Source organism: Micromonospora sp. WMMD1155, from assembly GCF_029581275.1.
Taxonomy (GTDB): domain Bacteria; phylum Actinomycetota; class Actinomycetes; order Mycobacteriales; family Micromonosporaceae; genus Micromonospora.
In genome coordinates this window covers 115343-173013 of sequence record NZ_CP120742.1, presented here as the reverse complement: position 1 = coordinate 173013, position 57671 = coordinate 115343, and the positions used below count along the sequence as shown (strand labels likewise).

47 protein-coding genes, 1 tRNA gene and 2 pseudogenes (1 of these 50 cut by a window edge) are annotated in these 57671 nt (G+C 67.8%); 25 read left to right on the top strand and 25 right to left on the bottom strand.

From position 1 onward, the window contains the following. Positions 1-594: 594 nt before the first annotated feature. From O7617_RS00505 to O7617_RS00430, 16 genes are all read right to left on the bottom strand, one after another. On the bottom strand, positions 595-1611 hold the full coding sequence (locus O7617_RS00505; protein WP_282260747.1) for a C40 family peptidase: 1017 nt from the start codon (positions 1609-1611) through the stop codon (positions 595-597). Between the two features lie 75 nt (positions 1612-1686). Then, a complete protein-coding gene (locus O7617_RS00500; RefSeq protein WP_282260746.1) occupies positions 1687-1896 on the bottom strand; it encodes a hypothetical protein in 210 nt (69 codons plus the stop codon). Positions 1897-2090: 194 nt separating this feature from the next. Next, a complete protein-coding gene (locus tag O7617_RS00495; RefSeq protein WP_282260745.1) occupies positions 2091-2420 on the bottom strand; it encodes a hypothetical protein in 330 nt (109 codons plus the stop codon). Between the two features lie 465 nt (positions 2421-2885). Next, positions 2886-3287, bottom strand: a complete 402-nt coding sequence (locus O7617_RS00490) for a hypothetical protein (protein ID WP_282260744.1) — start codon at positions 3285-3287, stop codon at positions 2886-2888. A gap of 118 nt (positions 3288-3405) precedes the next feature. Next, on the bottom strand, positions 3406-4395 hold the full coding sequence (locus O7617_RS00485) for a DUF932 domain-containing protein (RefSeq protein WP_282260743.1): 990 nt from the start codon (positions 4393-4395) through the stop codon (positions 3406-3408). A gap of 78 nt (positions 4396-4473) precedes the next feature. Further along, a complete protein-coding gene (locus O7617_RS00480) occupies positions 4474-5766 on the bottom strand; it encodes a MarR family transcriptional regulator (protein ID WP_282260742.1) in 1293 nt (430 codons plus the stop codon). Between the two features lie 175 nt (positions 5767-5941). Beyond that, positions 5942-6160 (bottom strand): hypothetical protein, encoded by a 219-nt coding sequence (locus O7617_RS00475; RefSeq protein ID WP_282260741.1) that lies wholly within the window; start codon positions 6158-6160, stop codon positions 5942-5944. 369 nt (positions 6161-6529) lie between these two features. After that, positions 6530-7261: a hypothetical protein gene (locus O7617_RS00470; RefSeq protein ID WP_282260740.1), complete on the bottom strand. Its 732-nt coding sequence runs from the start codon at positions 7259-7261 to the stop codon at positions 6530-6532. A gap of 95 nt (positions 7262-7356) precedes the next feature. After that, entirely contained in the window at positions 7357-8046 is a 690-nt protein-coding gene (locus tag O7617_RS00465; protein WP_282260739.1) for a hypothetical protein, read from the bottom strand. A gap of 311 nt (positions 8047-8357) precedes the next feature. Then, positions 8358-9209: a replication-relaxation family protein gene (locus O7617_RS00460; RefSeq protein WP_282260738.1), complete on the bottom strand. Its 852-nt coding sequence runs from the start codon at positions 9207-9209 to the stop codon at positions 8358-8360. A 203-nt stretch (positions 9210-9412) separates the two neighbouring features. Continuing rightward, the gene (locus O7617_RS00455) at positions 9413-11878 is read right to left on the bottom strand and encodes a DUF87 domain-containing protein (protein WP_282260737.1); all 2466 of its coding nucleotides are present in this window, start codon (positions 11876-11878) and stop codon (positions 9413-9415) included. Then, a complete protein-coding gene (locus O7617_RS00450; protein ID WP_282260736.1) occupies positions 11878-13626 on the bottom strand; it encodes a DUF87 domain-containing protein in 1749 nt (582 codons plus the stop codon). Before O7617_RS00450 ends, O7617_RS00455 begins: the two co-directional genes overlap by 1 nt. After that, on the bottom strand, positions 13623-14513 hold the full coding sequence (locus O7617_RS00445) for a PrgI family protein (RefSeq protein WP_282260735.1): 891 nt from the start codon (positions 14511-14513) through the stop codon (positions 13623-13625). The genes O7617_RS00450 and O7617_RS00445 overlap by 4 nt, the downstream gene beginning before the upstream one ends. Further along, positions 14510-15415 (bottom strand): hypothetical protein, encoded by a 906-nt coding sequence (locus O7617_RS00440; protein ID WP_282260734.1) that lies wholly within the window; start codon positions 15413-15415, stop codon positions 14510-14512. Before O7617_RS00440 ends, O7617_RS00445 begins: the two co-directional genes overlap by 4 nt. 23 nt (positions 15416-15438) lie before the next feature. After that, positions 15439-15735, bottom strand: a complete 297-nt coding sequence (locus tag O7617_RS00435; RefSeq protein ID WP_282260733.1) for a pilin — start codon at positions 15733-15735, stop codon at positions 15439-15441. A gap of 441 nt (positions 15736-16176) precedes the next feature. After that, positions 16177-16983, bottom strand: coding sequence for an IS5 family transposase (locus O7617_RS00430; protein ID WP_282264938.1), 807 nt, complete (start codon positions 16981-16983; stop codon positions 16177-16179). A 154-nt stretch (positions 16984-17137) separates the two neighbouring features. Between O7617_RS00430 and O7617_RS00425 the strand changes: the two genes are divergently transcribed. Further along, on the top strand, positions 17138-18307 hold the full coding sequence (locus O7617_RS00425; RefSeq protein WP_282260732.1) for an ISAs1 family transposase: 1170 nt from the start codon (positions 17138-17140) through the stop codon (positions 18305-18307). A gap of 297 nt (positions 18308-18604) precedes the next feature. Beyond that, the gene (locus tag O7617_RS00420; RefSeq protein WP_282260731.1) at positions 18605-19363 is read left to right on the top strand and encodes a restriction endonuclease; all 759 of its coding nucleotides are present in this window, start codon (positions 18605-18607) and stop codon (positions 19361-19363) included. 152 nt (positions 19364-19515) lie between these two features. Here O7617_RS00420 and O7617_RS00415 read toward each other — a convergent pair whose 3' ends face one another. Beyond that, complete coding sequence (locus O7617_RS00415) at positions 19516-20292, bottom strand: hypothetical protein (protein WP_282260730.1); 777 nt, start codon at positions 20290-20292, stop codon at positions 19516-19518. 280 nt (positions 20293-20572) lie between these two features. Here O7617_RS00415 and O7617_RS00410 point away from each other — a divergent pair, with 280 nt between their 5' ends. The 14 genes from O7617_RS00410 (at position 20573) to O7617_RS00345 (ending at position 38071) form a co-directional block, all read left to right on the top strand. Next, positions 20573-21148 carry a hypothetical protein gene (locus tag O7617_RS00410; RefSeq protein WP_282260729.1) on the top strand — a complete coding sequence of 192 codons (576 nt, stop codon included), beginning with the start codon at positions 20573-20575 and terminating at the stop codon, positions 21146-21148. Beyond that, positions 21141-21983 (top strand): DNA methyltransferase, encoded by an 843-nt coding sequence (locus tag O7617_RS00405; RefSeq protein ID WP_282260728.1) that lies wholly within the window; start codon positions 21141-21143, stop codon positions 21981-21983. The genes O7617_RS00410 and O7617_RS00405 overlap by 8 nt, the downstream gene beginning before the upstream one ends. A 640-nt stretch (positions 21984-22623) precedes the next feature. Further along, the gene (locus tag O7617_RS00400; RefSeq protein ID WP_282260727.1) at positions 22624-23841 is read left to right on the top strand and encodes a hypothetical protein; all 1218 of its coding nucleotides are present in this window, start codon (positions 22624-22626) and stop codon (positions 23839-23841) included. A gap of 145 nt (positions 23842-23986) precedes the next feature. Beyond that, positions 23987-25015 (top strand): DUF4192 domain-containing protein, encoded by a 1029-nt coding sequence (locus O7617_RS00395; protein ID WP_282260726.1) that lies wholly within the window; start codon positions 23987-23989, stop codon positions 25013-25015. 5 nt (positions 25016-25020) lie between these two features. Next, positions 25021-25473: a hypothetical protein gene (locus O7617_RS00390; protein WP_282260725.1), complete on the top strand. Its 453-nt coding sequence runs from the start codon at positions 25021-25023 to the stop codon at positions 25471-25473. A 256-nt stretch (positions 25474-25729) separates the two neighbouring features. Beyond that, the gene (locus O7617_RS00385; protein ID WP_282260724.1) at positions 25730-26008 is read left to right on the top strand and encodes a hypothetical protein; all 279 of its coding nucleotides are present in this window, start codon (positions 25730-25732) and stop codon (positions 26006-26008) included. Between the two features lie 298 nt (positions 26009-26306). Further along, entirely contained in the window at positions 26307-26966 is a 660-nt protein-coding gene (locus O7617_RS00380; protein ID WP_282260723.1) for a GGDEF domain-containing protein, read from the top strand. Then, entirely contained in the window at positions 26963-28258 is a 1296-nt protein-coding gene (locus O7617_RS00375) for a hypothetical protein (RefSeq protein WP_282260722.1), read from the top strand. Before O7617_RS00380 ends, O7617_RS00375 begins: the two co-directional genes overlap by 4 nt. Positions 28259-28360: 102 nt before the next feature. Next, entirely contained in the window at positions 28361-28798 is a 438-nt protein-coding gene (locus O7617_RS00370) for a hypothetical protein (RefSeq protein WP_282260721.1), read from the top strand. Between the two features lie 230 nt (positions 28799-29028). Beyond that, a tRNA-Val gene (locus tag O7617_RS00365) sits at positions 29029-29106 on the top strand. 441 nt (positions 29107-29547) lie between these two features. Beyond that, positions 29548-29721 (top strand): hypothetical protein, encoded by a 174-nt coding sequence (locus O7617_RS00360; RefSeq protein ID WP_282260720.1) that lies wholly within the window; start codon positions 29548-29550, stop codon positions 29719-29721. A 284-nt stretch (positions 29722-30005) separates the two neighbouring features. After that, positions 30006-34889: a DEAD/DEAH box helicase gene (locus O7617_RS00355; RefSeq protein ID WP_282260719.1), complete on the top strand. Its 4884-nt coding sequence runs from the start codon at positions 30006-30008 to the stop codon at positions 34887-34889. A 420-nt stretch (positions 34890-35309) separates the two neighbouring features. Beyond that, positions 35310-36623, top strand: coding sequence for a DUF4365 domain-containing protein (locus tag O7617_RS00350; protein ID WP_282260718.1), 1314 nt, complete (start codon positions 35310-35312; stop codon positions 36621-36623). Beyond that, positions 36620-38071 (top strand): hypothetical protein, encoded by a 1452-nt coding sequence (locus tag O7617_RS00345; RefSeq protein ID WP_282260717.1) that lies wholly within the window; start codon positions 36620-36622, stop codon positions 38069-38071. The genes O7617_RS00350 and O7617_RS00345 overlap by 4 nt, the downstream gene beginning before the upstream one ends. Before the next feature lie 415 nt (positions 38072-38486). Here the strand turns inward: O7617_RS00345 and O7617_RS00340 are convergent. Further along, positions 38487-38821, bottom strand: a pseudogene (locus tag O7617_RS00340) (transposase); the annotation flags it as partial. A 238-nt stretch (positions 38822-39059) separates the two neighbouring features. Between O7617_RS00340 and istA the strand changes: the two are divergent. The 3 genes and pseudogenes from istA to O7617_RS00325 form a co-directional block, all read left to right on the top strand. Further along, positions 39060-40289: an IS21 family transposase gene (gene istA, locus O7617_RS00335; protein WP_282258131.1), complete on the top strand. Its 1230-nt coding sequence runs from the start codon at positions 39060-39062 to the stop codon at positions 40287-40289. Continuing rightward, complete coding sequence (gene istB, locus O7617_RS00330) at positions 40289-41077, top strand: IS21-like element helper ATPase IstB (protein WP_013730719.1); 789 nt, start codon at positions 40289-40291, stop codon at positions 41075-41077. Before istA ends, istB begins: the two co-directional genes overlap by 1 nt. A gap of 245 nt (positions 41078-41322) precedes the next feature. Continuing rightward, positions 41323-41468: pseudogene (locus tag O7617_RS00325) on the top strand (transcriptional regulator); the annotation flags it as partial. Between the two features lie 233 nt (positions 41469-41701). Here the strand turns inward: O7617_RS00325 and O7617_RS00320 are convergent. The 6 genes from O7617_RS00320 to O7617_RS00295 all read right to left on the bottom strand — a co-directional run bounded on the left by O7617_RS00320 (position 41702) and on the right by O7617_RS00295 (position 48066). Then, complete coding sequence (locus O7617_RS00320; protein ID WP_282260716.1) at positions 41702-42718, bottom strand: abortive infection family protein; 1017 nt, start codon at positions 42716-42718, stop codon at positions 41702-41704. Between the two features lie 520 nt (positions 42719-43238). After that, positions 43239-43889: a GNAT family N-acetyltransferase gene (locus O7617_RS00315; protein WP_282260715.1), complete on the bottom strand. Its 651-nt coding sequence runs from the start codon at positions 43887-43889 to the stop codon at positions 43239-43241. Positions 43890-43948: 59 nt separating this feature from the next. Then, positions 43949-44923 carry a hypothetical protein gene (locus O7617_RS00310; RefSeq protein ID WP_282260713.1) on the bottom strand — a complete coding sequence of 325 codons (975 nt, stop codon included), beginning with the start codon at positions 44921-44923 and terminating at the stop codon, positions 43949-43951. Between the two features lie 31 nt (positions 44924-44954). After that, positions 44955-45638 carry a GPP34 family phosphoprotein gene (locus O7617_RS00305; RefSeq protein WP_282260712.1) on the bottom strand — a complete coding sequence of 228 codons (684 nt, stop codon included), beginning with the start codon at positions 45636-45638 and terminating at the stop codon, positions 44955-44957. An 11-nt stretch (positions 45639-45649) separates the two neighbouring features. Next, entirely contained in the window at positions 45650-46663 is a 1014-nt protein-coding gene (locus O7617_RS00300) for an acetamidase/formamidase family protein (protein WP_282260711.1), read from the bottom strand. Then, the gene (locus tag O7617_RS00295) at positions 46660-48066 is read right to left on the bottom strand and encodes an APC family permease (protein ID WP_282260710.1); all 1407 of its coding nucleotides are present in this window, start codon (positions 48064-48066) and stop codon (positions 46660-46662) included. Before O7617_RS00295 ends, O7617_RS00300 begins: the two co-directional genes overlap by 4 nt. 282 nt (positions 48067-48348) lie before the next feature. On the opposite strand from O7617_RS00295, the gene O7617_RS00290 reads away from it, so the two are divergent. The 3 genes from O7617_RS00290 to O7617_RS00280 all read left to right on the top strand — a co-directional run bounded on the left by O7617_RS00290 (position 48349) and on the right by O7617_RS00280 (position 52379). Continuing rightward, the gene (locus O7617_RS00290) at positions 48349-49581 is read left to right on the top strand and encodes a helix-turn-helix transcriptional regulator (RefSeq protein ID WP_282260709.1); all 1233 of its coding nucleotides are present in this window, start codon (positions 48349-48351) and stop codon (positions 49579-49581) included. 3 nt (positions 49582-49584) lie between these two features. Next, complete coding sequence (locus O7617_RS00285) at positions 49585-50301, top strand: creatininase family protein (RefSeq protein ID WP_282260708.1); 717 nt, start codon at positions 49585-49587, stop codon at positions 50299-50301. Between the two features lie 890 nt (positions 50302-51191). Next, positions 51192-52379, top strand: coding sequence for a prolyl oligopeptidase family serine peptidase (locus O7617_RS00280; protein WP_348774210.1), 1188 nt, complete (start codon positions 51192-51194; stop codon positions 52377-52379). Here O7617_RS00280 and O7617_RS00275 read toward each other — a convergent pair. Then, a complete protein-coding gene (locus tag O7617_RS00275; RefSeq protein WP_282260706.1) occupies positions 52352-53737 on the bottom strand; it encodes a helix-turn-helix transcriptional regulator in 1386 nt (461 codons plus the stop codon). The two genes, O7617_RS00280 and O7617_RS00275, sit on opposite strands and share 28 nt — an antisense overlap. A gap of 527 nt (positions 53738-54264) precedes the next feature. Between O7617_RS00275 and fxlM the strand changes: the two genes are divergently transcribed. From fxlM to O7617_RS00260, 3 genes are all read left to right on the top strand, one after another. Then, positions 54265-55506: a methyltransferase, FxLD system gene (gene fxlM, locus O7617_RS00270; RefSeq protein ID WP_282260705.1), complete on the top strand. Its 1242-nt coding sequence runs from the start codon at positions 54265-54267 to the stop codon at positions 55504-55506. 12 nt (positions 55507-55518) lie between these two features. Then, complete coding sequence (locus O7617_RS00265; RefSeq protein WP_282260704.1) at positions 55519-55674, top strand: FxLD family lanthipeptide; 156 nt, start codon at positions 55519-55521, stop codon at positions 55672-55674. A 68-nt stretch (positions 55675-55742) separates the two neighbouring features. Then, positions 55743-57671, top strand: partial view of a lantibiotic dehydratase gene (locus tag O7617_RS00260; protein ID WP_282260703.1) — the 5' portion only. Its footprint extends 819 nt past the window's final position; the window shows 1929 of its 2748 coding nt (coding positions 1-1929); it begins with the start codon at positions 55743-55745; the stop codon falls past the right edge of the window.

Below are 57671 nucleotides of genomic sequence, written 5' to 3'. Positions count from 1 at the left end.
CCTAAACCCCGGGCGCAACCCAGGCCTGACGGCAGAAGGCGAATGCCTGGGTCGGCCAATAGGCTCGCGGGATGACACACCGGCAGATGCTCTTGTCTGACCTCACCAACGAGGCGCTGACGTCCTGGCGCCTACTGAAGGCCACGCGCGGCCGGGAGGCCAAGGCATGACCGATCTTCGAACAGAGCAAACAACTCGCCGGGGCGACCGTGAGGCAACAGTTGGTGCTTCGACCGAGAGGTATTAAGCGAGTCGGTGGGAGAAAGACAGACACAGTTCGTCGTACACCCAGTCGAGCCGCCGGCACATCCGGTGCAGTCGGCGCTGCACATCGACCGGGTCGACGTGGCCCGTACCGGAGTTGGAGCTCGACAACCACCTCGTGATCGATCTACGCCCGAGCGAATACCGTGTCCGGGCGACGTACTGCGCCGATGGTGATAACTGGATGATCCTCGTTCAGCTTCAACCCGTCATGGACGCAGCCGGAGGCAGGCCAGGCTTGATCAGGACATCCGGATCTGCTGCGGTTCGCTCACCAAGGCTGCAGTGATGGGGCTCCAAGCGGGATCGAGGTGACGTCCAACGATGTTGTTACGGCCCAACCCGCCTGATGGCGGCGATCTGGCCCAACCAGTTGCTGAGCCGCGAAATCTTGACCACGTCGCCGGTTCTTGGCGCTTGAAGGATTAATTCCTTCCCGATGTACATACCGACATGGCGGGGATTGGCCCCGGTGCCTTGGCTGCCGGGGATGAACACGAGGTCGCCGGGTCGCAGAAGCGTCGGGTCGGCCACCGGCTGTCCGGCATCGACTTGGTCGGTGGTGACGCGTGGGATGGTGATGCCGGCGGCCCGGTAGGCCGATTGCATGAGCGAGGAGCAGTCGCATTGTTTGTCGGGGTCGCCGGAGTGCGGGTCGGTGCAGGAGCCGCCGAAGTGGTAGGGCGCGCCCAGTTGGTTCACGGCCCAGGAGATGGCGGTTGTTACGGCGGGTGGGGTGTTGGCGGGTAACGCGAACCCGGCGGGGAGCGCGTCCAGGGCGTCGGTGGCGCAGTCGGCAAGGGTGCTGGTCAACTGCTCTACGAGGTGCAGGGCGTCGTCGGTCCACGTGGCGTAGGCGTCAGGGAAGGCGGACACCTGGACGGCTTGCGCGGCCTGGGTGAGCGGCATCGTCTTCCAGCCGGGCACGGTCTGGAGCTTGTCGAAGAACGTGCCGGCCTGGTAGGCGGGCCTGGACAGTTGTGCGATGGTGCCCCAGCCTTGGCTGGGGCGTTGCTGGAAGACGCCGATGGAGTCGTGGTCGTTGCGGTCGCCGAGGAAGGGCAGGTTACGCAGGCCGGATTCCTGCATGGCGGTAGCGACGGCGACGATCCAGCCCCAGCGGGGTACGCCTTTGGCGACCCCGACGTCGATGATCGTGGCGGCGATGTCGAGTTGCTCCGCGTCCCATCGGCCAGGGCCGGGCGGCTGCCCAGAGGGGCGGCCGGGTGGGGCGGCGATGGCACATCCGCCAGGGCCGCCGCCGGTGACGTAGGACAGCAGCAGGAGGGGTAGGCCGAAACAGGCGATGACGACGACGGTAACGACACTGATGATGATCTTTGTCATGGTGGTGGCCTCTCGGGATAGCCGGAAGGGGTCGGTCTGCGTGCGGGTGCACGGCTGGACGCCGCGTCGTGAGTTTTAGAGGCGGTAGAGAACGGGGAGCAGCGCGGCGTGGGTCTTGCGGAGGAGACCGGTGAACAGGGTGCTGGCCGGGAACAGCGGGTCCACGTCGACGGGGGTGGCGTAGCGCCAGTCCCAATGGCCGGGCTCCAAGCTGGGCAGGTACCAGAGGGCGTTGGCGTCATCGAGGAACCCGACGCCGTTGATCTGTGGGGCGAGCGGGGTCATGGGTTGGCCAGGCAGTGGCAGTCGGGGTTGTTGTAGATCGAGCGCGGTTGGTCGTGGTGGATCGGGCAGCGGCAGTCGCAGGCGCGTTCGCGGGCGTTGCGGTAGGCGCGGTGCAGAGATGTCTTCCTTAGTCGTGAAGCACGAAAAGGTCGTCGTGGGCCGCCCGCATGGACGGCCCACCTTGAGCGGTCGGGTCAGTCGGTGGACGTGCCGAGGACGTTGGCGGCCTGGCGTAGCAGTTGCTCGATGACGGAGCCGGCGTCGTAGCCGTCGGCGCCAGTGTCGACCCTTGCGGCGTTGTCCCAGTCCCAAGTGCCCTGGGTCATGGCGGGGACGTGCCAGAGGTCTCCGCCCTGGTCGAGGAAGAATGCGCGGCCCAGCTGGTGGACCAGCAGCGTGAGTGGCTGGGTGGCGCAGGTGATGGTGCAGGCGCAGCCGGGCTCGTTGTAGGTGGTGCGCGGCAGGCGGTGGTGAATGATGCAGCGGCAGTCGCAGACCCTGCGCCACGGTGGCGTGTACGTCACGGGTTCCTCGGCAAGGGGTGAATGCGCGTACGCCTCGGTCGCCGCCGGCGTTGGGGCGGCTTCCGAGGCGTACGCGGTGGGTTGGGGGTGTCAGGCCGGCATGGGTTCGACGGCGGGATGGTGGAGGTGCCACGTGGTCGGGGGAGCAGGTCGTCCTGGATCTGGCGGGGTCCCTCGACGGTGAGCACGTAGGCTGGCAGTTGCGGCATGTGTTCTGCGTCAGGCGCGGTCGAGGCGGTGGGTCCTGTCGATGGGCAGCGTGGCGGGCGGCGGTTCGTTGACGCTTGAGGCTGGTTGCCCACGGGTTGGGGTTGTCGAGATGGGCAAGGCCGTTTGCGGCGGGCCTACGCTGGCACGTCCAAGGGGGTCGGGTGTCGCGGGGCGACGCCGCGATCAGCGCCTGCGCGGCGTCGATCGAGAACACCCACGGCCTGAAGTGGAACCATTCAGGTACGTGAGGGCCGGTTACTGGTGGTCCTTCTTCGCGGTGAGGCAGGTGTAGATCGCGATGCAGCGCAGGATCAGCTCGTGTGATGGCAGGGTCAGCAGCTGTTGCCGCTTGTCGTCGCGGAGGTGGTCCCAGATGAGGACGGTGACGCTGGCTGACCACAGGTCGACGAGGATGCCGTCGATCTTGGCGTGCTGCCGGTTGGCGACGATACGCCGCAGCGTGTCGATGAGCGTGGGATCTCCGGGTGGGTGGTTGGCGTCGTCGGGTCGGGCGGCTTCGGGGAGCAGGGTGTAGCAGTCTTCGCAGGTTGACTCGACGCTCGGCGGGTCTTCGGTCTCCCATCGCTGAACGTCGGCAGCGGGCAGCCCACACACCGACTGTCGGAGGTCGTGGGGGTGACGGATGTGGCGGATCATCGGCGGTCCGTCCGGTCTGACGCGCGCCGGGTCGTGCTCGGCAGCGCCATGGATGGTCCTCTGGGTGCAGGTCGGGGCAGCGGTCTGTGGACCGCTGCCCCGACGGGTCGAGGTGCGGTCAGACCTTCAGCAGGTCGAAAGCGGCCACCTTCAGCTCGCCGACGTTGCCGGTGAGCACCCGGTTGGCGCGGGCGAACTCGTTTTTGGCGGGCTGGTAGTGGTCGAGGTACTCGGTGATGGCCTGGTAGCCGGCCCACCGGGTGCCGGTGATGGCTTTCTGGGTGTCGGCCTCGCGGATCAGGTATTTGAGGGTGCCAAGGCGCTGCTTGGCGTTGTTGTGGGTCTGCTCGGACGCGGTGTCCTTGACCGGCCAGACCTCGGCGACGACTTTCTCGAACTCGCGCATGGTCAGCTCGGTCTGGAGCATTCCCTCGGCGGCCTTTTCGAACGTCTCCATGTATGTCCACATCAGGCCCAGCGCCTCGCGGGCCTGGCTGATTTGGGAGTTGACGTTGGAGGTGTGTCGGAACGTGTAGTGCCCGGCAGAGTGGGTAAACGCGGCGCGTTGGGTGTTCGCGCACACGACCCTGATCGGGCTGGCGTCCACCCGCAGCGCCGCGGTGCCGTCGTGCGAAGTTGTGCCAATCAGGTAGAGATCCAGCCGGTCCACTCCAGCGATTTCCATAGCCGTCGGCAGCTTCATCGTGACGAACACCGACTTGCCGCGACGGAGGCTGCCGGCTGTTTCGAAGTGGGCGCCGCCCACCTGATCGACGAGGCGGTCGAGCATCTCGGCGCACTGCTCGTTCTGGACCACGGTGTAGTCGGTGCCGACGATGCCCAGGTACTCGGTCTCGCCGGTGACCGGGTTGCGGCGCACGGTCATGCGCTTGTCGTCCGCGGGGATCTGCACCTCGACTCCGTCGACGATGTCGATGCCGACGGTGCGGATGGTCCGCACGCCCCAGTCGCCGAGCCGGGCGGCGGCCATGATCTCCTCGGCCTTCATCGTGTCCTGGGTGACGGTGCCCAGCTGGTGCCAGGCCGACAGACGTGCGCTGGCGAAGGCGGTCGTTCCGTCGACGAACGTTTCCAGTTCGTGGGGCACGGGGTTCTCCTTCTCGATATGCCCGCGGGGGCCGAGCGCACCCGCTCGGCCCCCGCGATGAGTTGGGGATGGTGGGGGTCAGGACTGATCGGCGTCGTTGTCGTCCAGGTCGGGGTGGTGCGCGCTGGTACTCCCGGTGGGGCTCGGGTCCGACTGGGCCGGGTAGGTGAAGGTCAGTGGCGCATCGGAGACCAGGAGGATCCGGCCGGCGGCGGCGGCCTTGGTGCAGTTGTTGCGGACGGCCCCGGAGCTGACCGCGCGGCCGAGCTGCCCGCTGATGGCGGTGGCGATGTCCTGTGGACTCATCGGCCGGCCCGGGTTCGCGGCCAGGACGTCGAGAGTCAGCTTCTCCAACTCGCCCCGGCCGAACGGCTGGCTGCCGTCGGCGTTGGCGGTCGCGTCACCGCGGCCCACACTCGCAGTGATGCCCGGCGCGCGCGGCGGAGTGCGACGGGGCAGGGTGACGACGTGGGTTTCGCCGTCCGGCGCGACGACGTGCAGCGTGCCGTCTGGGCGGATCAAGGGCAGCACCGCCGCCGTGGCAGTCGGCGCGGTCGCCAGGCCACGGATGACCTGGTAGCACAGCGGGCAGCGGGGCGGTTCCGGGTTCGGGTCGACCTCGCTGGCCTTGGTCGGGCCGGCGATCCACCGCTGCGGCAGGCCGGGCAGCCGGCGAGCGGCGTCAGCCTGCTCCATAGCGGTCAGCAGCCGAGAGGCGGTCGGGTGACTGATACCGCTCTCGCCCACGATCAGGTCCAGCGTGGCGCCGATGTCTCCGTAGTCGGCCAGGACGCCCTTGATGGCCATGACCTTGCGGTCACCAGGGCGGGCGGCCTGCACGACCGCGACGATCGGTGCCTGCTCGTCCTCGCCAGGGTCGGCGTCGTCCACGGTTGCGCCGTCGAACTCGGTCGCGTCGTCGCTGTCGCTGTGGCTGCCTGATTGGTCCGCCGTCTCGGTGTCAGGCGTGTCGACGGCGGCATCGCTGCCGTCGTCCGGTCGATCGGTCTCGGCGTCGCTGCCGTGGACCGCATCTGTGGGCTGGTGGCCTACCTCCATGTGCGGATGGTCTGCCGTGTCGTCGGGGTCCGGGTCGCCGATCTCGGTCTCGCCGGCCGCGTCGGCGGGCAAGAATGTATCGGCGTTGCCCGGCGTGGCGAGGGTCCACCGGGCGGGGGTGCCCTCGGCCGGATCGGCGTCGGGGTCCACCGCGACGATGACACCGGCGTCGGCCAGGGTCTTGATCGCCTTGTCGGTGGTCGAGCGGGCCTTGCCGGACTTGTCGGCCAACTCGTGGACGTCGCCCTGACCGAGGTCGGTCAGGGCGTCGAGGACGGCCTGCGTGGCAGGCGTCAGCGACAGCTGTTCCATCAGGGTTTCCTTCCGTGGGAACTGGTGGGCGCCGGGCACGGTGGCGTGCCGGGCGGTGGTGTGCCGGGTCGCGGGCAACGGTCAGGGCGGCAGGCGCGTGACGTGGTGCGCCGCCGAGGGGTGCTGCCCAGGCGCGGACGGGTGCTCGTGGGGTGGGTGGTGATGCGTCGGCCCGTCAGTGGCGGGGGAGGGCCTCGTCGGCCGCGGCCTGCAGGATGAACAGGCGGTTCTCGGTCGGGTCGCGGTAGATCCCGGCGTCGGCTTGGGACAGCGACAGCGGGTTGACGCTCCCGGTCGGGCGAAGCCTGGCGTCGGACGTGCTGCCCTTGATGTGGGGGACGTGTCCGGCGAGGTTCTGCCGGCGGCAGGAGTCGGTGTGCGGCAGAACGACCATGACCGTGGCGCCGGGGTTGCCGCAGCATCGGCCAGCCCGGGTTCGCCTCGGCGTACGCGGCCCGAGCCTCGTCGCTGATGAAGGTGTCGACCCACTTGCGGGCGTACACGTACTCCCGGACCAGCTCCCCAACGGTCTCTACCAAGACCGGCGACCGTGCTGATGGAACCGCTCACGTCGTCTTCGCTGATTGGTAGGGCGCCCAGTCGGTCCGCCGCGAGCAGCAGCTCGGTGCGCGGGTGCCGCAGATTGGCGGCGGCTTCGGGCAGGCGCGCGGCGGGCGGAGACGGGGTCGGCGGCGTGTTGGTCGAGGGTGCGGCCGGTCGCGGTCGGCCGATCGTGTCGAGGGCAGCTTCAGGTGCCCCCGCTCTAACAGGTGAGGTGGGCGAGTTCAGCGGGGGTGAGCTGGGCGGGGGTGCGGTTGCGCCAGGCGTCGGAGTGGCGCAGGTGCCACCAACGCAGCAGCGACCGGCAGGCCGTGGTGAGGTCACCGCACGCAGGCAGCTGATACACCGTGGCGAGCGGGGCCTGGTGGTGCGGCCGGGGGATGTACGCGGTGGGTGTCCACCGGTGCTCGGCCCTGGTGACCTCGCCGACGACACGATCCGGGTAGGGGATATCGAACGCAGTGGCGGCTTCGACGTCGGGCACCACCAGCCACGTGTGCGGGTTCTTCCGCTGCAGGGTCGCGACGCCGCGTGACGGATCGCAGCGCCGCAGGAGCAGGTACCGCTCGTCGCCGTCGCCGATCGGCCGGTGGTTGCTCCAGGCGTGGTAGCAGGTGACGAGCGTGGCCCCGAGGACGCTGTGCCGTTCGCTGGCGACGAGCGCGTCGGTGAGAGTTTGGTGATAGCCGGCAATGTGCAGGCCGGCGCGGGCGGCCAACCCTTGCCGTGCCGTCTCGGCGAGCACACCCACCCGGGCGAGGGCCTGGTCGAGGGTGGTGGTGCTGTCGGTGAAGTCGATGGCGGTCTTTTGCAGGATCCGGGCGAGGTCGCCGAGCGGATCGGGGGTGGCGGTGTCGTGGCGCCACAGGTGCTCGGGCAGGACGTCGTTGGTGTCGGCGGCGATGCGCCGTAGGGCGGGATCGGTCAGGAACACGAGGGTTCTCCTTCGCAGACGGTTGGGTTGTGGGCGTGGCGAAGGCCGGTCGCGGCGGAGCTGCGACCGGCCTTGGGTGTTCAGGCGGTTGGTGCTTAGGCGATGGCGACGGCGCACAGTCGGGCGCTGGAGCGCAGGCCGCGCACGTAGGCGCATGCCTCGTTGAGGAAGCGGAACCGGTCGGCGACGGAGTCGCTGGTCGGGGTGAGTAGGCGGCCGTCGGTGGTGATCAGCGCGTCGCCGATCAGCGCGATGCGCCAGTGCAGGCCGACGTAGGTGGCTTCGCCGGCCTGGTAGACGGACAGCTCGTACGGGTCGAAGGACAGGGCGAGCATCGCCAGGACGCGTGGCTGTTGCTCGAAGCGGCGGCGGGCCTCAGCGGCGCTGACCTTGGCCGGGTCGGCGTGGTGCTGGGCGAGGTAGTCCTCGAAGGGACGGGCCGGACGGGTGGTCGCGGCGATGTGGGTGTTCCAGGCACGCCAGCGCAACGCGGCGTGGTGGGAGGCTTTGGCGGCGGTGCCGGTCAGGTCGAGGCGACCCTTGCGGCCTCCGGCGGCCATGGTGACCGCGCCGAAGCGGCGGGCGGCGTCGAGCAGGTAGTAGCCGAGGAAGCGGGTCAGCCAGCCGATGAGGCGGCGGTGGCGGACGTGGTAGCGGCGGGCGGGGGTGCCGTTGGCGTGCAGAAGATCGTTGACTTTCTCCGAGGCGGCGAACCAGTCGGCGTCCTCGCCGGGGGCGAAGCAGACGGTGATCACCGAAGCGGCGAGCGGGGTGCGCGTGGGCATGACGGGGTGCTCCCTTCGCGAAACAGAGGGCGTGGGGTGGGGGAAGCGCGGTGGTGCCACCGAAGCGCGCGTCTGGACCGGGAAAGCTGCCGTGAGAGGCGCGGAGCGTGGATCACGAGCCGACCGAGGGTGGGCTGTGGGTGATCCCGCTGGCGCGGGCAGATCCGAGGAGGACCAGACGGGCGGCGGTGCGAGCAGAGAAGTGAAGCTGCACCGTAGCTGTGCGACCTGACAGCCCCAGCGTTGTCAGGAACCTCGGACCTGGCCGTGAGCTGCGCTGACAGGAACCGCCGCAGGCGTGTCAGGGTCTGTCAGGGCACGAAGACGCCCTCGTCGTAGTTGGGGTTGTCCGCTACAGGCTGCCCGTGGTCGCTCGGCAGCTCGGCGAGCCGGACCCGGCCGGTGCCGCCGCCGGGCAACCACACTGCCTCGGTCGGGTCGCAGGCGTGGGTTGCGGTGGCGACGGGAACGCCGCTGATCCGGCCGCGTAGGAGCCGGTGCAGGTGCTCCTCACGAGGTTCGCTGCCGAGCCAGAACAGCACCGGGTAGCGGGGACCGCCGCGGCGGATCAGCTGGTCGTACCGGTCGAGTTTGGCCACCACCCGGCCGAGGGGTTCGGTGCCGGTGTCGGCCTCCAGGAAGAACCCCACGGTGGCGTCGGCGACGCTCCACAGGCCGTGCCCGTCGGCGGTGATGGTGCGGAACTGCTTCGTGGTCATCGTCTCGGACCACCAACGGTCCAGCCGTGCCTCGGGGTGCTGGCGGGTGCGCGCGGTGAGCCGGACGAAGAATTCGTTGGCCGCGAGCAGGTGGTTCAGACTCGGGTTGGCCGAGAGCCGGTCGACGATCTGACGGCTGGTGCGCACGGTGGGTTCGGGCCGGCGGTGCGCGGCGGCCTGGAACCGGTGCCCCTGGTGGCCGAGCGTCCAGTGCCACGGATGGCTACCACCCCCGGCGCGGGCGAACCGGAACCGGTCCAGCAGGCCCAATGCGGCCAGCTCACCGAGGCGGATCTGACAGGTCCGGCGGGCGAGGAACAGCATGCGGTGGATCTGATCGGTGGTGAGGACCTGGTGGTCGTCGAGCAGCTGCAGAAGCCGGCGGTCACGGCTGGTGATGTGGGGATAGATGGTCAGGAGGCTGACCGATCGTGATTGCGGCATGTGGATACACCCCTGGAGAGAGAGTCCCGTAGGGAGTCTGGATGAGTTGATCTCTATTCCGGCTCTGGCGTCAGGCGGGTTGGGGCAGGTCAGGAACCTGACAGGCCAGGGGCGTGGGACTCGTGTGGGGTCTCGTGTCGCGGACACCCCCAGACGAGTCCCCGGTGCCGCACCCAGCCGAGCCCTTATGCGAGCCGGAGCGTTCAGCGGTCGCGGTCGGTCATGCGCCGCTTCATCGCGGTGCGGGCGAGCTGCTGCATCGGCGGCTCATCACCGGTGCGGCTGTGGGCGGCGGCGCACTCCTGCCGGATCGCGGTCGCTTCACCCACCGGCGGCGCCGGCGGGTTGGTCACGAACGTGAACGCGGGTAGCTCCCGGTTGCCGACCAGCAGCCGGGCTGCGGCGGTGTAGACGTCGAGGTGCGCGAGGTCGTGTTCGTCCAGCTCGGGTTTGGTGTGTCGGGACAGGTCCCGCGCGTCGGCGGGGTCGACGTTGAAGAACAGCTTCGTTCGCGCGTTGGCCGACACCGCCGAGGCGATGTCGTTGGGCAGTTGCGCCAGGTCCTGGTGGGCCAGGACGAGTCCGAGCCGAAAACCGCGTGCCTCGGCCAGCATGTCCCCGACGCTGCCGGGCAGGGTGAGGAAGTTGTGGCACTCATCTACGTAGAGGTTGGCGTCTTTGCGCTGGTCTTCGGGGACGCTGGCGCGGGCGATGGCGGCCTGCCAGACCCGGGCGACGATCATCGAGCCGAGGATGCGGCTGGTCTCCTCGCCGAGGATGCCCTTGGGTAGCCGGCAGAGCAGCACCCCGCCGTCGAGTACCCGACCCATGTCGAACGACGAGTGGGCGTTACCGATCACGCTCTTGACGAAGTCGCGCAGCAGGAAGGCCCGGAGTCGGGCGAGGACGGGTGCGATGACCTGGCCCCGGAACTGTTCGTTGATGCCGTCGTACCAGAGCCAGAACCCGCCGAGGCCGTCCGGGTCGTCCAGGCCGTGGGTAAACCGGGCCCGGAAATCTCGGTCCTGCAGCAACGACGGGACCAGACTCAGGGTGGGTTTCGCGTGGCGCATCAGGGTGAGGCAGGCGACGCGCATGGTGTCGTCCATGCGGGGCCCCCACTGGCCTTGAAAGATCTTGGCGAAGATGCCGACGAGGTTGTCCACGGCGAGGTGCGGATCGCCGCCGTCGTCGAGGGGGTTGAAGCAGCCGGGGTTCTCCTGGTCTGGGTCGATGATCACGATCTTCTTGGCATAGGAGGCGGGTAAGCGGTCGAGGATGTCGGTGATCAGGTCCCCGCGTGGGTCGATGACCACGGTCCCGCGCCCGGCCTTGATGTCGCCGAGGATCATGTTCAGCAGCAGCGTGGACTTACCGACGCCGGTCTTACCGACGACGTGCACGTGCTGCCGGGCATCAGTGACAGTGAGGCCGATGCTGTGGTGGCCGATCTGTGAGCGGCCCAGCACCTTCACGCTCCGCCCGCCGGAGGGGACCTGCACGGGTGCCGGCACGGCCTTGGCCCTCGCCCGGTCGAGGCCCGGCACGGCGAGGTCTTGCGGCAGCGCGGCCAGGGCCGCGAGTTCCGGAACGGTGGCCAGGAACCCGCGCCGCAGCCGCCGTCCGGCGATCGTGGCCACCGGGTGGGGCATCTTCATCCGCCGCAGCCGGTTCGGGCCGGTGTACGCCGCGGCGGCCGAGGCGATGGTGTGCCCGAGCCCGACGAGGCGTTCGCGAACCCGTCCGGCCCGCTCCTTGTCCACCAGTGAGCGGTCGGGGTCGGCGGCGACGGCGAACCGGACCGCGATCTCGAAGTGCGGCACCCGCACGGCCTTGTCCACGACGGTGCGGGCGTCGGCGATGGCTACCGGGTCCCGGTCGGCTGCCCGCCCCGCTGTGGCGCGCGACGGGCTTCGCGGCCGGGACGGGCCAGGCATGAACACCTCCACGAGCCACAGCAGAGGCTCGATGGCCAACCGCGCCGCACCCGACACAGCCTGCGCCGCGACGTCGGGCCGCCCGTGCGGATGGTTGCTCATGGTGGCCGCCGCCCGGCGGGCCGCCCGCACACGACGGGCGGGTGCCGGGCGGGCGAGGATCTGCACGCACGCGTGTTCGCGGAATCGGACCTCGGCCCCGGCGGCAAGCAACGCCCGCAGCGGGTCGGTGTCGTGCTCACTGCGCAGCGGCAGCCTGTCGGTGTGTTGCGGCCAGTGCGCCCCGCCCACCTGCTCGCCCACCTCGGCCGGGATCGGCGCGGCGGCATCCGCGGTGGTGAGGGTCGCGGCGGGCCAGGCCGCCCGGATGGCGGCTTCGACCGCGCCGGGCGGCACCGTGCCCGGCACCCAGACCCGGATGGTCAGGGCACGGCCGGTCCAGGTGTACTCCCACCCGACGTGTGGGTACCCGTACACCCTGCGCCGCCACACCGACGGTGTCAGCACGCCCATGAGCGTCGTCCAGAACGCGGCGGCGGCCTCGGCGCTAACCTCCGGCGGTGCGGCGATGGTCAGCCACCGCGCGCCCGCCGCGAGCCGCTGGTGCCGCCAGGTGAGTAGCCGGTCGTGGCCCAACACCGCTGCGAGGATCGCGGCGGCGGCGATGAAGCCGAGCCATGGCCGGGCGATGATCCAGTGCCCGATGTCGGTAGGCCAGGTCGGGGTGGTCATCAGTCGGCCTCCCCGATCCCGGTTACCGCGATCCTGTGCTCGGCCGCCGAGCCAACCGCGCGGAACGGGATCCGGCTACGCCCGGCAACAAGCAGCCCTTCGCCGCGTGGCGCCGACAGCAGCAGCCGTGATTCCCCATCGGTCAGGCCGAACGCCTCGGCAACCGCGTCGATGGACTGCGTGCTCTGGCGCATCAGCACCTGCGTTGCGGCGTTGGACACCACAGCGAGGCCAAGGTCGGTCGACAGCACGTCGGCCGCGTCCTGGGTGATCACGCACAGGCCGGCGGACCGTTTGCGGGCTGCCTTGGCCATCCGGAACAGAAACCGGCTGCCTTCGCCGTCGCGCATCAGCAGCCAGGCCTCGTCCACCACGACCAGCTGGCGGCGCCGGCGGGCTGTGGCCGGGGTGTCGATGCCCGACCAGATCGAGTCGAGCGCCAGCAGCGTGCCCACTGTGCGCAGCTCGTCGGGCAGGTGCCGCAGCGACCACACCACCAGGTGCCCGCGCGGGACGGTCGTGGTCGGACCGTCGAACAGGCTGGCGAAGTTCCCGACCGTCCAGGGCGCGAGCCGGGCGGCGAGCTGCCCGGCGGCGGGGTCGTCGTCGGCGGTGAGCATGTCGGCGAGGTCCCGCAGCAGCGGCGCGGTTTTAGTCCAGGTGCCCGGGTCGCCGTTGATCCCGGCGCGGGCGTAGGCGGCGGTGATCGCCCGGTCCAGGGCGGCGCGTTCGCCGGGCGGCGGGGCCGCTCCGAGCATGACCGCGATCAGGGTGTGTAGGTACAGGCCGCGGCGGGTGAGGGTGTCGGCCCGGTGGTCGGCGGGCAGATCGAGCGGGTTGACCCGCACACCTGGCTGGCCGAGCTGTACGACGGTGCCGCCGACGTGCTCGGCCAGTGGCGCGTACTCGTCTTCGGGGTCGATGACGGAGACGACCGTGCCCTGGTAGAGGTTGCGGAGCACCTCCAGTTTGACGAAGTACGACTTGCCCGCGCCGGAGCGGGCCAGGACGACGGAGTTGTGGTTGTCCTGCGCCCACCTGTTCCAGATCACGACCCCGTTGCTGGTCGTGTTGACCCCGTACAGCAGCCCTTCGGGCGCAGCGGCGGCGCCGGGGGCCGGGGCGGCGAGGTCCGCCGAGGCGAGGGGAAACGCTGCCGCGAGGGCGGTGGTGTCGAGGATGCGGCGCATGCGTAGCGGGTCCACGCCGACCGGCAGGGTGGAGATCCAGCCCTGGTGGTGCCGGAACGTAGCCGGTTGCAGGTCCAGCAGCACGCTGGCGGCGGCGGACTTCACGCCCGCGGTGACGGCGCGCAGCTCATCGACGGTACGGGCGTGGATGGTGACGTAGATACCGGTCTCAAAGAGCTTCGCAGCGCCGCGGGCGACGCGTTCAGCGAGATCGGCGGCATCCGCTGCGGCCGCCTCCACCATGGGATCACCCAGACGACCCTGGTCAGCATCGAGACGGCGCGAGGATTCGAGGCGGGCGCGCTGGCGCTTGAGCATCGGCGCGGCCAGTTGCGGCACCACCGGGTCCAGGTGCACCGAGACGTCGACCCGTGCCGGGTAGGACAGCAGCGGGTCCAACCAGGCTGGGCCGACCTCGGCCGGATACCCGCACACCGCGTAGGTGGCGGCATACCCGTCGCCGACCTGCACGTGCCACGGCGTGACCGACAACGCGGCGGGGGAGGGCATCCCCTCCCCGCCCGCGTCACTCGTCTTGTGCCCTTTCAACAGGTTCATGATGCGCTCCGCAGGGTGATCGGGGCGCCGGGTACCGCACGCGGGCCAGGCACCGGCGGGGAGAACGGATCGACCGCGCCAGCCAGCGCGGAGGCGACAGCCGGCCCGTCCAGAGCTGCGGCTTCGACACCGAGTCCGGACAGCGCACGCACCGCGGCGTCGGCCCCAAACTCTCCGGTGACGACGGCGAGGACCTGGCGGCGCAACGGATCGCGCTGGCTGTCGAGGTCGAGCAGGAACTCGGCGTAGTCGGCGGCGGCGGCCTGCAGCGCCGGGTGCGCCAGGCGCGGCGCATGGTCGACAGTCGCCTGCGCGTAGACGGTCAGGTCGTGCCGCTGCGCAGCCACGACGATCTGCGCCGGCCCGGTCAGGCTGTTGAGGAACCGGCCAAACCCTTCCAACAGCGCGCCCTGTTCACCGCTGGTGCGCAGGTGGATGTTCGTCGTGCCGCAGGCGATCAGGACTTTGCCGCTGCCCTCACTGGTCAGGACTCCGGTCGGGCTGAGCGCCGTGACCGGAGACCGCAGCGGCGCCGGAAGGCTTGGGTTGCCGGTCACGACCGCGACCGAGCTGGTTCGAGCCCTACCCGGGGCGAGCGTGTGCGGCCTGCGGCTGAGCGCGAACCCGTGCCGCAGCCACACGTCCAGCGGCAGGCCGTCACGGCGGCCGAGCGCCAGCATGACCGCCACCGCGAACATCATCGCCCCGGCGACGATCCACGCCACCTGCGGTAGCAGTTGCCCGAACGTGCGGTAGACACCGAGCCCGACGAGGCCGGCGCCGCCGATGATGCCCAGTTGCCGGAATGTCAACCCGAACGCGATGCGGTCGGGCTCGTTGACGTTGGCCGGGACGACGGCGCGCGGGACGTTGTCCTCGATCGTCATCGCCCACCTCGCACGGCGGTACGTCGTAGCCCGCCGAGCGGGAGACGGCGGGTGATGCCCTGGATGACCACTGCCCGCAGCAGAATCCCGCCGACGTTCGGCGACCCCTTGCCCGTGGCGTAGCGGCCCATCATCGAGGGGATCTTGACCGTCATCCACAGCACCACCGCGACCAGCAGCAGGTTCAACACGTTCGATCCCGGCAGGCCGATCAGCACCGGGATGCTCGCGTCCGGATCGGTGAGCAGTTGGATGCCGGTGGAGAACGCGATGGCCTGCAACACGGCCGTGCCGAGGCAGCCCAGCAGGCTGCGCCACCACAGGTCGGCGGTGGGTTGCGTCCAGGGCAGGCCATAGCAGGCCAACGCGACCGGGGCGAGCCCGGCCAGGATGACCAGCACCGCAACGCGGACAACCCAACCGGTGACGAGGGCGAACATCAGCCCGACGATCAACAATCCGATGACCAGGGCGATGAGGGCGTTGGCAGGGTCGATGAGGGCGGCGGCCACGTGAGTGCGGGCCATCGTGACCGCTTGCGTGGTCGGCGCCGCCGTGCCGACCATGGCCACCGTCAACGCGTTGGCCACATCGATGAGGACGGCGCAGAGCGGGACCGCGACGTTCGACAGGATGAACCCGACAATGAGGCGTGGCACGAGTTCCTTGACGCCGTATCGGACCTCGACCGAACTGCTGGTCATCGTCACGACGCCGGCGGTCAGCAGCGCGAGGACGTAGCAGGCGTTGACGACCAGCGTGCTCTTCTCGGCGATCGTCTGCACCTGCGGCAAGACAGTGACGTCCGGCGACAGGAACATCGACGACGTCAGATAGGCCAGGAGCCCGCCGAGGAGGTCTTGCAGCCGCTCGGCGAGCCATTCCACCAGGCCATTCATCATCCAGTCGACCATGACCGCTGCCCTCAGCCGCCGATGATGCCCTGCAGCACCTGCAGGATCACGGGGGAGAGAACCGCCAAGGCGTAGCCGATCAACGCGGACTTGAAGTTGCCCTTCGCCTGCTCGACCTGGGCGGGGTCACCGCCAGCGGCCATGTAGCGGAGACCACCGATGACAAGGAACATTGTCGCTACCAGCGCGATGATGCCCATGATCCACGAGGTGATCGAGGAAATGACCTCGTTGATCGATTTCGGGGCCGCCAGTGGCTGCGGCGCGGTGGCAGCGAGGTCGGACAGGATTGACAGAGTCACGTGCATAGCGACGCTCCACAAGAAATATGCGGGCCGCCGCGGTGGGGACCAAGGCGAAGCTTCGGCTGGACCGGTGGGGGCGCTCCTCCCTTGCGTTGAGCGAAGGGTTGCGGTGTCAGTACGCCGCGCCAGCCGTGCCGGACCGTTGGCCTCGCCGGATGAGGGTCCCCACCGGGCGGTCATGCCGTGGATGACATGCACCCCCCAGGACTCGGCTGTCAGACCGATCGAACTCGCCTGACGCCTGTCACGACCTGACAAGAGCGGTCAGCGGCTCACGTAGTTCCCTCGGGGTCGCCACCAGTTGGACGGACGGCTATCCAGTCGTCGCCGTCGCGCGCCGGCCGTGTCGTCATCTGGGACGCTGATCCCACGGGCATCGCTCTGACCAGGCTCTTCGGGCTTGAAGACTTCTTCGGCGAACTTAGAGCGCGTTTCATTTTGCTGTCAGTCGGGTGTGTTGAAGGTGAGGCGTTGTTGGCGGGTGGCGGGTTCGCCTCGGGCGAGGCGGCGGAGCATGCCGCCGAGGGCGGCCCATCGGATCATGGCCTCGGACGTCGCGCGGTGGGTTTCGTAGTCGCGGGCCAGGCGGCGGTGGGCGGTGAGCCAGGCCAGGGTCCGCTCCACGACCCAGCGGCGCGGGTGCACGACAAACCCTTTCTGGTCGGCGGGTTTGCGGACGATCTCGACGGTGGTGCGGAGCAGGTCTCGGGCCCAGTCGACGAGGCGACCGGCGAAGCCGGTGTCAGCGAAGACGTGCCGGATCGGGGTCGCCGCGTAGGTGGCCAGTAGTGCGCCTTTGGCGCCGTCGCGGTCCTGCCAGGACGCGGCGAGGACCCAGACGGTGACCAGCAGGCCGAGGGTGTCGGTGACGATGAACCGTTTCCGGTCGTTGATCTTCTTCCCGGCGTCGTAGCCGCGGGAGTCGCGCGGCACGGTGTCGGCACCTTTGACGCTCTGCGAGTCGATGATTCCCGCCGTCGGCTCGGGCTCGCGGCCGTGCGCCACCCGGATCTGCTCGCGTAGCTCGGTCAGGATCCGCTCGGTCACGCCCCGCCTGTTCAGCCGCGTGAAGTGCGCGTACACGGTCTGCCACGGCGGGAAGTCGACCGGCAGGTACCGCCACGCGCAGCCGGTGCGCACCACGTACAAGATGGCGTCGATGACGGCCCGCCGGGGATGCTTCTCCGGCCTACCCATCCACTGCGGAGACGGCAGCATCGGCTCGATGATCTCCCACTCGGCGTCGGTCAGGTCAGAGGGGTACCCAGGGCCCCGGCAAAGTCGTGATGGTGTCTGACTTGTGAGGCTTGGAGTAGAAGCGCCGTTGTTGGTGGCGGCAAGACGGGCATGACCGTTCGGAAGATCATCAAGGTTCCTACGCCATGCTGATCGTCCGAAGTGAGTCATGCCCGCGCTGCCATCATCGCTGATCTCGACCCTGTCCTGCGCACCGGCTCTGACCGTTGCCGAAACCGCTGGTGGGCTGTCCGAAGTACTCGCTGGTCTGCCTGATCCACGTGCCAGGCGAGGTGTCCGGCACCGGCTGACGGTCGTGGTCACCGCGGCCGTGTGTGCGGTGGTCGCCGGCTACCGCTCGTACTCGGCGATCGCCGAGTGGGTCGCCGACGTGCCGGCCGCGACGGCTGTCGCCTTGGGCATGACCCCGGATCGGCGCCCATCGGAGGCGATGATCCGTCGGCTGTTGCAGGCCATGGATCCGCAGCTACTGACTGCGGCGATCAGTGTCTGGCTCGCCGGCCGGGCCACCGCCACCGTCTCGACGGCCGGCCGGGCGATCGCCGTCGACGGCAAGACCCTGCGCGGCTCCCGCAGCAGCGACACCGTCGCCCGGCACGTGATGACCGCCTGCGACCAGGCCACCGGTGTGGTGATGGCCAGCATCGACGTCGACGGCAAGACCAACGAGATCACCCGGTTCCAGCCTTTGCTCGACCAGATCAGCGACCTGCGCGGCACCGTGATCACCGCTGATGCCCTGCACTGCCAACGCGAACACGTCACCTACCTCGCCGAGCACGGCGCGCACTGGATCCTGACCGTCAAAGGCAACCAGCCCCACCAGCACGGCCAGCTCACCACACTGCCCTGGCGGGCGGTCCCGGACGCCACCCGCGACACCGACCGCGGACACGGCCGCCGCGAGATCCGCAGCTGCAAGATCCTGACGATCTCCACCGGCATCGACTTCCCGCACGCCGTCCAAGCCATCCAGATCCGCCGCCGCAGACGCCGCCTGGACCAGCCAAAACGCTTCACCACCGAAACCGTCTACGCCATCACCGATCTCCGCGTCCATCAGGCGAAACCGGCACAACTGGCCGCGTGGATCCGCGGGCACTGGTCGATCGAGAACAAGATCCACTGGGTTCGCGACGTCACCTACGACGAAGACCGCAGCCAGATCCGCACCGGCACCGGCCCCCAGGTCATGGCCGCCCTCCGCAACGCCGCGATAGGAGCCCTACGCCTGACCGGAGTCACCAACATCGCCGCCGCCAACCGACACCACGCCCGCGACAGCACCCGCCCGTTGGCACTGCTCGGCATCACCTAACGACTTCGCCGGGGCCCTGGAGGGGTACCGCCGCACGCGATCCATGCCTGTCTACCGATCGAGGCACGCCCATCGATCGGACTCGCTGTGCGACACACCCGGCCGACTCACAAACCAAACGCGCTCTTAAAGATGTCAGCGTGTGCTCCCGGCTGTCAGCCGGCCGACGTCCGCTTATGTCGAGATGAGCGCGCTGAGCAGAATGCTGCCGCCAAATGCAACGACGCCGCCGTGGGGTCGGTGCTGTTAGGGTGAGAATCTGCCTATCAAATCACGAACAAAGGAACCACGAAGTCGATGCCCCTGATAGAACTGGGATCGCCCAGCACGTGGAAAGAGTTGGAACAGCTTGTGGGCCAAATCCTTTCGGAGTGCGGCTTCGCGGTCGAGCTGCAGCGAGAGATCACTCTCGTTCGCGGCGCCGCGACCGTCGACGCCTATGCCGTTGACCGCTCCACCACACCCTCCTCCTCGGTCATCGTTGAATGCAAGACTTGGGATGTGGCAATCCCGCAGCATGTAGTCCATTCCTTCCGAACCGTCGTAAGCGACTCAGGGGCGAACAGGGGAATTCTTGTTTCACTGAAGGGTTTTCAGTCGGGCGCGATCCTCGCGGCGGAGAAAAGTAACATCTCGCTTCTTAGTTGGATGGAGTTCCAAGAGCTCTTCTCGGAAAGGTGGATACACAACTACATGGTCCCGCTCTTGCGGCGTGAAATTGATCCGCTAGTCGAGTACACTGAGCCCATAAATTCCCGGATTTTTCGCAAGGCGGACGCCTTGTCAGCCAATAAGCAAAAAGAATTTCGATTGCGCCGCGAACAGTATCGCCTTCTTGCCTGGAAGCTTCCGTGGTTCATTATTCCACCGGACTTCCCTATCGCCGGCCCCGACCTTACGCTGCCCTTGAGGAGAATTCTGCCCACCGGGGCGCAGGATGGGTACCCGGATTTTATTCTAGATGAAATGGCGCTGCGGCCTCTTGCTGAACACCTGGCCAACTTCTGGCGTGACATCATTGCGACTTTCGACTCCATTTTTGGTGGCCGAGCGTGAAGAATTGCCGCAGTGATCAGGTCTAGCCGGCTGGAGTGGTCGGTTTGGTGGCGAGAGCAGCGCCCGAGCAGCTTGTTGATCGTCGAAAGCGGTCTCTATCTGCGCGGCGTGCCTAGCTATGTACTCGGCCTGCTGGCGAGCGGGTGGTGTTGTCAGGCCGCCATCGCGACTTCGCAGCGGCCGGACGAGGGGGTCGGGCTGGACAGGTCGCCGCGCGTGACCGCGTCGGCCACGATGCGTTCGGCGCGGCGGCGGCGCATTCGAAGGACTGGTGCGGTCACGCCTCTCTCGGCAGCCAGCTGCTCGATCAGCGCGTCGCCAAATCGGGTGGCGCTGATCAGTTCAGCGGCTTCGGCGGTGATCAGGCCGGTGGCGGCTGCCCGGCCGAGCAGCAGGTCCGGGTGCCCGTAGGGCATCCGTGGTGAACGCGACCCGGTGGACAGGTCCAGCGGCAGTTCCTCGCCGTGGTCGGTCTTAACGACTGCGGCGCCGGCGCGCCAGGCAGCCCAGCACAGCCGCAGCCACAGTCGGGGCGGGGCGAGATCCGCACTGCGCAGAGATTGCAAAAATCCGGCTAGGACTTCGGAGTCCACGTCGTCGGCGTGCCGCGCGTAACCGCGGCTGATCTTCGCCGCGAGGTGCGTCAGCGCGGGCAGCGCCACGCCGATCGCGCCGACGACCCAGGCAGGTCCCCATTCTCGGGCGTGGTGGGCCAGCTGCCGCCACAACTCGTCGGTGCTGTCGCTGTCGTAGCGCCCGAACACGAGCAGCTTGCGTAGCTCGTCCAGCGGCATCGTGGTGTCTGGCAGGCCCGGCACCGGCCGGGCGTCGAACACCAGCGGTACGGGTTCGCAGGTCAGCAGATCGAAAGCCTTCTCGGCGGTGGTCAGCGCCGTGTTGGCCGTTCTCACGCGGGTGGTCGTTGCCATGGTGATGTCTCCCTTACGGGGCCGCTTCGCCCGGTGCGAAGGGTCCGAGACCTCCGATTGGGCCAGCCCGGCCTGACAGCACGAGCGTTTGTCAGACCCGGATAGGTCGTGACCGGTCGTGTCAGGTTCGCCCTTGTCTTCATCACCGCCGGCACGCTGATGTGGCTGTCAGATCGGCCCGATTGACCGAAGCTGTCAGGTCAGGGGTGGGTTCGATCGGCCTGTCAGCAGCGCACTGGGGATCGTCAGTACGCCCGCCGGTCCGGGGGCCACCGTGCCCATGACCGACAGAAACCATCGCCATGCACCGATTCCCGTGGGGGACGTGGTGCCCGGCGACCCGCCCGTGCCGATCACTGTCTGGCCGGTCCCCGCCCCGCACGAGGGGGAGACCATGTCCAACGCGATGGGCGTGCGGTTGGTCCACAACCTGACCCACCCGTCTGACCTCATCGTCGACTTGGTCGAAGGGCCGCAGTTGGCGCGCGCGATCATCGCGGCACACCGTCGTAGTCATCTGCAGGCGGCCCGCCCTCCGGTCGGTTGGGGCCGCGAGTCGGCGACGCTGATCGTCACTGGCTGGCCGCTTGCCGACGCCTCTGCGGTCGATTTTTTCCTCCGCTGCCGCGCTCATCTTGTGCCGGGCGGCTGCGTGGCGGTGCTGCTGGCGCACGGCGACGTCTCCTTGCCGGTCGATGTCGTCGTCGCCGCGAAGCGGGCCGGGCTGGCGTACCTGCAGCACATCGTGGCGGCCGATCGGCTGCCCCGACGTGGCCAGCAGGCGCAGCTGGCGATCCACACCGACGTGCTGATTTTGACCCGCAGCGTGATAGAAAGCGGGGGAGTCGGTGGCTGAGAGTTTGCCGATTACCTCGGTGTGGTTGACCTGCCAGATACCCGCCCGTGATCAGCGGCGAGGCCGCTACGTCCGGGAGACTTCCAGCCATCCGGCCAAGATGTTGCCTCACCTGGCCGCGTACGCGATCAGCGCATACACGGCGCCGGGGGATGTGGTGTTCGACCCGATGTGCGGGTGCGGCACCACGCTGGTGGAAGCCATGCACCTCGGCAGGCAGGGCCTCGGAATCGACATCGAGCCCTCCTACACCGCACTCGCCGAGGCCAACGTCGCCCTTGCCGCGTCGCAGGGTGCCGCCGGCACGGCGACGGCGGTCACCGGGGATGCCACCGGGTTGCTCGACCTGGTGCCCGCGTCGGAGGTCGGCAAGGTGAGTCTCGTGCTGACCTCGCCGCCGTACGGGCGCGGGACGCATGGCCTCGTCCAGACGACGCGGACCGGGGTGCGCAAGCGGGACCACCTGTATGGGGACCGGGAGCGTGGCAACCTCGCCTACGCGGGGTGGTCCCGCCTACTCGACGGTTTCGCCTCCATCTTGTCCGCCAGCTCCCAGCTGCTGCGTCCCGGAGGGACCGTGGTGATTACCTCTCGGCCGGTACGCCGCCAACGCGATGACCTGATCGACCTGCCCGGCGAGCTGCTCGCCGCCGCACGGTCAGCCGGGCTGGTCCCGGTGGAGCGGACGGCGGCGATGCTCGCCGCCGTCCGCGACGGGCAGGTCGTGCACCGGGCCAGCATGTTCGGGATGATGGCGGTCCGCCGCAGCCGCGACGACGGCATCCCCGTGCACTTGGTTGCGCATGAGGACGTGCTGGTCCTCCGCCACCCCTGAGAGCCTTGCCAGGTCCAGGAGTATCGGGCCTGGAAAGACCGACGCCGGAGAGGGCTTGACCGCCGCTGCCGAGATTATCCAGCGGACTTCAGTTCCGGCGGGTCCTGCTGCAGCCGGCAGACCCGACACAAGGTCGACGTCGCTGGGCTGTCAGGTTCTGCCAGGAGGCCGAACCTGACAGCCTCGTCGACGGCGCTCCCGGACGGGCTAGCTTGAGGGCTCTCCTTACTTTCCATGTGCCTTTGATCTGACGCCTCGCGCGACGGCATCGCTCCCACCAGTCATGGTCGGCCGCCGCCGCCAGCCTCGGATCTAGCACGTACCAACCCCATGCTGTTCGTCTGCGCGACGAGGGCGTGGCCCCACCTTGCCTTCAGGCGGTCACCAACCGGTGGCCGCCTTCGTGCTGTCCTAAGGAGGGCAACATGCGTCGTCCCAGCCGACACCTGAGAGACGGTGACGTCCCACCCGACCTCCGTCAACCCACTGCACTCGACCTTCTCCGCTGCGCCTTCGCAGCTGTGGGCGAACACACCGGAGTGCACCTGAACCACTACATGGCCACCGCTCGGGTGGCCGCGTGCGGCAGGTTGGTCACGGGCGGATCCTTGGCTCACACCGGCGGCCGAGCGGTGCAACGATGACCTGCGGGAGCCCAGCGGACCGGGCCAGTGCTCTGCATGCCGAAACGGCGGCTGCCATCGAGCAGCGGGCGGCTCTGGCCGTCGCGGCCCGTTGCGCCCTCATCGACGCGCTGCGCAGCAGGTTGATCTGCCGGCCCGGATGCGAGGATGCCCTCGCGACCTGGGGCTTGGACCCGCTGCCGCAACGGTGGACCATCTCCGCCGGGGCGCAGCTGTCGTACACGCGGTCGCACACCAACGATGACGAGGCCCGCCAGCAAGCGCGCTGGGGTGTACCGGACGACCTGCGACTGCAACAGCCGCCGATTGCCGTCTACCCCCAACACGTCATCGACGTGGCACCTGCACCCGAAGCCGGCGACGAACCTGGGCCGCAGCCGTACCGCATCACCGTGCAGGTCATGCTCCAGACCTGGGCCACAGCGGTCCGGGAGACGAACGCGCACGACGTCACCCGCACAACAATGGACGCGCATCTGCGGGCGCTGGCCGAGGCCGGCATCACCCTGAGCAGGCTGACCTGGCAGACCGCCGACAGCCCTGACGAGGCCCTACCGGATGACGTGGACACCGATGTGCGACCCCTGGCCGGCGCGGTAATGCTGACCGACGTCGACGGCCTCACCGCTGCGACGGCGGCGCGTGACAGAGCCCTACAGGCCCTCGCCGACCTGCGTCGCAGCATCCGTGCCCGCGCGATCCGTGCCTTGGTCGACGACGAGTTCGGCGGCAACTATCAGCACGCCGCACAGCGGGTCAACCAGTTCCTCATCGACCTCGGGCTCGACCCCCTGCCTCAAGCACACCACGTCACGGTGATCGCCGACCTCACGTTGCCGGTCGGCGACGGCACCTCCGACGATGCCTGCGACGCGGCACGACACCGGATGCGCGCGGTCACCACGATCTACCCGGACGAGGCGCGGCCGTGGACCGCGTACGGCTGGACCATCCCCGAGAACGCCACAGTCGATAAGGACGGCTGGCGGATGCCGTGGCAGCACGAGTACGAGATGTGGCTACGCGGACACGCCACTCCCGCCGACGCCACCACCGCAGCCGAAGCCCTCGTGCGCGCAGACCTGACCCGGGCGCTGGCCGGAATCGACCACAACCTGGTCAGGGTGACCTCCAGCGTCGAGGGCCACGGCATCGACTTCTACCTGGACCGGACAGCGACTGAGTCGTCCGCCGCCGAATCTCTGCGTCCCTGAGTAGCTGTCAACGGGTCTGCCGCCCACGAGCCGCCCGCGGTTGGCACCTGCCAGCGGACCCGCGGAGTGCGTGCCGCTAGCCACAACTACGCCGCCGCGCCGGCTTCCACTCCTCTACCGGACCCCACTCTGACAGGAGATCAACGTGTCGTTGTCCGAAAACAAACTGACGGTCCGATCCTCAGCCGACCTGGCGACCGCAGTGCCGTACCTCATCGGCTTCCATCCCAGCGACGGCAGCATCGTCGTGATCGCCTGCCGAGACCGGCGGATCGTGTTCGCTGCCCGAGGTGACCTGCCGGCCTCCGGATCCCCCGCGCATCATCTGCGCGACCTCACCGCTCAGCTCGTCCCGGTCGTGCAGCGGCAGCAGCCGATCACCGACCTCGTGATCGTCGGCTACGGCGCTCAGGGACACATCGACCCGGCGCTGCGTGTCGTCGGCGACGGGTTTACCGCCACCGGGCTGGCCGTGCGAGAACTGCTGCGGGTCACCGGAAGCCGCATCTTCAGCCTCACCTGCGACGATCCCGCCTGCTGCCCACCACAGGGCACCCCCTTCGACCCCACCACCTCACTCGTCGCCGTCAACGCGACTGTCGCCGGGCTCGTCGCAAGGCCGGACCGGGCGGCAGTAGCCAGCCGATTCACCGCCGTCGACAGCACCTGTGACGGCATCCGACACGCCACGAGCGAGGCGACCGCCCGCATGGCGGCCCTGAAAACCAGCGGCAGTACCGCAGTGTTCGAAGCTGGCGTCCACGCGGTCCGCGGCGCGCTGCGACAGCACGACGACGGCAGCCGCCTAACCGATGGTGAGGTGGCTTGGCTGACCGTGCTGATGACGCACAGGCCTGTGCGGGACCTCGCCGTTGACCTCACCCAACCGCACGACGAGCACGTCACCTTCTGGGCCGAGGTCACCCGCCGCGCCGACGACGCGTTCGTGCCAGCGCCCGCGACCGTCCTTGCGCTCACCGCATGGCGCTGCGGTGACGGTGTCCTGGCCGTCATGGCCGCCGAGCGTGCCCTGCAGATCGACCCCGACTACCAGCTCGCCGTGCTGCTCCTGCAGGCCCTGCACACCGGTCTGCCGCCCTCCGTCTTCGAGCAGGCAATCACCAGCACCCACCCCAACCCATCCATCCCGAACACCCCTAACGAACAGGAGTAACCACGGTGGATCCCATTCGCAGCATCCTGCTGTCCCTGGCCCGCGTCGCCGAAGAAGCCCGACTGCGTTGGCACGCCGAACGCGCCGCCCTGCGCGCCCGCGGGGAAACGACCATCCGCACCGGGGCCTTCGCCTACGACGTCCAGGCCACCCTGTGTCTGATCACCGCGATCACCGCCGCCGACCTTCCGGCGAACTTCCGCCTCTACGACACCACCCTGTCCCGAGACCCGCTCACGGCAGCCGCGCAACTTCGCCAGGTCTGCTCCGCCTACGACCACAGCGGCCCTATCGAGGCTGCACACGAGGCAGCACGCCTGGCCTACAAGACGGCGTTCGCCGAACCACTCACCGCCCAGGAACAGCACTACGTCGACCTGCTCGCCGACCTGCCCGCCGCACGGCGCGACAAGATCATCGAAATGGCGGAGGAACGCTCCCGCCGCCTGCCGGGATGAGCATCGGCACACCTGCCGCCGGCATCGGCACTCGCCCTGCGGGGCAGGGGCGCAGCGACACACGCTGCTCCCTCCGCGGCTGTCGTGGACCAGTTCCAGCCGCTGCCCGACAGCGTCGGCCACGACGGGGGAGTGAGCCACGACGACGCATCCCGCAGCCCGGCACATCCACCCAGACCAGCGGCCCCACCGCAGCAGGACCTGCTCCGGACGCAGGGCGCACGGGGCATGGGCAGCAACCCCAGGAAAGGCACTGATGAGCCTGTACACCCTCACACCCAAGCCCGGGTTCGAGCGGTACACCATCCAGGTCGGCTGGAACCCCCACCGCACCTACTTCGCGACCGTCGTCGATTTCACCTGGGACCCGGTCACCGAACCTAATCAGCAGCCCGACACTATCCACCTCGGCCGGATCGAGATAATTCGCGACCCGGCTGAGGTGCTTGTAGCCGTCGCGCCCTACGCCGAGATACCAGCCGACCTACCCGCCAGACTCCGCGCCGACCAGGCCGCGCACCCGGTGCGCCGTTGACACCAACTCCCGGTTGCTCGACGTCGCATGGCGCGCCAACGGCGGCAACCAACTCGCAGGCACGCCATCACGAGCACTGCTGACTGAACCACCCCGATGACGCCTCCTCGGTGAGGTCGTCGTCATCACCGATGCCGTGGCCCTGAGCGGCACGACCTCGCACACCCGGCCCGCCTAAGGCGGGCCGTCGTCGTATCAGGACCCGGGACGCGGCGCCTACGAAACGATCGCGTCCCGGGTTCTCCTGCAAAGGAGGAACCCAGTGTCCCTACCACTGATCATGATCGCCACCTCGGTGGTGGCGCTCGCCCTGGGCAGGCTCACCGCCTGGCCGACGATCCGCAGCCTCCGCACCCAACTCGCCCACGCCACCTGGTCGCTGCTCCACGACCCGCTCACCGGCACGCTCAACCGCGCCGGCCTGCAAGCCGCACACGCGACCCTCGCCGAAACCGGCCCCGCACGGCCGTTGATCGTCGCCCTGATCGACCTCGACGGCTTCAAACGCGTCAACGACACCCACGGCCACGGCCGGGGAGACGACCTCCTCATCGAAGTCGCCGACCGCATCACCGACATCGCCGCTCTTCACGGAGGCGCCGCCGCGCGGCTCGCCGGCGACGAATACGCCGCACTCCTGCCGGCCCGCACCGACGACCTGGGCCGCATCGGCGACACCATCGCCACCATCGTCACCCAGCCCATCGCGCTTCCCGCAAACAGCAACCCCGCCACGGTCACCATCACCGCCAGCGTTGGCCTGGCACTCGTCGACACCAGCGATCCCTTCACCGAGGTAGCCCTGCACCGCGCCGACATCGCCATGTACCACGCCAAACGAACCGGCCGGAACCGCCACGCGATCTACCAACCAGGCATGACCATGCCGCCCGTGCAGCACCGTCGCGGACCGCGCCTGCGCGACCGGCACCAGCCGGCCGGCGAGGCCACGGCATGACCGCCCCGCACGAAGAGATGGCCTGCCAGACCTGCCTCTCCCCGCTGAACACCCTCGGCATGCCACCCACCTACGTGCACCCGACCCACCTCGCCACCGACGGCCACGAACCAGCGCCCGTCCCGGTCAGCCAGCTCGACACCGTGCGCCGAAACTGCGACTTCTGCGGCGACCCATACCCCATCTGGACGCTGCACGGCGGCGAGGTGACCGCCATTGCCATCGGCCCTACCGCAGGGCTGGTCCAAGACTTCGGCGACTCCTGGGCAGCATGCGCGGCCTGCCAAACCCACATCGACGAGGGTCGCAGCGACAAGGTCATCGACCGCGCGGTACGGGAACTCGGCCTCACCCACCACCCACAGGCCCGACAGCGAATCGAGGAACTTCACCTCGCATTCCTCAACGCCCGACTCCCCGGCCGCACGCTCATCACGACGACCACCTGGCCGGCAACCACCATCCCCGCCGCAGAGCTGCCCAAAGTCCGCGACCGGCTCACCCGCTTCTACCGAGGCACCGACAACCTACCCGCGCCGCTCGGAATCACCGACACACGCCAGCACATAGCCACCGGCCTCGAACGATCACACCTCTACTGGATCGACAACGACTTCACCGACCTGGCTGAACACGCCGCAGGACAGCTGCCCGACGTACGCATCAGCCGCGACCTCATCCCCTCGACCGACGGAATACTCATCTGGCCCCGGCCAGTGACACACCGGCAACTCACCGCCGCATCCTGGACCGACACCCCCCACGGCCGGACAGTAGTCCTCTACCGCACCATCGGCGCCGGACTGCACGGCAAACCGCTGCAACGGCTACGCGAACAGGTCGGCTGGCTCGCACCGACGAGCGCAACCCACCTCCCCGAACAGCACCTGATACCCGGTGACCATCCGGCGGCAGCACTGGTCGCGACGTGGCTGCTAATCGCCCAGCAAACCGCAGACGTCACCACGGCACGAGTCGACAGAGCCGTCGCCAAGACCTACGCCCGCACCAACAAACCCGTACCCGAGGTGCGCGTCGTGCGCATCCACGGCCACCGCACCACCACAGGCTCAGACGGGCAACCGACGCCAGGCAGCCAAGAGCGCTCCCAGACCAGCCGGTTCTGGGTCTCCGGCCACTGGCGTAACCAAGCCCACGGCCCCGGCCGAGCGCTGCGCCGCCCCGTCTACATCCACCCCTTCCTCAGGGGCCCCGACGATGCGCCGATCAAGCTGAGCACCACCGTACGCATGCTCAGCAGCCACCAACCCAAACCCCAAGACTGTCAGTAGACGGCGATGTCGGCGGCGGCACAATCCCGTCCCGCCGCCGACATCAACGCCTGCTCGTCCAAGGCGTTTCATCCTCAACTAATAGATAGGAGAAGATGAGTCATGCCCGAGGCCTTCGTAGCAGAACCACCGTGCGCGGTGTGTGGACGACCGGCAACACACATCGAACTCGTCGCACCCGGTACCCTGCCCGCAGACTGGCCGCGCTGGTCACCGGCGCAGCGCGACGCCTACAACGCCGCCCGGCAGCGCGACGGAGGCCAGCAGTGGTGGCTGCTGTTCTCTGGGATCGAGGCGGGCAACGGTTCCGGCCAGCCAGTGGACCTGGCGCGTGCGGATCGGATCGCTGATGCCTTCACCCAGCCGTACCGGTACGCCGCCGTTACCGGCGCAGGCTTCTACGACGACGCCGGATTCTGCGGTCAATGCGACGCCCCGTTCTGCTACCACCACTGGAAAGTCTCCAGCACTGGCTACGGAACCTGCCCTCGCGGGCACGGCAGGAGCCTTAATCCGCACTGGTGGCCCGACGACCTCTAAAGCCCTAGAATCCGTCGGCCGACCTGGCCCACGAAGACGAACCGTGGGGACAGCCCCTATGACGTCGGCAACCATACTGGTGCCGAGCTGCTCGTAGCGGCACATCAGCCTGTCCGTGCTGGCCTGGCACCCCGTCAACCTCTGCGGTGGTGGGGAGAACGCGATGAGCCCGCCCGCACCCTGGCACAAACCGCTGCAGGTACGAACAGGCACCCCAGCACGCGCTCGCCTGATGCTCCTGAAACGGCTTGCTTGAGAGCGCTTCGTTCACACCGAAGAGGTCGCTGGTTCGATACCAGCATCGCCCACTCTCAGTTTCTGCAGGTCAGAAGCCCGTTACCGGAGTCATCGGTAACGGGCTTCGCCGTATGTGCGGCTTACATTGGGAGCAGATTGGGAGCATGGCGCTCCCGCCCTATGGTCGCCTGGCATCCCCTACAGTCCTCGGTGAGCGCTCGTCGGCGCCCGCTCACTCGGGTCGATTGTTGGTGAACTCCACCCGCGACCAGCTTGGACACTTCTCCTGCGGTCCGAAGCGACTGCAGTGCCGGCAGCTGGCCGGAGTGCCCCCACGTGCGTGAGGAGGACGTAGGGGTCGTTGGTCACAGCAGCTCGAACGGCGGAGCCCCCACGTACCTCGGGAGGCCAAAACGCCAAGGTGGTGCGCGGGATGTGTCGCGCATGAGGGCGTTGGCCATCAACGCCCTCATGCGCAAGGCAGCGCGTCCCGGCACCCGCTAGAAGAAGTGGTGCGCGTCGTCGAGATCGCCGTCATCGGCGCGCACACCGGAGCGACGCTGCTCGACACGCTGGTTAGTCCCGGCATGTCTATCCAGCCGGGCGTGCTGTTCGGCGACGTCACCGAGACGATCGCCGACTGGCGCGCCGCTGCCGCAAGGCCGCCCGCCCCTGCCAGCGGATGACCGAGAATGGTGATCCCTGATTCGCCATTGCCTCAACGCGGCCTCCTACCAGCTCGCCTATGACCTTGCCGGACCGGCTGGCTGCGCCGGCTTCCCGCCGGGGAGACAGTCCTGCGCGTCCTGACCGTCGGGGCCTGAATGCCGCTTCTGTCGGCTGCTGTCCAAGAGCCCGTCGGAGCTGCGGAATCCACAGGAGCGGTCGGTAACGGTAGAGTCGCGTACCTCCGGCTGACATCTCCGGCGAGTGGTGGCTTGCCGGCATCTGTGACGGGACTCGAAGCGCAGTGACGACGACCACGACCGTGCATGACGTCATCAAGGCGATCCGCGAAAACTCGTTGAGTAATCGTGATCGTGGTATCGGCTTCGAAGAGTTGATGCTCCAGTACCTGAGCACCGACCCGCAGTGGACCGAGCAGTTCAGCCGGGTGTGGATGTGGGCCGACTGGCCTGGAACGGAGCACGACAAGCGGGATGTCGGCATCGACCTGGTCGCGCAGGACCGCGAGACGGGTGGCTACTGCGCCATCCAGTGCAAGTTCTACGAGCCGAAGCACACCGTTGAGAAGGCGGACATCGACTCCTTCTTCACCGCCTCCGGCAAGGGTGGCTTCACCCGCCGCCTGATCATCTCGACGACCGACAAGTGGAACGTCCACGCTGAGGCAGCGCTAGCCGATCAGCAGGTTCCTGTCACGCGGATCGGACTCGACGAGATCGCGCAAAGCCCCGTGCAGTGGCACATGCCCACCGTCAACCGCCGCGTCGAAATGACCCTTCGGGCCAAGAAGTCACCGCTCAAGCATCAGCGCGAGGCCATCGACGACGTCTTCGCCCGCTTCGCCGCACACGATCGCGGTAAGCTGATCATGGCGTGCGGGACCGGCAAGACGTTCACCAGCCTGAAGATCGCCGAACGGCTGCAGCGCGAGCGCGCGGTCGCTGGAGAGTCAGAGCACACCACCGTGCTCTTCCTGGTTCCCTCCATCGCATTGCTCTCGCAAAGCCTCCGGGAATGGTCATACGAGTCCGAGGTGACGCTGCGCGCGTTCGCGGTGTGCTCGGACACCAAGGTCGGCAAGCAGCGGGCCGCCACCGGCGACGACAACGACATGGCCACCTACGACCTGGCGCTGCCCGCCACCACCGACCCCGACCGCCTGATTGAACAGATGGCCAGGGTTGAGGCTGAGCCAGGGCTGACCGTGGTCTTCTCCACCTACCAATCCATTGGAACCGTGGCGGCGGCTCAACGCGAGGGGCTGTCCCGCTTCGACCTGATCCTGTGCGACGAAGCCCACCGCACAACCGGTGTCACGCTGGCCGGCCATGACGAGTCCTCGTTCGTCCGGGTCCACGACGACACGTACCTCGGCGGCGACCGCCGCCTCTACATGACCGCCACCCCGCGGATCTACAACGAGGACACCAAGTCCGAGGCGAGGAACTCGGACGCGTTGCTGGCGTCGATGGACGACGAGACGACCTACGGCCCTGAATTCCACCGGCTGGGCTTCGGAAAAGCCGTCGAGCAGGGTCTGCTCACCGATTACAAGGTTCTCATCCTCACCGTGGACGAGGGCAGGGTCGCCAAGACGCTGCAGCAAGGCCTCGCCGGCGGCGACTCCGAGCTGAGGCTCGACGACGCTGCGAAGATCATCGGCTGCTGGAATGCGATGGCGAAGCGCACCGGCACGTTCGCCGACGGCTCCGGGTTCACCGAGGGCGAGGCACCGATGAAACGGGCCGTAGCGTTCGCCCGCTCCATCGCCGACTCCACGGCGATCGCCAAGCGTTTCACCGAGGTGGTCGACGCCTACGACGACGCCGACGACGAGGTGCTGCGCTGCGAGGTCGAGCACGTCGACGGCACCTTCAACACGCTGCGGCGCAACAAGCTGCTCGACTGGCTGAAGCAGGACCCCGGCCCGGCCAACGCCCGCATCCTGTCCAACGCCCGCTGCCTGTCCGAGGGCGTGGACGTACCAAGCCTGGACGCCGTCCTCTTCCTCCACCCCCGCAACTCGGTGGTGGACGTCGTCCAGTCCGTCGGGAGGGTCATGCGCCTCGCTCCCGGCAAAAATTACGGCTACATCATCCTGCCGGTCGCCATCCCCGCCGGCATGGCCCCGGAAAAGGCGCTCGCCGACAACCAGCGCTTCAAGACGGTGTGGCAGGTCCTGCAGGCGCTGCGCGCCCACGACGACCGCTTCAACGCCACCGTCAACCAGATCGAGCTCAACAAGAACAAGCCCGACAACAAGATCGGCATCGGAAACATCGGCCCGAACGACGAGTCGATCGGTGACCGCGACGGATCGAGCACAGCCGACAGTGCCGAGGCCGCGAAGGCAAAGGAAGCCCAGAGCGCCAAGCACGTCCAGGAGGCACTCTTCTCCGTCACCGACTGGCGAGAGGCAATCTACGCCCGCATCGTCGACAAGGTCGGCCAGCGGCAGTACTGGGAGGACTGGGCCCGCGACATCGCCCAGATCGCCGAACGTCACGTCACCCGGATCAAGGCCGCCCTGACGCTACCTGAGAAGCGCAGCGCCTTCGAGGAGTTCCTCAGCGAGCTACGCCTCAACATCAACCCCGGCGTCAACGAGACCGACGCCATCGACATGCTGGCTCAGCACATCGTCACCAAGCCGGTCTTCGACGCGTTGTTCAAGGACTACGGATTCGCCGAACACAACCCGGTCTCCAAGGCCATGCAGCGCATGCTCAACATCCTCGACGATCAGGGGATCGGTGCCGAGAGTAAGAAGCTCGACGAGTTCTATCAGTCGGTGCGGGTGCGCGCCGAGGGCATCGACAACCACGAGGGCCGCCAGTGGGTCATCGTCGAGCTGTACGACAAGTTCTTCAAGACCGCCCTGCCGAAGACCGCCGACGCGCTCGGCATCGTCTACACCCCCGTCGAGGTCGTCGACTTCATCATCCGCACAAGCGAGCAGGCGTTAAACAAGCACTTCGGTCGCTCACTGTCGGACGAAGGCGTCCAGATCATCGACCCGTTCGTCGGCACCGGCACCTTCCCAGTCCGCCTCCTTCAGTCCGGCTACATCAAACCAAAAGATTTGCTCCGCAAATACATGAGCGAACTGCACGCCAACGAGATCGTGCTACTCGCCTACTACATCGCCGCCATCAACATCGAGGCCGCGTTCCACGACCTGGTCGGCGGCGACTACCGGCCCTTCGAGGGCATCGTGCTGACGGACACCTTTCAGCTCGCCGAGGGCACGGCCAAGTTGGATGGACTCGACGTCCTCGAAGGCAACAGCGAACGCGCCAAGAAGCAACAGAAGCAAAAGCTCACCGTCGTCGTTGGTAACCCTCCCTACTCAGTCGGGCAGGACAGTCAGAACGACAACAATCAGAACTTGAAGTACGAGGTTCTTGACGGGCGCATCAAGCAGACGTACGCCGCCCTCTCGACAGCCACGAATAAAAATTCCCTCTACGACTCCTACATCAGAGCCATTCGTTGGGCCTCTGATCGCATCGACGACGAGGGAATCGTGGCCTTCGTGTCCAATGGTGGCTACATCGACGGAAACACTGCGGATGGCCTACGAAAATCGTTGGTCGCCGAATTCGATACCATATACTGCTACAACCTTCGAGGTAACCAGCGCACCGCCGGCGAGCTATCTCGCCGCGAAGGTGGCAAGATCTTCGGATCCGGCAGCAGGAACACCGTTGCCATTCTTATTTTAATCAAGGGCGGTAAAGAAGGTGCACGCGCTGGTGAGTGTAAGCTGCACTACCGGGACATCGGAGAATACCTTAGCCGCGAAGACAAGCTCCGCATCGTTAGTTCGCAGAGCCTTGAGACGGTCGAGTGGACAGGGTTGGCACCGAACGCGGCCGGCGACTGGATCAACCAACGGGACGAACGTTTTGCAACGTTCCGTCTAATTGGCCAAAAAGACAAAGCGCTTCGCGCCAGTTCGGTCTTCGGCACCTACTCAAGTGGCATCAAAAGCGGGCGGGATCCCTGGGTCTACAACTTCTCGGAGCGCAAGCTTCGGGACAACATCCAGTTGATGGTCGAGTTTTACAACCAACAAGTGAATAAGTTCGCAGAGTATCGCGATGCGTCGGGCATGAAGAACCTAACGCCGGCGCACGTCGACGCCATTATCGATCTTGACGCGAGGAAGATCAGCTGGAACGAGGCAGACAGAGGCAGGATCCACAAGGGTGATCGCTACGCCTTCGATCCAGCTTCCGTCCGAGCGGCGATTTACCGCCCATTCTCTAAGCAGTGGATATACTTCAACCAGCGTCTGAATCAAAGAACTTACCAGTTGCCGACGCTGTTTCCGACGCCAGAACACAAGAATCTTGGCTTTTACAACGTCGGAAGCGGGTCGGCCGTTCCGTTCTCGGTTCTCATGACCGACGCTCTGCCCGATCTTCATGTTACGGGCGCAGGCAGTGGAGGGCAGTTCTTCCCGCGCTACGTCTACCGTGAAATAGATACTGATGGCGATCTTTTCACCGCTTTTGGGCAATCGGCTCGATATGAACGCCTGGATAACATCACTGACTCCGCTCTGAATGAATATCGGAAGGTTCACGGTGATTCGAAGATCACAAAGGATGACATCTTCTACTACACCTATGGGCTACTGCATTCGCCTGAGTATCGGGAACAGTTCGCGGCGGACCTGAAGAAATCCCTGCCCCGCATCCCGATGGTCGCCGATTTTCACGGCTTCGCCGAGGGTGGACGAAAGCTCGCCGATTTGCACATCGGCTACGAGCTGGCGGAGCCGTATCCCGGCATCGTCGAGACGGCTGCGGGGGACGTGTCTACAACTCCACTCGGCCAGCTGTACCGAGTGAGCAAGATGAAGTTCGCCAGGACCAAGGGCGTGGTGGATCGATCGACGATCCTCTACAATCACCGAATAACTCTCAGCAACATCCCGGAGGAGGCGTACCGCTACGAGCTCGGTGCCCGTTCGGCCATCGAGTGGATTATCGAGCGGTACCAGGTCAAGACTGACAAGGATTCAGGCATTGTCAACGACCCGAACGATTGGGCCGACGATCCTCGCTATGTGGTCGATTTGCTCAAGCGGATTGTGACCGTCAGCTTGGAAACCATGAAAATCGTAGACGGCCTACCCTCTATGGATATTCTCGACTAACGGTGCGGTTGACTCGTGTCGTGATACTGCGGCAACCGATCATGGTCTCATTGGCGTTCATTGCAGGTGCGGGGCACCCGCTGCGCTGACAGCGTGGCTGCCGACAGGCATCTTCGGATTGGCGGGTCGTTGCCGACGAGCCGCCGCCGTGGGCTGGTCGGCTCGTCGGCAACGAGGGCGCCCCGGGTCGAACCAACCCCGAACCCCTGCACCTGAACAGTGGCGTGGGTCTGACGCATGCGTACGCCACTGCCTCACCTGCTGGAGTTGTCGGTGGGCCTGCCTATGCTGATTCAAGCCACAGCTTGACAGCGAAGGACCAGCGCATGGCGTGGAACAAGCGCGTACGGCGGCATCGGCCTGTCAGACCCGGCCGGGCTGCGGCACAGTCAACCGCCCTACCGCTGGGGTCGTGATCGGATGCCGAAGCGTAGCGTCCAGCAGCGGGCTGGATACCGGGGCGAGGCTTTCGTCGACAAGGCCGTCTCCGACGCGGGCCACGTGTGGAACGACACCCGGCGCGACTTCGCGATCGACGGCCAGATCGAGTTCGTGGACACCGATCGGGAAGTCACCGGAGTTGCCGTTCTAGCCCAGGTGAAGGCCACGGAAGCTGGGTTTCCGGGCGAGACGCCAACTCACTTCAGGTTCCCGTGCAAGTCCGACCACATCGACTACTGGTGTCGGCTGGGCAGACCAGTCGTGCTGATCTGCGTGGACCTTCGTAGCCAGCAGGCATGGTGGAAGCGCGTGGACACCTGGTTCGCCGACCCCGAGCGCAAGGCGCGCCGCGTCGTCCAGTTCGATAAGTCCGCAGACCGGTTCGATCCAGACGCGTTCAGCAAGATGTCGGCCCTGGGCGTGCCGGTGGGGGAGCAACTTCCGCGGCTAGAGGGCAGCGAGCGGTTGGTCTCGAACCTGCTCACTGTCGAGGGGTTCGCTCCACTTGTCTACGAGGCGTCGACGCCGTGTCGTGACCGGGGCGAAGCCTGGGAGCGGATGCGCTCAAACGGCAACAAGTTCGAGGGCGGCTTCCACCTGGCCGCCGGGCGAATCTTCTCACTGTGCCGACTGGACGAGGGCCCGCTGGCCATCCTGTGCGGCGGGCCGGTGACCTCCATCCCGACCGAGACCTGGGCGAGCACCGAGGATCCCGACCTGCAGCGCCGCTTTGTGTCTCTGTTGAACTTCACCCTGCGAGCGGCGCACCACCCCGAGCTGGTCTGGCACCTCAAGAAGAAGGTCGTCTACATGCAGGCGCCGCCCGACCGCTCCAACCGAAGGATCAAGGGCCGCTATCGGGGCAGCCGCGGGCGCAGCTTCTTCACCCCCTATTTTGGGAAGGACGACGAAACGAAGATTAGCTTTTGTCGTCACTACGCCGCCGGCTTGTACTTCCGCCGCTGGGGTGAGCAGTGGTACTTGGAGATTAACCCCACCTACCACTTCACCATCGACGGCTGGCGCGACTCTCTGTACGACGCCGAGTATGTCAAAAAGATCAAGCGCATGGAGCGCAACAACGCCGTCTACCAGCTCGTGCGCGCCTGGGCCGACTATCTGCAAGGCGAGGACACCCTGTTCAGCCGCCGAGACGAGCGCATCCGGTTCGGCCAGCTCCTCGAGCTGGACTGCGATGCCACAATCGACGAGACGGTGTGGATTCCGCAGGAGCCGGTCCCGAAGCCGAGCGTGAACGGGCTGATAAAGGGCCTGTGGGAGTTGCCACGATGAGAGCGCACGCGCTTCACGAGCCGGAGCTGGAGTTTCGCGCCGGAAACCGGCATATCGACCCGCGCTACGGCATCAGCGTCTTTGGCCCGGCCGACGCCGACTCCCCGGCCGCGCCGCACCACATCCCGGTCGCCCTGGTAGGCCCCGCCCAAGCCATCGATGGCATCCGGAGCTGGTTGCAGCGCTGTCAGAATCAAATTGACGCCAAAGACACGAAGCCCGGGCAGAAGAACCTCCACCAACCGTTTCCCGGTTTCAGCATCGACGCGCAGTTCGGCGCCGAGCTCATCTTCGATGACTCCCTCGTCCGCGAGATCCCTGAGCGCCAGCTGCGCCGCATGGCCCGCGCCGACGTCATGTCCGCAACCGCCGATGCGGTCGAGATCTACGCTGATGCCGCCCGATCGCTCGTCGAGACCGGGCGCTGCCGGGTCGTGATCTGTGCCCGTCCGGATGAGCTCAACGACAGGGAAAACCACCCGCCGTCGGTCAAAGGCGCAGCCGAACACGAGGATGAGCAGGACGAGCGTGAGGCCGGCGGCGACTTTCATGATCTGCTCAAAGCCACCGCACTCACGCTGCCGTCGCCTCTGCAGCTGATGCGCAAAGAGACCTGGACCGGGGTTCGCGCCAGGACCGGCGGGCAGGCTGCCCGGGCCTTGCAGGACGAAGCCACCAGGGCCTGGAACTTGCACACGGCCCTGTACTACAAGGCCGGCGGGACACCCTGGCGCATGCAGCGCCACAGCTCAGACCTCGCCACCTGCTACGTCGGTGTCAGCTTCTACCGCACCCAAAGCGGCCAAGAGCTCCACACTGCCGTCGCCCAGGTATTCAACGAGCGCGGCGACGGCGTCGTTGTACGCGGCGGCACCGCGCAGATCTCCAAGAGCGACCGGCAGCCCCACCTGGCGCTCTCTGACGCCCGCCGGCTGCTGCTCGACGCGCTGGCCGAGTACCGCAGCACCCACGGCCACCAGCCCGCGCGCATCGCCGTGCATAAGACATCGAACTTCACTCCCGGCGAAATCGATGGCTTCCACGAAGCCGCCGATCAACGCGACATCGACCACGTCGACATGCTATGGATCCAGCGACGCGGTGCCCCACACTTATACCGCGCCGGGCAACTTCCACCCCTGCGGGGTACCACCGTTCAGATGGATGCCCGCACGCTGCTGCTGTACACCCGCGGATCGGTGCCCTACTTCCGCACCTACCCCGGCATGTACGTCCCGCAGCCGCTGTTGATCCGGTCAGCATCGCCAGACACCGATCTGCTGGCCACCGGCGCCGACATACTCGCCCTATCCAAGATGAACTGGAACAACGCCCAACTCGACGAACGCGATCCGCTCACTCTGCGCACCGCCTACAGGGTCGGCTCGATCCTCAAGCATGTTCCGAGCAACGCTCGAATTGCCACGCGTTACGCCTACTACATGTAGAGCTACAGCATGCGGGACACCGAATTGCCTGACGGCGTCATCCTCAGCGTCCTGTGCCATGTGCCATGTGCCATGTGCCGCAGCGTATTGCCTATGAGTTCGTCGACCTGTTCCGGCGGCATGGCGCAGAGGTGGTGGTGATCGCATCGGGGGAAGCAAGTCGGGACTGGGCTCGTCGACACGCCGGCCATCCGAGCAATGCCCGTCACAGTAGCTCGACCTGTGACAGCCCGCTGGCGGACGCCCAGCCGCGATTGTCAGCCTGCGGTAGGGCCCCGATGCTGTAGCGCTCGCCCGCGGACCTAGGGAACGATGGATGCTGCGAGATCGCACGTCGAACCGCCGCAGCGGTAGCCCGCTGGTTCGAGTGTTGCCCGAGTGCAGCCCGAAGTTCCGAAGGTGTCATCGGATCTCCGCGGGCGTCGGTCTTCGCCGCACCGGGGTGAAAATCAGCGATCCGGCGCATCGCCAGGCCAGGCAGGTAGGTAGGCCACCGGATGACCGCACGCCCTAGCCACCGCGACCGGCAGGGCACCGATCGAGGCCGGGCTGGTCGACCACGACCAGGACCCGGCCGTGGCGGGTGAGTTTGTCGAACAGCTGCCGCAGCCGGGTCTCGATGTTTGGCAACGCCGCGTAGTGCAGCCGCTTGCCCTCCGGCGTCAACCCGACGGCGTGGTGACCCTCTTTGCCGACGTCCCAGCCCAAGAGGACGCCGAATCCGTCGTTCACCACACCGCCTCCACGCATCGCATCGTGGCCCCGGGTCGCTGATCCAGGCGTCGGACAGCCGGCAGCCACGTTACGAAGAGACCTACCCCAACACGGGTGGCCGTGTCCCTATCAGCGGTCCACCGACGCCACCCGACCCGGCGACAACACCCTCCCGGTGGGTCCGGCTGCATTCCGCCTAGTCGTTGTCGGCTCCGCCTGAAAACTGACCCCGTGGTTCCGGCTGAATTTTGACCCCTTCCGGAAGCATCGGGAGGTGCTGAGCGTGGAGGACTGGGCGGAGATCCGTCGGTTGCACCGGGCGGAGCGGATGGCGATCAAGGCCATCTGTCGCCGGCTGGGGGTCTCGCGGAACACGGTGCGTAAGGCCTTGGCCAGTCATGAGCCGCCTCGCTATCAGCGGGCGGCGAAGGGCTCGATCGTGGACGCGGTCGAGCCGCAGATCCGGGCGTTGTTGGCGGAGTTCCCGGACATGCCGACGACGGTGATCATGGAGCGGGTTGGGTGGGCCCGCGGCAAGACGGTGTTCGCCGATCGGGTGCAGCAGTTGCGGCCGTTGTTCCGCCGCCCGGACCCGGCCCAGCGGACGGAGTATCTGCCGGGCGAGTTGGCGCAGTGTGATCTGTGGTTCCCGCCGGCGGACGTGCCGTTGGGCTTCGGGCAGGTCGGCCGGCCGCCGGTGCTGGTGATGGTGTCCGGGTATTCGCGGTGGCTGTCAGCGGTGATGATCCCGACCCGGCAGTCACCGGACTTGCTGGTCGGGCACTGGACGCTGATCTCCGGCTGGGGACGGGTGCCCAAGGCGTTGGTGTGGGACAACGAGTCCGCCGTCGGGCAGTGGCGGGCTGGCAGGCCGCAGCTGACCGAGGCGATGAACGCCTTCCGCGGCACCCTCGGCATCAAGGTGATTCAGTGCCGACCGGCGGACCCGGAGGCCAAGGGCCTGGTCGAGCGGGCCAATGGCTATCTGGAAACCTCGTTCCTGCCCGGACGCCGTTTCGCCTCGCCCGGCGACTTCAACACCCAGCTCACCGACTGGCTGGTGGGGGCGAACAACCGCCAACACCGGATGCTGGGCTGCCGCCCGCTGGACCGGTGGGACGCCGACCGGGCCGCGATGCTGTCACTGCCACCGGTCGCGCCGGTGGTCGGCTGGCGCCAGGCCACCCGGCTGCCCCGCGATCACTACGTCCGCTTGGACGGCAACGACTACTCGGTGCACCCATCCGTGGTCGGCAGGCGGGTTGAGGTCACCGCCGACTGCGACCACGTGACGGTGGTCTCCGACGGCCGGCCCGTGGCCCGACATGACCGCTGCTGGGCAAGCCATCAGAGCATCACCGACCCTGCCCACCGGCAAGCCGCCGCCGACCTGCGCGTCGCTGCCCAACACAAGCCGACGACCGCGGTCGACGCCCAGGTCGAACGCCGGCCGTTGAGCGACTACGACCGCATGTTCGGCCTGGACGTCGAGGTGGCTGCGTGATGGCCGCCAAGACCAGCCGCAACGTCGCCTCGGAGATCGCGTTCCTCACCCGCGCCCTCAAGGCGCCGTCCCTCGCTGCCTCCGTCGAACGCCTGGCGGAGCGGGCCCGGGCCGAGTCATGGACGCACGAGGAGTTCCTCGCCGCCTGCCTGCAACGCGAAGTCGCCGCCCGCGAAGCCCACGGCGGCGAGGGACGTATCCGGGCAGCCAGGTTCCCCGCCCGCAAGAGCCTGGAGGAGTTCGACTTCGAGCACCAACGCTCTCTGAAGCGGGAGACGATCGCCCACCTGGGCACCCTCGACTTCGTGGCGTCGAAGGAGAACGTCGTCTTCCTGGGCCCGCCCGGCACCGGCAAGACCCACCTGTCCATCGGCCTGGGGATCCGGGCCTGCCAGGCCGGACACCGGGTCGCATTCGCCACCGCCGCCCAATGGGTGTCCCGCCTCGCCGACGCCCACCACGCCGGCCGACTGCAAGACGAGCTCGTGAAGCTCGGCCGGATCCCGCTGCTGATCGTCGACGAGGTCGGCTACATCCCCTTCGAAGCCGAAGCGGCGAACCTGTTCTTCCAGCTCGTCTCCAACCGCTACGAACGAGCCTCGCTGATCGTCACCAGCAACAAGCCCTTCGGCCGCTGGGGCGAAGTGTTCGGCGACGACGTCGTCGCCGCAGCCATGATCGACCGCCTCGTCCACCACGCCGAGGTCATCTCGATGAAGGGCGACAGCTACCGGCTTAAAGACCGCGACCTCGGCCGCGTTCCCGCAGCCACCAAGACCAACGACTGAACATCAACAACCAGCGAGGGGGTCAAAATTCGGCCGGAACAGAGGGGTCAAAGTTCAGCCGGCGTTGACAGTCGTCCGTCCATCGTGGTGCCTCCGCGACTCCGACTTCCACCACGGAGCACTTCTTTGCTTTAACTTGTTCGGATAGTTGGGCGGCGTTGGACGAAGGCTGGGCACATCAGCGAGCAGGTCTGGGACTCAGTTGTGCTGGCTGTGTACAGGCTCATGCGCCAGGGACGGCACGTCTCTCCTAGCCCGCCGTGGGTCGTCATCTTTGAATTCTCACCGAGGCCGGCTCGCTTGAGCGCGACAAGCGCGGCGCCTGGGCGTACCACCCGCTAGTGGCCGTCGCCGCTCGCCGCGAATCGCTGACCTGCTGACGCCGCCTCGGAACGGGCGACGAAGAGCGATCGATGACCGGCAGCGGCGCAGGCGGGCGCGAGTGGCGCCGTTAGTGACACGCCCTTGCCAGAGGAGTAATCCCGAGCGCTCGGTTTGACACGTCCGCATAGCCATGCTCCCAGGCTTGATTCCGTGACGACGGGTGAAGCTGTCGGTAGTAACCTGACGGCCTACTTGGCCGTCACGGCGCGCGCCGTGGGCGCGACCGACGGCATTGTCCTGCTACTGCTGGAGTGCGTCATACGCCTCACCAGTCTGCTGGATGTGCTCAGCGATCTCAGTCCACGCCCGTTCTGCTGTGGCGTCGCCGAGCAGCCGCCGCGCCAGGTGCATCTCCGCCACGGCCTGCCGCCATATCAGGCGGAACTCCTGGGACCAGGCCGACCGGTAGATGCGTTCAGCGAGTTCGGTCAGAATCCTGGTCCGTTCGGAATGGGGGGCGAGGATCTCGGCCGCCAGGCGCGGCGCGCGAGCTTGTTCGTCGACGTGCACCTGCCCGAACTGGTCGAGGAACAGGCCCTCGACCACTCCCTCGCGGTATCCCAGGGGCCAAGTGACTGCGTCCTGGCTCAGCGCGCATGCCTCGACGCCGTCGATGCGTACGGTGAAGGTGTTGCGCGACGCCCGCTGGCCCACGGCCACGCCCAGCTGGCGCTGGTCGGCAGGCTCCAGCTGCGGCAGGTCCGCCGCAGCGAGCCTCGTTGCGAGAGATCCCATGCTGAACGATGCGGTGCCCAGGTCGGCGATCAGCGGCTGCAATGAGCCGAGGAGTACCAGTTGCAGGCGCCGCAATGCCCACCGCGTCCACAGCAGTGCGGCGTCGACGCAGGTCTCCAAGACCTCGTCTTCAAGAACCGGCAGGACGGATCGGCCGTGGCCAGTACCGTAGGTATTGCGTAGCTCCCGCAACACCCCGGCAAGCTTGCGGGCTGCAGTGGCCGCCTGGCGGACCGCAGCATCGGCGGCGACTCCGGGCCCGACCTGGTGCTCAATTGCGCGATGGGCATCGCCCAGCACCTTGTCGTACTCCTCGCCGCTTCCGGCGGGGCGCCCACGAGCATCGAGCACCACGCGCGCGGTTGCCTCGATGAGGTCCTTGGCCGAGCCGACTATCAGCGGGCGGTCGTTCGCGGTTACTGCCGACCGAAGTCGTTGAAACGGATCTTGAATCGCTGCCCATGCAGCGTGGCCTAACGCCTCCGGTCGGGGAAGCTCTGCCGTCAGCACGTGCGTGGTCATTCAACGATAGTGCCAGCGTGACCAGGCACTCCGGAGATCGCCTCCCGAGTGCCTGCGGCCGACCAAGGCTTTGATGGCGCGTTGCGAACGACCGGCTTGGAGCGGTCGCTCCGCGAGGCACAACCATCTCCCCGCTGGCCTGCCACTGGTTCGGGCATGGCCCGGGCCAGGTTGTCCCATATGGCGGCGGGTGCGGCGAAGCCGGGGTCTAGGAAGCGGCCTGAGCCGTTGGCTGAGGCGAAGGCCGCCGCCGAGCTGGGGCCGCTGTCGCTGACCGGCCCGGACGGCTGGTCAAGCAGTTGACCAAGAGGGTCATGGAGACGGCGCTGAACGAGGAGATGACCGAATACGCTCGCGCTGTAGGTCCTGGGCGTGAGTTCTGGGATCAGCGAGCACGATGGCATCGCGGCGGGCGGCGAGGCTCGTCGCGGTCGTCCGGGGGTGGCACGGTTTCGTCCGAAGTCATGTGTGACACGGCGCAGGATCGGCCACGGTTCAGTTCGTGCGGCCATCGCGCGGGTCAACCGCCTAGGCCTCTGGCCTGCGAGCGACCTGCCGCGCTGACGGAGTCCAGGGGTTGAGGGCCCGGCGTAGGGGTGCGGCGCATCGGGGTGACGGCCGGGCCGTTGGGCAGCCGGATGGCTTCCTGTGGGGTGTAGCCGTAGCGGGTGTAGAGATCTTGGCGCGCGCAGGTGGTGTCGGTCCAAGAGGGCAGGTCGATGCGGTCGAGTCTGTCGCGGTGGTGGGCGAGCATCGCCGCGCCGATGCCTTGCCGCTGGGCGGCGGGCGCGACCGCGAGGAATGCCAGGTGGTAGTGCGGTTCGGTGGGCCGGCGTGCGCTGAGCAGGTCGTCGAGGATCTCGAACCGCTCAGCATGGTTGCCGGCTGCGTGGGTGAGGCGGCTGCGGTAGTTCGCTGGTGGTGGGATGCTGCGGTAGCGGTGGAAGCCGACTGCGGCGGCGTTCAGGTCGTCGGTGACGTGGGTGTCGCCGTAGAACATGGCGTGTTCCACCCAGATCACCGCCACCTCGGTGAGGATGCGGCGTCGGTGGGTCGCCTCGGGCACCAGCCAGGCGGCCAACGGGTCGGGGTGCAGGGCGTCGGCGACGAGCGCGGCGACCTTGTCCTTGTCGGCCCAGCGGGCGGCGCGGATGCGAGCAGTGGCGTTCATGAGGATCCCTTGACAGGTCGGAAGCGGATGGGGGTTGCCGCGTGATTGGCGGCGCGGTGTCAGGGCGTGTTGGTGGTGCTCGTGCGGGTGTGGATGGTGAACAGCAGGTAGTCCTCGACGTCGCCGGTGCGGGGGTGGCCGCGCTGTGATGGCGTGAAATGGGCGCGTTCGTAGGCGAGGACCTCGCCGGTGCTGGGGTGCAGGATGAGGAGGCTGCGGATGGTGCCGTCGTCGCTGGTGGCGCTGACGCCGGCACCGGTGCGCCCGGCGCGGTCTCGCACGGCGGGGTGGTAGGTGAGCCCGTTGGTGTTGCTCAACAGAGTGAGGATCGCGGTGCGGGCGTCGCGGTTGGGTGTGCGCCACGACGTCAGGCCGGCGATGGCGTGCAGGACTGCCGGTGCGCCGAGAAACGGCGGCGAGATGCTGCTGATTTGTCCGGTGAGGCCGGTGGAGTCGACGGCGATGGGGCCGATGGTTCCGTCGAGCGTGCCCGGCTGGTAGGTCTCGTCGGTGGTGGGTTGTGGGCCGGGCGGGTGGCGCAGGCTGATGGCCCGTCCGGAGGCGTTGTCGGCGCGCCAGTGCCGCTCTTCGAAGACCACGACGGTGCTGGTCGCGCGTCCTGCGTCGATGCGGGTGTCGGCGGCCCATTGCCGTATCAGCATGAACGAGAACCGTCCCGGGACGTCGCAGTGCGCCTCGGCGGCGACCTGGGGGAGCACGTGGTCGGCTGGCCGCGGTGCGGGTAGGGCGGTGTGTGGCGTCGCCGAGGTCCGTGCGGCGAGGGTGCGCAGTTCGGCAGGGGTCAGTGGCGCGGGGATCTCACACGGTGGGGTGCTCGTTCGGGCAGGCGAGGTGACCTGCCAGCGGCTGCCCTTCGGTGCGGGGTTGTGCGTGGCGGCCGATCCGGGCACGAGGGCGGCAGCGGCGAGCAGGCCCAGCACGCACAGCGCGGCAGCGATCCTGACGGCGGGCCGCCGACGCCAGTGGGCCGGCAGATCCGTGGGCGTCGAGGGTGGGTGAGGTGGGTGAATCACGGTCGATGGCTCCGGGAGTCTGTGGGAGGGGTCAGCGGTATGCGGCGGTGGCGAGGTCACCGACTGCGGCGTCGACCGCGGCGGTGATGTCGCGTACGGGCCGGTAGTGCTGCTCGGCGGTCGCCCGCAGCTGGGCGGCGACGGCGTTGGTGTCGTCGAGGTAGAGGTGGGTGGCGAGGCCGAGGACGGCGATGAGGCCGGCGAGGGCGGCGGTGTGGTTGTCCGGCGGCTCCCGGCCGGCGGCGAGATACCGCAGCCTGGATCGGGCCACGACTGCCCATTTGGTGTCGGTGGCGAGGTAGACGTCGGTGCGGGCGAGTCCGCCGAGGCGGCGGCGGCTGGTGCGGTGCAGGATCCCGCCGGCGTGCAGGCCGGCGCGGGTGCGTTCGTACAGGTCCTCGGCGAACCATGTCAGCCAGCCCCGCAGTGTCGGGGCGGGGTTGGCGTAGCGGACCGAGGCGATGGCGGCGTCGGCGACCAGGTCACCGACGGGCCGGTCGAGGCGGAGCCGGATCCTCGGGTCGCCGGCCGGGCGGGTGTCGTCGTTCGGGTCGTCGAGCGCGATTCGCCCGGCCAGGAAGAGGTCGGTCAGGACCGCGCCTGCCATGCCGAGGGCGAGGGCCTGGCGGTGGATGTGGGGCTGGCCGGTGTCGTCATTGTGGCCGAGCAGGAACAACTCGTCCCGCAACGGCAGCTGAGGCATCGACGCGGTCATCTCGGCAGCTCCTACCGCAGCCCGGCCGCATGCTGGCGCAGCCGGGCGTGCACCCCCGCGTAGGCGGCCGTCGGGTGCGGAAGCAGCGCCTTGTCCACGGCGGCCAGGACCGTGTAGTTCGGGTCGCACACGTTGCCGATCGGTGCCCTGCCGGCCTGCGAAATCAGTTGGTAGGCGTCGAGTTCTTCCAGGCCGGTGAGGGTGCTGGTCCAGCTGACCAGGTCGCGGTGGGCGATCCGGTAGGCGTCCTCCAGGGGCCGGGCGCAGCCGACCGACATGATCGACGTGTCGGTCTCCAGGCGGGGCCACACCGTCCGGGTGCCCTTGATGACCTCGATGACCAGGGTGGTGGTCGTGGCGATCTCCACCCCGACGCCGCAGGCCTCACCCTCGCCCTGGCGGGCGTGCCCGTCGCCGAGGGCGAGCATCGCCCCGTGCACGTTCACCCCCAGGTAGAGGGTGGCCCCGGCGCGCAACTCCGGCGTGTCCAGGTTCCCGCCATGGGAGTCAGGGACGATCGTGGAGCGGGCCTCGAACCCGCCAGGAGCGACCCCGATCGTGCCGATCATCGGGTCCAGCGGCAGCTTCACCCAGTGGTCGCTGGCCACGGCGTGGAAGCCGACCGTGCCGCCCTGCCGGTCGATGTCGTACACCCATACCCGCTCCTGCAGCGGCGGTTGCAGCGTCGCGGTCTGGGACGTGCCGGTGAGCGCCCCGAAGTGCGGGAACGTCGATGACACACCCCAGCCCCGGGCGGGGACGATCGAGGCGAGATGGATGGCGAGGGTGTCACCGGGTTCGGCGTCCTCGACGAAGAACGGCCCGGACACCGGATTCAGGTACGGCATCCGGCACACCTGCGACGGCAGGTCCGCCGGACCGCGCACGAGACCGCCGAAACAGTCCTCGGTGTGCACCCGCAGGATGTCGCCGGAGCGGACGTGGGCCACCGGCATCCGCCCGCCGAAGGTGTAGGCCAACTCGTCGCGGGCCGGCCGGTAGGTGATCGTGTCCATAATGGTCACACCCGCTCCACGTGGCGGGCCTGCGGCTGCGCGGGCGCCAAACCAGACAGCGCGGGCCGGCGGCCGGTCAGGTAGAGGCCGGCGAGAATGACCATGCCGAGGGCGAGCCAGGCCAGGCCGAGGCGCTGCGCGGCGATGTTGGCGTTGATCACCACGTAGGCGAGGATCGCGAACCCGATACCGGGCATGACCAGATGCGCCCACCAGTTGCCGCTGCGCCGGCGGATGAGGTGGTGCACCACTACGGAGACGTGCAGGACAAGGAAGGCGACCATCGCCCCGAAGTTGATCAGCGACGACAGCAGCGTGATCCCGTCGGTGCGGGTGGCCATGTACAGGCCGAGCACCAGGGACACCGCGCCGGTGAGCAGGGTCGCGTTGATCGGCACGTTCCGGCGGATCGACACCTTCGCCAAGAAGGCGGGAAGCTGCCGGTCTCTTGCCATCGCATACAGCAGCCGGGACGTGGCGACCTGGGCGACCATCGAGTTCGGCAGGCCCCACGCGATGGCCGTCGCCACCGCGCACAACGTCGCTAACCATCCTCCGCCGGCCACGGCCGCGGCGTCGTAAAAGGCGGTGCCGTTCACGTCGCCCTCCGCGAGGAGGGTGCCGGCGTCCGGGACGAGCATCGCGGCCAGCCAGGTCTGGGCGATGAACAGCACGCCGGCCAGGATGAGCACGGCCGCCATCGCCCGGCCGATCTGCCGGGAACCGCCCTTGGTCTCCTCGGCCAGCATGCTGATCCCGTCGAAGCCGAGGAAGGACAGCACCGCGATCGACACCGCCCCGGCCACGAGGGACCAGGTGAACGTGTCGGAGTTGTAGAAGGCGTCCCAACTGAACCGGCCCCTGCCCGAGGCGAGAGCCCAACCGGCGACCGCGAGGAAAGCCGCCAGGACGATCAACTCACCGACCAGCATCACGCGGGTCACCATCGCGGTCATCCGGATGCCGACCGAGTTGACGACCGTGTTGGCCCCGACGAATCCGAGCAGCCACAACCACACCGGCACCGCGGGCACGGTGGAGTGCATCGCCACCGATGCCACCAGGTACAGCAGCCCGGGTACGAGCACGTAGTCCAGCAGGATCACCCAGCCGGCCAGGAAACCGACCGGCGCGCTGATGCCCCGGCCGGCGTAGTTGTAGACGCTGCCCGACATCGGGAACGCCTTCACCATCTGCGCGTACGAGAACGCGGTGAACACCAACGCCACCACACCCACCGCGTACGCCAGTGCCACCATGCCGCCGGAGCCGGCGTACACGCTGCCGAAGATCGCCATCGGCGCGATCGGCACCATGTACACCAGCCCGTACGCGACCAAGTCCCGGAACCGAAGCTGGCGGCTCAGTTCCTGTCGATACCCATGTCGGGATAGGTCATTCTGGAAACTCATCACACTCCTCAAATATTTGCGCCCTTGCCAACCTTGCGCCTGGCAGCTAAATCGTCAGCGAAGGCAACTAATTAGTCGCGCCTAAACCGCTGCTAATGATTTCGAGCAGCAAGCCGATGGGTGCCTCAGCAACGAGATTTGCTCACCGAGACAGATGAGTCGATAGCGTTGATGCGGACACACGTTGTTGTCCGCATGCAACTGTCCGCGTAGCGTTCGACCACGTATGGTCAGACCCTTCCGGATGCGGCAGTGACGGACACAAAGCACCCAGGAGTACCGGTGGCACAAACTCCACGACGGCTGACCCCGCATCGATCGGCGCTGCATGGATTCGGTGCCGCCCTTCGGCAGTGGCGCGAGCGCCGCGGGCTGTCCCAGCGTGCTCTAGGCAGGCTGGTGCACGTCAGTGGGGACCTCATCGGCAAAGTGGAGAAGGCCGAACGTTGGCCGTCCGCCCGCTTCGTTGAGTCGTGTGAGGGCGCACTGCAGACAGGTGGCGAGCTGGCCCGCTTCCTGTCAGACCTCGAGAGTGAGCGTCGCCTCACCAGCGTCGGCTACCGCTTGGTCGACGGCGCGGAGGGCCAACTCCGGGCCTCCATCGATCATCCCGACAAGCCCGACCTGCTCCGTTCGTGGCACGAGCAGCTCGCCGGTCTGGCCATTGCCGGAAACCGCACCGGATACGCCGGGATGGCGTCCACCGCCCACGCACAGATCAGCGTCGCCGCCGCCATCGGGCGGCGGAGCCGTTCAGCCGACCGCCGAGACGTACTCATCGCGCAGGCACTGTGGGCGGAGTTCCTCAGCTGGATCGATGAGCAGAGTGACGCCGCCGAGGCTGACGCCTGGTTGCGACGCGCGCAGCAGCACGCCGTCGAAGCTAACGCGCCGACGCTGACAAGCTACGTCCTGATGAGGCAGAGCCAACGCGCCCTTGAGCGCTTCGACCCGCGTAATGCCATCGCCCTGGCGCAGCGGGCGCTGGAGGAGGTTCGGTTACCCGGCCGTATCCGCGCACTACTGCTGATCCGCCAGGCCCAGGCCTACGCGATGGGAGGCGATCAGAACGCCTGCGCAGCCAGCATCGACAAGGCGCACAGGGTCGCCGGCAGCGACGACAGGGGCTCGGAGCTGCCGATCGATGTAGGCGTCCACTGCGATCCGGTGTACGTGGCTGCTCACGAAGCGCAATGCCGTCTTCTCCTCGGTCAACCGGCGGCTGCAGCCAATCTCTATGAGCAGCTCCTGCGCCATTGGCCAGCTCAGTGGCGCGTCGACGAGGCCCTTTGGCGGTCGGCCCTGTCCAGCGCCTACGTCAGCATTGGCGATGTCGAGCGCGCGGCGACCGAGGCCGCCAACGCCCTGGCGTTGGCCACAGGCACCTCTTCCGCGCGGGCTTTGCGCTGGTTGAACCCGACGGCGGTGGCCCTTCGACAGCAGCAAGCCGTTCCAGAGGCGGCGGCCTTCGTGCTCGCCTATCGGCAAGCGACCCTCGAAGCATGTAACCATTAGTCCGTGGATCTGATCACCACGGCGACGAGCACCGACGAGTCCGAGCGAGGGGCGTCCGTCGCGGTCCTCCCAGTCGGCAGTTTCGAGCAGCACGGCGCTTACCTGCCGCTGCTGACGGACACCATCGTGGCATGCGCGATCGCGAAGGCCGTCGCCGAGCGCTACGGCCTCTTTCTGTTGCCGCCGGTGACGATCTCCTGTTCCCATGAGCACGCGGGGTGGCGTGGAACGGTCAGTATCAGCGCCACCACCCTCGCCGCCGTGGTCGTTGATATCGCCGGCTCCCTGCAGGAATCGGGCATCGATCAGCTCGCTGTGATCAACGGCCATGGAGGGAACTACGCGCTTGCCAACGTCGTTCAGGAAGCCAATGTCGCTGGACCGAGGATGACCCTGTTTCCCGCTCGGGCCGACTGGGACGACGCGCGAGTTGCCGCCGGCCTGCACAGCACAGCTCACCAGGACATGCATGCTGGTGAGCTCGAGGTTTCGCTGCTTCTGCACGTTGCGCCCGAGGTGGTTCGTGATGGCTTCCAGCATGCCGACCACCTAGCGGACGACCGACGTCACCTCCTCACGCGGGGCATGAGTGGCTACACCAGCAGCGGCGTCATCGGTTTGCCGTCGCACGCCACTGCCGCCAAGGGCGAAGCCGTACTTGAAGAACTTGTCCGCTTCTTCGCCGACCATTACGGCCTCCTGCCGAGCCCCAAAACATGATCAAAAATGATGCTGGACGAGAGCTGTTGTCCGCATCGGCATGGCCGCGGGAGCGATCGGGAGGAGGCAATTTGTGGGGTGATCCGGGGGCAGGGACAAGGCGCTCGGACGTAGAGTCGGCCACGTCTAGACACTCACACCGGCCCAAGGGTTAGCCCCTGCAGGTGGCCACGCCGGTGTCCCGCCGAGGGTTGACGAGCCCGCCGTCGTCCGGCCCGCCGGAAGTTGTTCGAGGAGGATTCGTGAGGCTGGGCGACAGGGTCGCTGAAGTGTCGGTGGACGACGCCGTCCGCGCCTCGGTGAGCTACGACCAACTGCGTACCGGTGATGACGGCCTGTTTTGGCTGGAGACTCGCCCCGACGCTGGCGGGGGTACGACGGTGACACAGTGGCGGCCCGGCGAGGGCATGCGAGATGTAAGTCCGAAGGGCTTTGATGTCGCCAGCAGCGTTCACGCGTACGGGGGCGGATCGTTTGCTCTCGTGGAGGGGAGGTTGTGGTGCGTGGGCGGAGATGGCCTCTACCGGAGCCGTCGCCGCAACAAAAAACTCGAATTGGTTACTCATGGATCCTTCGGAGACCTGACGGTCGGCGACGGCGAGTTGCTGGCCGTGCGGGAGTCGGAGCAGGGTGACGAACTCGTCGCGGTATCGCTCACCGCAGCTCCGAAGGTGCGAACTCTCGTCTCGTCCCCGGGGTTCCTCGGTGCGCCTCGGCCAGGTCCGGGTTGGTTGGCCTGGACCGAGTGGAGTGAGCGCGACATGCCGTGGGACGCGTGTGAAATATGGGTGGCGTCCTACTCGCCGCGTGGTCAGGTCTACGGCGCAGTGAGACTGGCCGGCGGTCCGGAGGAGTCTGCGGTGGAGCCGCAGTGGGGATCCGACGGGGCGTTGTACTTCGTGTCGGACCGCAGTGGCTGGTGGAACCTCTACCGGTGGAACAGGCTCGAGGTGGAGGCGGTGGCGCCGATCGCGGGTGAGTGCGCCGCGGAGCCGTGGGAATTGGGTTACGCGTCGTATGGCTTCCTCGACGACGGTCGGATCGTCATGGCGGTGCAGGAAGGGCCGCAGCACCGCCTTGTCGTCGTCGAGGCCGACGGCATCGTCCGCCCGGTCGACCTTCCGTACACGTCGATCAAGCCGTACCTGGCCGTTCGAGGGACGACGGTGGCGTTGATCGGATCGTCGCCGACCGCGGCCCCGCAGGTCGCGCTCGTGGACCTGGCGGACACCGACCCTGAGGTAGAGGTGCTTGCCAGGCCGGAGCACGCCGGACTCGACGGGGCGGGCGTTTCGACGCCGGCGGAGCTGCGCGTTCGGGTGGCCAATGGTCGGGAGGTGCTCGCCCTGGTTTATCCGCCGACGGGAGCGGCGGCAGCCTGGCAGGCGCCGGTGGTCGTTCGGGCGCATCCCGGGCCTACCGCATCTTGCCTACTGCGACTGGATTGGCAGGCGCAGTTCTTCACCAGTCGCGGGTTCGCCGTCGTTGATGTCGACTACCTCGGTAGCACCGGGTACGGCCGGGTGTTCCGAGAATCGCTGTACGGCCGGTGGGGTCTGGACGATGTAGGTGACTGCGCCGAGGTGGCGGGTCACCTGTTGTCGACGGGGCGAGCGGTGCCGGGGCAGGTGTTCATCCGAGGTGCCAGTGCCGGCGGCTATACCGCGTTGCACGCGGTGGCCCAAAGCGGCCCGTTCGCCGCTGCCACGGCCGTGTCGGCGATCGTGGATCCTGACCGGTGGGCGCAGACGGTGCCCCGATTCCAGCGGGCGCACGCGATGCGGCTGCGAGGTGGTGCCGGCCGGGTCCGTGCCGCCGATGTCCAACGGCCGGTGCTGCTCATTCATGGCACCGCCGACGAGGTGGCCGTAATCGAGAATGTCCGCGACCTTGCCGAGGATTTGACGTCTCTCGGTATGGCGCCCGAGGTGTTGCTTCTTGCTGATGTCGGCCACTACGTGGCGTCGTCCCATCGAGCGGGCGCGGCGCTGGAGGCGGAGCTGGCTCACTACCACTCGGTGATGGCGGCTGCCGCCACCCATCAACGGGGTTACACAGAGGCCAGCGGTAGTCGGTGACGCACATACTCGTTGAACTCGCGGACCTCCGGCTCGCACCGATAGGGCTCGAGGTCGGCCTGTACCTCGACGATGCGCTGCAGGCAGCGGTGTGAGGTGGTTCGTGCGGCGTGGTCGACTGCCTCGCGTGCGGTGGCGCAGGCTTCGTCGATGCGGCCGGCGGCGGCCAACGACGAGGCCAGGAGCGCGGTGTCAATGGCGAGTCTCCGGACATGGGTCGGGCTCAGGGCAGTGAGGGCGTTACCCAGGTGCCGTTGGGTTTGCTGCGGTCGGCCCAGGTCGTGGAAGCAGTGGGCGATCTCGTCGGCGAGGTAGGCCGCGTCGAAATATCGGATCCACGCCGGCTCGTCGTCGGGCTTGCTACGGGCCAGTTGCCTCTCCGCGATGTTGAGGTGGGTCAGGCAGTCGTCTTCGCGTCCAAGGCGGGCGTGCGTGCGCGCCACCACCGCTTGCAGCGCGGCTGTCACAGCGGGAGTCGCCTGGGTCTCGATTCCTCTCACCGCCGTCAGCGCCATCCTGCGTGCCGGCTCGGGGTGCCCGCAGTGCAGCGCGAGGTGGCCGATGTTCACGGCTAGTAGGTAGCTGCCGTAAAGGCGGTCGCCAGCAGCTTCCGTCAGACGTAGAGCGCGAAGATAGCGGCGCTGGGCGAGGCCATGGGCGCCCGTGTCGACCGCCTGGTATCCGCAGAGCTCGAAGAATCCCGCCGCCAGCGTGTAGAGGTGCCGGCCGACAGCCTCGGAGGTGGGGGTGTTCGCCAACAGCCGGTTCAGTTCGCCTTCGACGTACCGCTGCACCTGCGCGTGGACTCGTCCGGCGCCGTGAGTGTGGTCCAACTGCCGGAACATCGCCAGAGCGGTCTCCGCCGCATGAAGATCCTCTTCGTCAACCTGGTCAGGCGAGCCGGGTCGTCCGACCACGGGCGGCCGGGGGTCCGCCGCAGCGTTCAGCCAGTCAAGGGCGGCGCGACCGAGGACACCTGGTTGGAAGGGAACACGGACGACCATGCCCGCCACCCCGGCCTTCTCCTTCAATTGGGTGGGCAGCAGGGTGTCTGGGTTGCCAGAACCGCTCGGGGAAGTTGCCCGCATGTTCTCGCTGTTGCGACTTTCCTCGAGAAGAGGTAGCAGGCGGGTCAAGGCCCCTCCGGCTTCCAACGCCCTGTCGCAGGCCTCGACGAATTCCCGGGATGGGAAACGGTCCGCTGTCTCGATCCGACGCACCAGGTCGGCGCTGAAGCGGATCATCGCGCCGAGTCGCGCCTGGGAGAGGTTGGCCCGCTCCCGCAGCCGACGCAGCTCTGCACCGAAGAAGTGGCGCTCGGACAGGGACGGCTGGAGCATCCGCGGGGTCTGGCCCATAGCACCGCCTCCTCGTGACTGTTCGCACCACTATGGCGATGATCAGCGTGACTATCGCGCACATAGGGTCACTCGGTGTTCAGCGCGGCGCAACCACGAACACCGAGATGCGTATGTACGGAAGAGGCTCACCGGTGGCGCACATGCGGACAGCCGCTTCGTCCGCATGCTCGGCATTCACTACACCGACTCGCCGGGCGATTGTGGAGACATGCCGTTGGCTGCTCGTCGGATCCGCCATCGACTTAGCACGGGAGGCTGCAGTGCAGCAGGAGTCCGCTCCGCGCCGAGATCTTGGTACAACGGCTGCGCCCCGGCCTTCCCGCCGCACGAACGATCATGCCCATGGGCGCTTACCCGGGCGCCCATGACCGCCAGCAGGACGCGACCTTCGACCGGCACCACATCGACTTGAGATACCCGTGTGACTTGGCGAGTCCAGCGGCTTGACGCTCTGTTGAGCCCGAGAAGAGCGGTACGGCGGACCACCCGATCGGGAGGTCCTGATGGAGAGGGAGAGCACCCGAATGAGTGTCGACACGGTGAGCGGCGAGGATCTCCACGCCGCAATGGTCGATCAGCTCGTCGCTGATCACATGGAGAAAGGGCTGGTCATGCGGCCCGAGGTGGAGGCGGCACTACGGTCCGTGCCTCGCCATCTGTTCACTCCGGATGCCGCGCTTGCGGAGGCGTACCGGGCCGACCAGGCCGTGGTGACTAAGCGGATCGGCGACGAGGCGGTCAGTTCGGTGTCGGCGCCGTGGCTCATCGCGGAGATGCTCGGTCAGGCCGCCGACGCCGTCGAAGGCGGGTTGCCCGGTCGGCACGTCCTGGAGATCGGCTCCGGCGGATACAACGCCGCGCTGCTGCGCGAGCTGGTCGGCCCGTCGGGCTCGGTGACCACTGTTGACATCGATCGCGAGGTGACCGAGCGGGCCACCGCCTGCCTCACCGCGGCGGGTTACGACGACATAGTCGTGGTGTGCGTGGACGCCGAGCAACCGGTCAACCCGGGCCGTCCATACGACTTGATCATCGTTACGGTCGGCGCCTGGGACATCTCACCGGCCTGGACCGCGCAGCTCGCCGAGAACGGAACGCTCGTCGTGCCGCTACGGACGTTCGGGATGACCCGCTCATGGGCGATGCGTCGGACCGGCGATCGGCTGGTCAGCCACAGCCAGCGGTTGTGCGGGTTCGTGTCGATGCAGGGCGCCGGGGCACATCAGGTGCGGTACGTCGACATCGCTGACGGGGTTCACCTGCGGCTGGACGAGGACCAGCAGGTCAATCGCCACGTCGTCAGTGAGCTGTTGGCGCAGCCGCAGACGCAGGCATGGGCCGGGGTGAGCCTGCCCCCTCGTACCGTCCTGGCTGACCTCGACCTGTGGCTGGCGATCCGCATCACCGATGCGGGACAGCACTTCGTTGTTCTCACGGCTCAGCAGGAGGCCGTGGATGCCGGCGTCGTCGCCCCGGCGTGGCGCTTCGGCACACCGGCCGCCCTCGACAACGGCGCGTTCTGCTACCGCTCGACGCTGCGCTGGAACGACGACGACATGTTCGACCTCGGCGCCTGTGCACACGGGCCCGACGCCGCGTCGGCGGCCGGGCGGATGGTCGGACAGATGCGCACTTGGCTGAATGTGGGCAGCCCCTCGCCGGTGTTGCACGTCCTGCCCGCTGGTACTCCCGACGGCGACCTGCCGGCCGGGACGGTGCTGGACAAGCGGCACAGCCGCTTCGTCCTCACCTTCACCCCCGCATAGAAGGGAACGCACGTGAACGAAAACGACGCCTCGGAGTTCGCCCTGGACGTCAGCTTGGTCGACGCCGGCCCCACCTCGGGCGGCTACGCCACCTCCACCAACGACGGGTGCGGCTCTGGCAACACCGGCTCCAACGCCTGCACCACGAAGTGCGACGGCGGCAACTGACCCATCCGTTCCTCTCATGATCGGGCCCGGCGTCGAGCACGCCGGGCCCGACGATTCGGTGGTGCCTCATGTTTCCCGCAGCTGGTGCGGCGCTGATCAGAATCGCCGCTTACCCCAAGGGCCTCGTTCTGCCGCCCTGGCCCGACATGGCCCACGGTCATCCGTATCAGTGGCGCGAGTGGCTGGACAAGGCGTGGACGCTGCCCGGGTTCGCGGCAGCCGTTACCGGTGCGGCGCCGCAGCTGGCCGACCAGATCCATCGCACGCTGAGCGGGGAGCCGATGCCACCGCAGCGGCTGCGGCGACTGGTGCAATCAGCAGTCCGGTACCTGCTGCGCTGGACCACCCGTGCGACCCCGTTCGGCACGTTCGCCGGTGTCGCCCCGGTCCAGTTCGGCGCTCGCGCGGCGGTCCGTCTGGGCGCGGCCCATCGCGCGGTCTCCCGCTCCGACGGCCAGTTCATCGCCGAGCACACCGCGCGGGCCGAACACGACCTGGCCATCCTGCGCACCGTCCCCGTCGTGACGAACTCGGTGGGGTACCGGCGCGGCGACAGGTGGATTCTGCCCTGCGCCCACGCCAGCGCCGAGCGGCGGTGGGACATCGAGGTCCGCCTGACCAGCCCAGTCCGGACCGCGATCCAGGCAGCCCGGTCCCCGGTCAGGTTCGCCGACCTCGCCGAGACGATCGCTGGACCCGCCAGCATCGCCGACGCCGAGCGGCTGCTGGCCGACCTGGTTCACACCGGGGTGCTGCTGTCGGCTCTACGCCCACCCATGACCGCCACCGACCCGGCCGCTCAGGTCGCCCGCCACTGCGTCATTCCGGAGCCGGGCAGCCGGACCGCCGTCGATCTACGTGCCGACATCGCCGTGACCCTGCCCCCGCCGGTCCTGCACGAAGCGAAGCGGGCCGCGTCGACCCTCGTGGCGGTAGCGCCACCACCTGCCCCCGGATGGGCCGAGTACCACAACGCGTTCATCGAGCGATGGGGCCCAGGAGCGGCTGTTCCCATCCGTGATGTCCTGAACGTGCTGGGCTTTCCGGCCGGCTACCGGGGATCCACTCGCCGCGCCCCAGCGCTATTCACCGCCCGCGACCAGCTGCTCGGACAGCTCGCGCAGCAGGCCGCACTCGACGGCTGCACCGAGGTGGTGCTCGACGACGCGCTGATCGACCGGCTCCGCGGGAATGACGACCGGCCGCCGATCCCGCACACCGAACTGCGGTTCACCCTCGCCGCCGACACCCCGCACGATCTGGACCGCGGGTCGTTCGTCCTGACGGTGCTCAGCGGATCACGCCACGCCGGGGTCGCGGCGGCTCGGTTCCTACATTTGCTCACCCCCGCTGAACTCGCCGGATTCCAACAGGTCTACCGGCATCTGCCGACCGCCCTGCCCGGCGCGGCCCCGCTGCAGCTGTCCGGACCACCCCTTGACGCCCGCCTCACCGCAGTAGCCCGGATGCCCGAGCTGCTGCCCGTCCTCCCGGTCGGCGACTTCCACCCGGCACCGCCGTACACGATCGAAGACCTGGCGGTGGTCGGCGACGGACGCTGGTTGTGGCTGGTATCGCTGACCACCGGTCAGCCCGTCGAGCCGCTGCTGTTCAACAGCGTCCTGCTGCCTACGCTGCAGCAGCCGCTGATGCGGTTCCTGGCCGAGATCTGGACCGCCTGGACGGCACCTTGCAGCCGGTTCGACTGGGGACACGCCAGCGGCCTGCCGTTCCTACCCCGCCTGCGACGGGGACGCACCATCTTGCACCCCGCCCGCTGGATCGTCGACCACACCGCGCTTCCCGCTCAGGGGACAACATGGGCGCAGTGGCGTGACGCCTGGCGACGACACCGCCTCCGACGGCACATCCCGCAGCAGGTCCTGGTCGGCGATGACGACATACGCCTACGCCTTGACCTGGACAACCCCGCCCACCTGGCGGTCCTACGCGACCACCTCGAACGGCATCCCCGCACTGTGATCACCGAGGCTCCA

Bases quoted from the DNA above. Each gene is read 5' to 3' on its own strand.
- O7617_RS00505 (WP_282260747.1), bottom strand. From the start codon at position 1,611: ATGACAAAGATCATCATCAGTGTCGTTACCGTCGTCGTCATCGCCTGT.
- O7617_RS00500 (WP_282260746.1), bottom strand. From the start codon at position 1,896: ATGACCCCGCTCGCCCCACAGATCAACGGCGTCGGGTTCCTCGATGAC.
- O7617_RS00490 (WP_282260744.1), bottom strand. From the start codon at position 3,287: ATGATCCGCCACATCCGTCACCCCCACGACCTCCGACAGTCGGTGTGT.
- O7617_RS00480 (WP_282260742.1), bottom strand. From the start codon at position 5,766: ATGGAACAGCTGTCGCTGACGCCTGCCACGCAGGCCGTCCTCGACGCC.
- O7617_RS00475 (WP_282260741.1), bottom strand. From the start codon at position 6,160: ATGGTCGTTCTGCCGCACACCGACTCCTGCCGCCGGCAGAACCTCGCC.
- O7617_RS00465 (WP_282260739.1), bottom strand. From the start codon at position 8,046: ATGCCCACGCGCACCCCGCTCGCCGCTTCGGTGATCACCGTCTGCTTC.
- O7617_RS00460 (WP_282260738.1), bottom strand. From the start codon at position 9,209: ATGCCGCAATCACGATCGGTCAGCCTCCTGACCATCTATCCCCACATC.
- O7617_RS00455 (WP_282260737.1), bottom strand. From the start codon at position 11,878: ATGACCACCCCGACCTGGCCTACCGACATCGGGCACTGGATCATCGCC.
- O7617_RS00450 (WP_282260736.1), bottom strand. From the start codon at position 13,626: ATGAACCTGTTGAAAGGGCACAAGACGAGTGACGCGGGCGGGGAGGGG.
- O7617_RS00445 (WP_282260735.1), bottom strand. From the start codon at position 14,513: ATGACGATCGAGGACAACGTCCCGCGCGCCGTCGTCCCGGCCAACGTC.
- O7617_RS00440 (WP_282260734.1), bottom strand. From the start codon at position 15,415: ATGATGAATGGCCTGGTGGAATGGCTCGCCGAGCGGCTGCAAGACCTC.
- O7617_RS00435 (WP_282260733.1), bottom strand. From the start codon at position 15,735: ATGCACGTGACTCTGTCAATCCTGTCCGACCTCGCTGCCACCGCGCCG.
- O7617_RS00425 (WP_282260732.1), top strand. From the start codon at position 17,138: ATGCCCGCGCTGCCATCATCGCTGATCTCGACCCTGTCCTGCGCACCG.
- O7617_RS00420 (WP_282260731.1), top strand. From the start codon at position 18,605: ATGCCCCTGATAGAACTGGGATCGCCCAGCACGTGGAAAGAGTTGGAA.
- O7617_RS00415 (WP_282260730.1), bottom strand. From the start codon at position 20,292: ATGGCAACGACCACCCGCGTGAGAACGGCCAACACGGCGCTGACCACC.
- O7617_RS00410 (WP_282260729.1), top strand. From the start codon at position 20,573: ATGACCGACAGAAACCATCGCCATGCACCGATTCCCGTGGGGGACGTG.
- O7617_RS00400 (WP_282260727.1), top strand. From the start codon at position 22,624: ATGACCTGCGGGAGCCCAGCGGACCGGGCCAGTGCTCTGCATGCCGAA.
- O7617_RS00385 (WP_282260724.1), top strand. From the start codon at position 25,730: ATGAGCCTGTACACCCTCACACCCAAGCCCGGGTTCGAGCGGTACACC.
- O7617_RS00375 (WP_282260722.1), top strand. From the start codon at position 26,963: ATGACCGCCCCGCACGAAGAGATGGCCTGCCAGACCTGCCTCTCCCCG.
- O7617_RS00370 (WP_282260721.1), top strand. From the start codon at position 28,361: ATGCCCGAGGCCTTCGTAGCAGAACCACCGTGCGCGGTGTGTGGACGA.
- O7617_RS00350 (WP_282260718.1), top strand. From the start codon at position 35,310: ATGCCGAAGCGTAGCGTCCAGCAGCGGGCTGGATACCGGGGCGAGGCT.
- O7617_RS00345 (WP_282260717.1), top strand. From the start codon at position 36,620: ATGAGAGCGCACGCGCTTCACGAGCCGGAGCTGGAGTTTCGCGCCGGA.
- istB (WP_013730719.1), top strand. From the start codon at position 40,289: ATGGCCGCCAAGACCAGCCGCAACGTCGCCTCGGAGATCGCGTTCCTC.
- O7617_RS00320 (WP_282260716.1), bottom strand. From the start codon at position 42,718: ATGACCACGCACGTGCTGACGGCAGAGCTTCCCCGACCGGAGGCGTTA.
- O7617_RS00315 (WP_282260715.1), bottom strand. From the start codon at position 43,889: ATGAACGCCACTGCTCGCATCCGCGCCGCCCGCTGGGCCGACAAGGAC.
- O7617_RS00305 (WP_282260712.1), bottom strand. From the start codon at position 45,638: ATGACCGCGTCGATGCCTCAGCTGCCGTTGCGGGACGAGTTGTTCCTG.
- O7617_RS00295 (WP_282260710.1), bottom strand. From the start codon at position 48,066: ATGAGTTTCCAGAATGACCTATCCCGACATGGGTATCGACAGGAACTG.
- O7617_RS00275 (WP_282260706.1), bottom strand. From the start codon at position 53,737: ATGGGCCAGACCCCGCGGATGCTCCAGCCGTCCCTGTCCGAGCGCCAC.
- fxlM (WP_282260705.1), top strand. From the start codon at position 54,265: ATGAGTGTCGACACGGTGAGCGGCGAGGATCTCCACGCCGCAATGGTC.